Source organism: Rahnella sp. GSA61A (assembly GCF_019969905.1).
Taxonomy (GTDB): domain Bacteria; phylum Pseudomonadota; class Gammaproteobacteria; order Enterobacterales; family Enterobacteriaceae; genus Rahnella; species Rahnella aceris.
On the sequence record NZ_JAHXYO010000005.1, the window covers coordinates 112632 to 170302 of the forward strand.

The 57671-nt window shown below is 53.1% G+C and carries 50 protein-coding genes (1 of these 50 only partly in view); 37 read left to right on the forward strand and 13 right to left on the reverse strand.

Annotated features, from left to right (window positions below):
• The first annotated feature begins 495 nt into the window (after positions 1-495).
• Together LC431_RS08675 and LC431_RS08680 are read left to right on the forward strand one after the other, a co-directional pair.
• A complete protein-coding gene (locus LC431_RS08675; protein ID WP_013574339.1) occupies positions 496-1833 on the forward strand; it encodes an MFS transporter in 1338 nt (445 codons plus the stop codon).
• Positions 1826-3172 (forward strand): enolase C-terminal domain-like protein, encoded by a 1347-nt coding sequence (locus LC431_RS08680; RefSeq protein ID WP_153374826.1) that lies wholly within the window; start codon positions 1826-1828, stop codon positions 3170-3172. The genes LC431_RS08675 and LC431_RS08680 overlap by 8 nt, the downstream gene beginning before the upstream one ends.
• A 37-nt stretch (positions 3173-3209) precedes the next feature.
• Here the strand turns inward: LC431_RS08680 and LC431_RS08685 are convergent, their stop codons facing one another.
• The 3 genes from LC431_RS08685 to LC431_RS08695 all read right to left on the reverse strand — a co-directional run bounded on the left by LC431_RS08685 (position 3210) and on the right by LC431_RS08695 (position 5952).
• Positions 3210-3413, reverse strand: a complete 204-nt coding sequence (locus LC431_RS08685; RefSeq protein WP_013574341.1) for a hypothetical protein — start codon at positions 3411-3413, stop codon at positions 3210-3212.
• A 135-nt stretch (positions 3414-3548) separates the two neighbouring features.
• Positions 3549-4799 carry an OFA family MFS transporter gene (locus LC431_RS08690; RefSeq protein WP_013574342.1) on the reverse strand — a complete coding sequence of 417 codons (1251 nt, stop codon included), beginning with the start codon at positions 4797-4799 and terminating at the stop codon, positions 3549-3551.
• Positions 4800-5175: 376 nt separating this feature from the next.
• Positions 5176-5952 (reverse strand): alpha/beta fold hydrolase, encoded by a 777-nt coding sequence (locus LC431_RS08695; protein ID WP_013574343.1) that lies wholly within the window; start codon positions 5950-5952, stop codon positions 5176-5178.
• A gap of 193 nt (positions 5953-6145) precedes the next feature.
• On the opposite strand from LC431_RS08695, the gene LC431_RS08700 reads away from it, so the two are divergent.
• The gene (locus tag LC431_RS08700; RefSeq protein ID WP_015689469.1) at positions 6146-6544 is read left to right on the forward strand and encodes a hypothetical protein; all 399 of its coding nucleotides are present in this window, start codon (positions 6146-6148) and stop codon (positions 6542-6544) included.
• Between the two features lie 207 nt (positions 6545-6751).
• Positions 6752-8698, forward strand: coding sequence for a penicillin-binding protein 2 (gene mrdA / locus LC431_RS08705; RefSeq protein ID WP_223509711.1), 1947 nt, complete (start codon positions 6752-6754; stop codon positions 8696-8698).
• 13 nt (positions 8699-8711) lie between these two features.
• Here mrdA and LC431_RS08710 read toward each other — a convergent pair whose 3' ends face one another.
• A complete protein-coding gene (locus LC431_RS08710) occupies positions 8712-9479 on the reverse strand; it encodes a hypothetical protein (protein ID WP_223509713.1) in 768 nt (255 codons plus the stop codon).
• Positions 9480-9572: 93 nt separating this feature from the next.
• Positions 9573-10295, reverse strand: a complete 723-nt coding sequence (locus LC431_RS08715) for a hypothetical protein (protein ID WP_223509714.1) — start codon at positions 10293-10295, stop codon at positions 9573-9575.
• A gap of 763 nt (positions 10296-11058) precedes the next feature.
• Here LC431_RS08715 and LC431_RS08720 point away from each other — a divergent pair.
• From LC431_RS08720 to LC431_RS08750, 7 genes are all read left to right on the forward strand, one after another.
• Complete coding sequence (locus LC431_RS08720; protein WP_015689470.1) at positions 11059-12498, forward strand: HAMP domain-containing sensor histidine kinase; 1440 nt, start codon at positions 11059-11061, stop codon at positions 12496-12498.
• The gene (gene qseG, locus LC431_RS08725; RefSeq protein ID WP_013574349.1) at positions 12498-13253 is read left to right on the forward strand and encodes a two-component system QseEF-associated lipoprotein QseG; all 756 of its coding nucleotides are present in this window, start codon (positions 12498-12500) and stop codon (positions 13251-13253) included. The genes LC431_RS08720 and qseG overlap by 1 nt, the downstream gene beginning before the upstream one ends.
• Positions 13250-14587 carry a two-component system response regulator GlrR gene (gene glrR, locus LC431_RS08730; RefSeq protein WP_013574350.1) on the forward strand — a complete coding sequence of 446 codons (1338 nt, stop codon included), beginning with the start codon at positions 13250-13252 and terminating at the stop codon, positions 14585-14587. Before qseG ends, glrR begins: the two co-directional genes overlap by 4 nt.
• 154 nt (positions 14588-14741) lie before the next feature.
• Positions 14742-15080, forward strand: coding sequence for a nitrogen regulatory protein P-II (gene glnB, locus LC431_RS08735; RefSeq protein ID WP_013574351.1), 339 nt, complete (start codon positions 14742-14744; stop codon positions 15078-15080).
• 419 nt (positions 15081-15499) lie between these two features.
• Positions 15500-16021, forward strand: coding sequence for a sorbitol dehydrogenase family protein (locus tag LC431_RS08740; RefSeq protein ID WP_013574352.1), 522 nt, complete (start codon positions 15500-15502; stop codon positions 16019-16021).
• 26 nt (positions 16022-16047) lie between these two features.
• On the forward strand, positions 16048-17649 hold the full coding sequence (locus tag LC431_RS08745; protein WP_013574353.1) for a GMC family oxidoreductase: 1602 nt from the start codon (positions 16048-16050) through the stop codon (positions 17647-17649).
• A 10-nt stretch (positions 17650-17659) separates the two neighbouring features.
• On the forward strand, positions 17660-19063 hold the full coding sequence (locus tag LC431_RS08750; RefSeq protein WP_166859946.1) for a cytochrome c: 1404 nt from the start codon (positions 17660-17662) through the stop codon (positions 19061-19063).
• A 64-nt stretch (positions 19064-19127) separates the two neighbouring features.
• On the opposite strand, the gene hmpA is transcribed toward LC431_RS08750, so the two are convergent.
• Positions 19128-20318: an NO-inducible flavohemoprotein gene (gene hmpA / locus LC431_RS08755; RefSeq protein ID WP_223509715.1), complete on the reverse strand. Its 1191-nt coding sequence runs from the start codon at positions 20316-20318 to the stop codon at positions 19128-19130.
• Positions 20319-20650: 332 nt separating this feature from the next.
• Between hmpA and glyA the strand changes: the two genes are divergently transcribed.
• Both glyA and LC431_RS08765 read left to right on the forward strand, forming a co-directional pair.
• Entirely contained in the window at positions 20651-21904 is a 1254-nt protein-coding gene (glyA, locus tag LC431_RS08760) for a serine hydroxymethyltransferase (protein WP_015689472.1), read from the forward strand.
• A gap of 163 nt (positions 21905-22067) precedes the next feature.
• Positions 22068-23228, forward strand: coding sequence for a 3-phenylpropionate MFS transporter (locus LC431_RS08765; protein ID WP_013574357.1), 1161 nt, complete (start codon positions 22068-22070; stop codon positions 23226-23228).
• On the opposite strand, the gene csiE is transcribed toward LC431_RS08765, so the two are convergent.
• Positions 23225-24505: a stationary phase inducible protein CsiE gene (csiE, locus tag LC431_RS08770; RefSeq protein WP_013574358.1), complete on the reverse strand. Its 1281-nt coding sequence runs from the start codon at positions 24503-24505 to the stop codon at positions 23225-23227. The two genes, LC431_RS08765 and csiE, sit on opposite strands and share 4 nt — an antisense overlap.
• A gap of 187 nt (positions 24506-24692) precedes the next feature.
• Here csiE and LC431_RS08775 point away from each other — a divergent pair, with 187 nt between their 5' ends.
• Positions 24693-25358, forward strand: a complete 666-nt coding sequence (locus LC431_RS08775) for a DUF1007 family protein (RefSeq protein WP_223509731.1) — start codon at positions 24693-24695, stop codon at positions 25356-25358.
• Positions 25349-26368 carry a nickel/cobalt transporter gene (locus tag LC431_RS08780; protein ID WP_126124668.1) on the forward strand — a complete coding sequence of 340 codons (1020 nt, stop codon included), beginning with the start codon at positions 25349-25351 and terminating at the stop codon, positions 26366-26368. The genes LC431_RS08775 and LC431_RS08780 overlap by 10 nt, the downstream gene beginning before the upstream one ends.
• Positions 26369-26448: 80 nt before the next feature.
• On the opposite strand, the gene suhB is transcribed toward LC431_RS08780, so the two are convergent.
• Positions 26449-27252: an inositol-1-monophosphatase gene (gene suhB, locus LC431_RS08785; RefSeq protein WP_013574361.1), complete on the reverse strand. Its 804-nt coding sequence runs from the start codon at positions 27250-27252 to the stop codon at positions 26449-26451.
• 127 nt (positions 27253-27379) lie between these two features.
• Here suhB and trmJ point away from each other — a divergent pair, with 127 nt between their 5' ends.
• The 16 genes from trmJ (at position 27380) to LC431_RS08865 (ending at position 43865) form a co-directional block, all read left to right on the forward strand.
• On the forward strand, positions 27380-28117 hold the full coding sequence (gene trmJ, locus LC431_RS08790) for a tRNA (cytosine(32)/uridine(32)-2'-O)-methyltransferase TrmJ (RefSeq protein ID WP_013574362.1): 738 nt from the start codon (positions 27380-27382) through the stop codon (positions 28115-28117).
• Positions 28118-28332: 215 nt separating this feature from the next.
• Positions 28333-28827 (forward strand): Fe-S cluster assembly transcriptional regulator IscR, encoded by a 495-nt coding sequence (gene iscR / locus LC431_RS08795; protein ID WP_013574363.1) that lies wholly within the window; start codon positions 28333-28335, stop codon positions 28825-28827.
• 274 nt (positions 28828-29101) lie between these two features.
• Positions 29102-30271, forward strand: a complete 1170-nt coding sequence (locus LC431_RS08800; protein ID WP_223509716.1) for an IscS subfamily cysteine desulfurase — start codon at positions 29102-29104, stop codon at positions 30269-30271.
• A gap of 81 nt (positions 30272-30352) precedes the next feature.
• Positions 30353-31663 carry an aminopeptidase PepB gene (pepB, locus tag LC431_RS08805; RefSeq protein WP_013574365.1) on the forward strand — a complete coding sequence of 437 codons (1311 nt, stop codon included), beginning with the start codon at positions 30353-30355 and terminating at the stop codon, positions 31661-31663.
• Between the two features lie 82 nt (positions 31664-31745).
• The gene (gene sseB / locus LC431_RS08810; protein WP_013574366.1) at positions 31746-32609 is read left to right on the forward strand and encodes an enhanced serine sensitivity protein SseB; all 864 of its coding nucleotides are present in this window, start codon (positions 31746-31748) and stop codon (positions 32607-32609) included.
• 222 nt (positions 32610-32831) lie between these two features.
• Positions 32832-33257 (forward strand): nucleoside-diphosphate kinase, encoded by a 426-nt coding sequence (ndk, locus tag LC431_RS08815; RefSeq protein WP_013574367.1) that lies wholly within the window; start codon positions 32832-32834, stop codon positions 33255-33257.
• A 225-nt stretch (positions 33258-33482) separates the two neighbouring features.
• Positions 33483-34682, forward strand: a complete 1200-nt coding sequence (locus tag LC431_RS08820; RefSeq protein ID WP_013574368.1) for a bifunctional tRNA (adenosine(37)-C2)-methyltransferase TrmG/ribosomal RNA large subunit methyltransferase RlmN — start codon at positions 33483-33485, stop codon at positions 34680-34682.
• A gap of 100 nt (positions 34683-34782) precedes the next feature.
• Positions 34783-35520, forward strand: a complete 738-nt coding sequence (gene pilW, locus LC431_RS08825) for a type IV pilus biogenesis/stability protein PilW (RefSeq protein ID WP_041673193.1) — start codon at positions 34783-34785, stop codon at positions 35518-35520.
• Positions 35510-36502 carry a cytoskeleton protein RodZ gene (gene rodZ / locus LC431_RS08830; protein WP_013574370.1) on the forward strand — a complete coding sequence of 331 codons (993 nt, stop codon included), beginning with the start codon at positions 35510-35512 and terminating at the stop codon, positions 36500-36502. The genes pilW and rodZ overlap by 11 nt, the downstream gene beginning before the upstream one ends.
• 42 nt (positions 36503-36544) lie before the next feature.
• Positions 36545-37666, forward strand: coding sequence for a flavodoxin-dependent (E)-4-hydroxy-3-methylbut-2-enyl-diphosphate synthase (ispG, locus tag LC431_RS08835; protein WP_013574371.1), 1122 nt, complete (start codon positions 36545-36547; stop codon positions 37664-37666).
• Between the two features lie 136 nt (positions 37667-37802).
• Positions 37803-39077 carry a histidine--tRNA ligase gene (hisS, locus tag LC431_RS08840; RefSeq protein ID WP_126124671.1) on the forward strand — a complete coding sequence of 425 codons (1275 nt, stop codon included), beginning with the start codon at positions 37803-37805 and terminating at the stop codon, positions 39075-39077.
• 13 nt (positions 39078-39090) lie between these two features.
• Complete coding sequence (locus LC431_RS08845) at positions 39091-39711, forward strand: YfgM family protein (RefSeq protein WP_013574373.1); 621 nt, start codon at positions 39091-39093, stop codon at positions 39709-39711.
• 11 nt (positions 39712-39722) lie between these two features.
• The gene (gene bamB, locus LC431_RS08850) at positions 39723-40904 is read left to right on the forward strand and encodes an outer membrane protein assembly factor BamB (RefSeq protein WP_013574374.1); all 1182 of its coding nucleotides are present in this window, start codon (positions 39723-39725) and stop codon (positions 40902-40904) included.
• Between the two features lie 211 nt (positions 40905-41115).
• A complete protein-coding gene (gene der, locus LC431_RS08855) occupies positions 41116-42600 on the forward strand; it encodes a ribosome biogenesis GTPase Der (RefSeq protein WP_223509717.1) in 1485 nt (494 codons plus the stop codon).
• A gap of 66 nt (positions 42601-42666) precedes the next feature.
• On the forward strand, positions 42667-43623 hold the full coding sequence (locus LC431_RS08860) for an AEC family transporter (protein WP_013574376.1): 957 nt from the start codon (positions 42667-42669) through the stop codon (positions 43621-43623).
• Positions 43624-43634: 11 nt separating this feature from the next.
• Complete coding sequence (locus LC431_RS08865; protein ID WP_013574377.1) at positions 43635-43865, forward strand: zinc ribbon domain-containing protein; 231 nt, start codon at positions 43635-43637, stop codon at positions 43863-43865.
• On the opposite strand, the gene LC431_RS08870 is transcribed toward LC431_RS08865, so the two are convergent.
• The 3 genes from LC431_RS08870 to LC431_RS08880 form a co-directional block, all read right to left on the reverse strand.
• Entirely contained in the window at positions 43850-44194 is a 345-nt protein-coding gene (locus tag LC431_RS08870) for a protealysin inhibitor emfourin (RefSeq protein WP_013574378.1), read from the reverse strand. The two genes, LC431_RS08865 and LC431_RS08870, sit on opposite strands and share 16 nt — an antisense overlap.
• Positions 44195-45229, reverse strand: a complete 1035-nt coding sequence (locus tag LC431_RS08875; protein WP_112151286.1) for a M4 family metallopeptidase — start codon at positions 45227-45229, stop codon at positions 44195-44197. It abuts the gene before it with no gap.
• A gap of 135 nt (positions 45230-45364) precedes the next feature.
• The gene (locus LC431_RS08880; protein ID WP_013574380.1) at positions 45365-46447 is read right to left on the reverse strand and encodes a LacI family DNA-binding transcriptional regulator; all 1083 of its coding nucleotides are present in this window, start codon (positions 46445-46447) and stop codon (positions 45365-45367) included.
• A 214-nt stretch (positions 46448-46661) separates the two neighbouring features.
• Here LC431_RS08880 and LC431_RS08885 point away from each other — a divergent pair, with 214 nt between their 5' ends.
• Positions 46662-47975, forward strand: a complete 1314-nt coding sequence (locus LC431_RS08885; RefSeq protein WP_013574381.1) for an MFS transporter — start codon at positions 46662-46664, stop codon at positions 47973-47975.
• On the forward strand, positions 47972-50335 hold the full coding sequence (locus tag LC431_RS08890; protein ID WP_153374843.1) for a TIM-barrel domain-containing protein: 2364 nt from the start codon (positions 47972-47974) through the stop codon (positions 50333-50335). Before LC431_RS08885 ends, LC431_RS08890 begins: the two co-directional genes overlap by 4 nt.
• 52 nt (positions 50336-50387) lie before the next feature.
• On the opposite strand, the gene xseA is transcribed toward LC431_RS08890, so the two are convergent.
• Positions 50388-51761 carry an exodeoxyribonuclease VII large subunit gene (xseA, locus tag LC431_RS08895; protein ID WP_013574383.1) on the reverse strand — a complete coding sequence of 458 codons (1374 nt, stop codon included), beginning with the start codon at positions 51759-51761 and terminating at the stop codon, positions 50388-50390.
• Positions 51762-51929: 168 nt separating this feature from the next.
• Between xseA and guaB the strand changes: the two genes are divergently transcribed.
• The 3 genes from guaB (at position 51930) to LC431_RS08910 (ending at position 56666) form a co-directional block, all read left to right on the forward strand.
• Complete coding sequence (gene guaB / locus LC431_RS08900; RefSeq protein ID WP_015689478.1) at positions 51930-53396, forward strand: IMP dehydrogenase; 1467 nt, start codon at positions 51930-51932, stop codon at positions 53394-53396.
• A 104-nt stretch (positions 53397-53500) separates the two neighbouring features.
• Positions 53501-55078, forward strand: a complete 1578-nt coding sequence (gene guaA, locus LC431_RS08905) for a glutamine-hydrolyzing GMP synthase (protein WP_013574385.1) — start codon at positions 53501-53503, stop codon at positions 55076-55078.
• A 253-nt stretch (positions 55079-55331) separates the two neighbouring features.
• Complete coding sequence (locus LC431_RS08910) at positions 55332-56666, forward strand: bifunctional diguanylate cyclase/phosphodiesterase (RefSeq protein WP_013574386.1); 1335 nt, start codon at positions 55332-55334, stop codon at positions 56664-56666.
• Between the two features lie 118 nt (positions 56667-56784).
• Here the strand turns inward: LC431_RS08910 and LC431_RS08915 are convergent, their stop codons facing one another.
• The gene (locus tag LC431_RS08915) at positions 56785-57558 is read right to left on the reverse strand and encodes an NAD(P)H-dependent oxidoreductase (protein ID WP_223509718.1); all 774 of its coding nucleotides are present in this window, start codon (positions 57556-57558) and stop codon (positions 56785-56787) included.
• A gap of 85 nt (positions 57559-57643) precedes the next feature.
• Between LC431_RS08915 and LC431_RS08920 the strand changes: the two genes are divergently transcribed.
• Positions 57644-57671: the 5' end (the start) of a LysR family transcriptional regulator gene (locus tag LC431_RS08920; RefSeq protein WP_223509719.1), read on the forward strand. The gene runs 866 nt beyond the window's last position; the window shows 28 of its 894 coding nt (coding positions 1-28); the start codon lies at positions 57644-57646; its stop codon lies off the right edge, out of view.

Below are 57671 nucleotides of genomic sequence, written 5' to 3' on the forward strand. Positions count from 1 at the left end.
TTAGGGCTGTAAAATGCCATGAAATGTCCTTATTTATCCGTCGTCGTTAACGCTGTTTACTCACAGAAGTTCCATCATCAGGGCCATCACATAACCGATCCCGACAGAGCCTCCTGCCATCATTAACCAAAAAGCAGTGGCCTTCATTTCACACTCCTTGTGCGGGACGAATTGTCCCAATCATTTGTTTCATGATGCAATTATAACAAACATATAATCCATATGGATAAATATGTGCTTTTATTTTAAGCAATGTGTCTGAGAAATCCCTTTCTGAACTGTGAAGCATCTCGCTAATCTGCCCAAAAGCAATGACGAAGCAGGGGAGATGATTGTGCTTATGCACATCGTTTAATGCATTGATAATATGCAGTAATAAGGCCAGTGAGTCCTTGCGGGTGATCAAAGCTTGGGCGACTGCACAATGGTAAATCCCGGTGTACACATCTTACTTAGTGTTGCAGTTGTTCATAATTTCAACGCTAAGGGAACACCATGAACGGTCATGAAAACAAAGCGGTACGCAGTGCAAACCGCAAATTCTTTGCCCGCACCATTCCGATGCTCATCCTGATGTTGATCATTAACCAAATCGACCGCACCAATGTCGGATTCATCAAGCATAGCCTGGAAACCGACGTAGGCATCAGCACGGCAGCGTTCGGTTTCGGTGCCGGGCTGTTCTTCGTCGGTTACGCGCTGTTTGAAATTCCCAGCAACATGCTGATGGACAAGTATGGCGCGCGTGTCTGGCTGACGCGCATCATGATCACCTGGGGTGCGGTGGTCTTTGCCATGGGCTTCGTCACCACACCGATGCAATTCTACGTGCTGCGGTTTCTGCTCGGTGTCGCTGAAGCCGGTTTCTTCCCGGGGATCCTGTTCTATTTCCGCAAATGGGTGCCGAATGTTTACCGCGGCCGTGCCACGGCTTTGATCCTCACCGGTTCAGCAGCCGCGTACTTGCTCTCCGGCCCGGTTACCGGTGGCCTGCTGGAATTGCATGACTTTATGGGATTGCCGGGCTGGCAGTGGGTGCTGTTTATCGAAGGTGCGCTGTCGGTGCTGGTAGGGATCGTGGCGGCATTCTTCCTGGTGTCGAAACCTGAAGAGGCAAAATGGCTGACTGCTGAAGAGAAACTTGCGCTGAGTAATGCGCTGAGCACGGAATCCAGTTCGCGTGATTTACATACGCAGGGTCAGTCGCGCTGGAAGCTGATCACTGACGGCAAAATGGCGTACCTGTGTTTCCTGTTCTTTGTGATGTGCATGACCGGTTACACGCTGGTGTTCTGGCAGCCGGAGATCATCGGCCGCATTCAGGGGCTTTCCCCCTTCCAGATCGGCATGCTGAATTCCGTTCCGTGGATTTGCGCCATTATCGCCATCAATATTCTTGGCCGCGTCAGCGACCGTTTCCGCGGCAGTCGCGAAACCATTCTGGCGCTGGCGTTGATTGTGGCTGCGATCGGCACCTGCCTGTGTACGGTCGGCAGTCCGTGGTTTGGTTTATTTGCGCTATGCGTGGTGTGTATCGGGACGAAATCCAGCGCGGTATTGTTCTGGCCGATCCCGCAAAGTCAGCTACCGTCATCCATCGTGGCGCCGGGGATTGCGCTGATCAATTCACTGGGCAATCTCGGCGGTTTCTTCGCACCGGCGGTGTTTGGTTATCTGCAACAAACCACCGGCAGCACCACTGCGGGTTTGTATATCCTCAGCGGAATTTCGGTTTTCGCCGCTATCACGCTGTTCTTCACCAAAACTCACCGCACGCCAACGCAACCTGAATATCACGCCCCGCAGGGAATGGAGCCAAAACGTCATGTCTGATACGCCTAAAATTGTCGAAATGCAGGTCATTCCGGTCGCCGGTTACGACAGCATGCTGCTGAACATTGCCGGTGCACATAACTGTTATTTCACCCGTATTTTGCTGGTGCTCAAAGACAGTGCCGGACATACCGGCGTGGGCGAAGCGCCCGCCACCGGCGTGGTGCTGAAGATCCTCAATGATGCCATCCCGCATATCGTCGGGCAGAAAATTGGCATCATGAATCAGCTGGTGAGCGATTTGCACAAACGGGATCTGGAGGAAAACCGTCAGCCGAAACCGGTGCTGCCGGGCTTCCGGCCGTGGGATCTCGAACGTCATCACAATGCCGTCGCGGTTCTGGAAACCGCACTGCTGGATCTGATGGGGCAGTTTCTCAATCAGCCGGTGGCGCAACTGCTCGGCCCCGGTAAACAGCGCGATGAAGTGCCGGTGCTCGGTTATCTGTTTTATATTGCCGACCGGCAGAAAACCGATCTGGATTATCAGCCAGGAAAGGCGCTGGCGGGGCAGCATCTGTGGTATCACCTGCGTCATCAGGAGGCCATGAGCCACGAAAAAGTGGTGCAACTGGCGGAAGCGGCACAGGATAAATACGGTTTTAAAGATTTCAAACTTAAAGGCGGCGTGCAGGCGGGTGAAGTCGAAATAGAAACGGTCAGGGCACTGAAAAAACGCTTCCCGCAGGCGCGTATTACTGTGGACCCGAATGCGTCCTGGTCGCTGGATCAGGCGATTTCGCTGTGCAAAAACATGCACGGGATTTTGTCTTACGTTGAAGATCCGTGTGGCGCGGAGCAGGGGTTTTCCGGACGTGAAACGCTGGCGGAATTTAAGCGCGCCACCGGATTACCGGTCGCGACCAATATGATTGCCAACGACTGGCGGCAGATGAGCCATGCGCTGCAACTGAATGCGATCGATATCCCGCTGGCTGATCCCCATTACTGGTCGATGCGCGGGGCGAATACCATCGGCACATTATGTAATGCGTGGGGGCTGACGCTTGGCTGTCATTCGAACAATCACTTTGATGTGTCGCTGGCGATGCTGGCGCATCTCGGGGCGGCCGCGCCCGGCGAGATCACGCCATTTGATACACACTGGATCTGGCAGGAGGGACAGCATCTGACCAAAAACCCGTTGCAGATTAAAGACGGTAAACTGGCGCTGAATGAACTGCCGGGGCTGGGCGTTGAACTGGATATGGATGCCGTCGGCATCGCCCATCAGCGTTACAACAACCTGCGGCACAAAGATCGCGATGATGCGATCGCCATGCAGTATCTGATCCGCGGCTGGGCGTTTGACGGCAAGCGCGCCACTTTGGTTCGCTGACGTCGGGCTGACTGGCGTGTGGTGACTTAAGCGAGTTTTATTTCAAATAATCGGTGCGGGCGTTCAGTTTGTTATGCGCGCTGGCATCGATAGTTGTGGAAGGTCTGGTGCTGCTTTCGCTGGCTTTACGGTTCAGTTCAGAAGCCACTTCCTGAGCGCTGGAAGGGTAAGCCTGAGCGAAACTGTTGAACGTAGTCATTGAGATCATCAGGCCAAAAAGAGCGAGGGTAATGCGTTTCATTTTGCAGGTGTCCGGTCTGTTCACATTTTGTCATAAGGGTACGTGATTCAGCGGCCGATTTTATATGCTTTCTTCATAAGAAACGGGAGCTAATTGTGCTCCCGTTCATCATTTATGCTGTGCTCAGCTGCTGTGTTACACGTGCTGGAGCGTATTATGCGCTTCTTCTGACTTATTCGGTAAGCGAATTGTGGCAGAAAGAACCAATGACACAATCAATAATACAGTGATGATGCTGAAGGTCACTGCGAAGCCACCGAACAGGGAAGCCACCAGTGAGGCAAAGATGCTGCCGATACCGAAGCCCAGATACAGCAGGCCGTAGTTTTTGGTCATGTTGTTCAGGCCGAAGAAGTCGCTGACCAGTGAAGGGTAAACGGTGATGGTTCCACCGAAGCTGAAAGCGACGCAGGCCACGGAGAGGAAGAACATCATTTCGTTCATCTGGGTGAACAGCATCATGCTCATACCGGCCAGCGACACAATCTGCGCGATAGAGATAACGCGGATACGCTGCATTTTGTCAGACAACACACCCAACACCAGGCGGCCGCTCAGGTTAGCAATCGCAATCACGGTTACGGCGTTGGCGGCGGTCAGCGCATCCAGTTTAACCAGGCTTTGACCGATATCTTTCGCCACACCAATCACATACAAACCACTCATGCAGGCGGTCAGGAACATCAGCGCCAGCATCCAGTATTGCGGTGCACGAATGGCTTCGGCCAGGGTGAAATCACGGCTGTCGTTGCTGTTATCGTTCAGGGTGTTTTCCTCACGGGTGACGGCTGATGTTTCCTGTTTCGGCGCATCTTTCATCATCAGTGCGCCGGCAATCACCATCACCATCGCCACACCACCCCAGATCATGAAAGTGTTTTGCAAACCTTCCGTCGCCAGCAGATGACCGCAGACGAATTTGAATAACAGACTGCCCAGCCCGTAAGCACCGATTGAACAGGCTGAAATCATGCCTTTACGCTCAGGGAACCATTTCACGCAGTTGGTGAGGGTCAGCAGGTAACCGGCACCGTCCGCCAGACCGACCAGCACGCCGGCGCTGATGTACAGCATGATCACGTTATCGGAATGGGCGGTCAGCGCGAAACCGGCGGCCATCAGTAAACCGGCGGCGATGGTGACGGCACGCACACCAAACCGTTCCTGAAGTTTACCCGCAACGGAAGAGGCGAGAGCCAGACACAGACTCAGGATACCGAACGTCAGCGCAACGCGGCTGATCGGTTCGCCGAGTTTTTCGGACAACTGACCGTTAAAGAGACTCCAGGTATAAACGGAACCCAGTGCAAGCTGAGTAAGAATGGTACCGGCCAGTGTCAGCCAGCGGGTACGGTTGTCGTTCTGCATGCCAGATTTGTCACTCATAGTGGGTTCTCCCGAGCGAAGTAGATTCAATTAACTGTGGCTATGATAAGTCCGCGGAATGGATGCGGATGATTTGTGGAGTGAGATGCATGAGTTGCGGAATGAAATGCATCCATGACGGCATGAGTCGCCATTTTCTGGCTAAAATCAGCTCAAAATTGGACTTAAAACACCGCTGCAGGCCTTGCGGGGCGCGGGTTTTAGTTGATCTGGATCACTAATCTGTTATTTAGTTTTTTCAGGCAGGGTTACAAAGGTTTCGTTGTGTCATTGGCTGCATCAGAAAGATTCTGACCGGGGGAGTTTTAAACGATTAATTATTAATAAGGTGAAAAAAACGAGCCGTTTGAGCTCGTTTTTGTTTCTGCGTTCCGGTCTACAAGGCCCCGGTATTCAGCGCGGCATTAATCGCGGCCGCGACGCCGGTCGGGTTTTCCCACATCATCGAGTGACCGGCTTGCGGCACAATGGCGGTCTGAACGCCATGTTGCGGCAAAACGGCGACATCCGGTTCTGGCAGTGAAAACTCACCAAACAACACCGTCGCAGGCATTTCAAGCTGATAAAGCTGTTCGCGCCATGATACCGTTTCCCCCTTTACCAGCCCGACCGCCTGACGGTGGATGGCCAGCGGCGAGGCGATGCTCATACATCCTGCCCAGATGTGATTATTCCCGCGTACGGCGACATCAATCAGATGTGTATGGCCCTCGCGCAGATATGCTTCTTCTGAATACTGAGTCACCGCGCGGCTGAAGGTGCCGCCGCCGGCATCCAGATTTGGCTCGGCGACAATCAGGCGCTGGATCAGGTCAGGGCGCTGCGCTGCCACCATAATGGCAATGCTGCCGCCCATGCTGTGACCGATTAAATTGACCTGTGGCACACCCAGGCTTTCCAGCCAGGCAATCACACAATCAGTATGCGCCCGGAGGCTGTAGCTGAAATCATCGGGTTTATCGCTGTAACCTGAACCGGCGAAATCCAGCAGCAGCGAGCGACGCGGGCGCAGGGAAGCATCTGTCGCCACCCGTGGAAAATCGCAGGAAGCTGCACAGCCGAGACCGTGTAAAAAGACCAGCGGCACACCCAGCCCTGGTAACTCGTGGAAACGTAACTGCATTTCCATACCGGGTACTTTGAACGATTTCATCTCAATCCTTTGTTAATCACTTAAGTGCAATCTGCGGATTATAGGCAGGATTTTTCTTAGCGGCAGTATAAAAAAGGGGTGAACACGCATCCGGGACTGGCGGCATCATCAATGATGGTGGATTCCCGTTAAGTCATTCAGCATGTGAATATTTTTTTTCCGGACTCTTTCTATCAGCCAGACAAGTGATAGCATGGAACCCTTGCTCACTTTATGGATTTATCTGATGGTCAGGTTAGGCAGTTTTGTGGCGGTTACCCTGGTGCTGGCGTCGTTTTCAGCATCTGCTGTCACTCAGTATCAATGTGTATTAACGCACCACACGCAGTCTGATGATGGCAACGATGTTTCTGAAGTCGTCAATAAAAACGCACAGGTCTATGATGCGGGTAATACGTTCAGCTTTTCTCCGGATGGCAGCAAAATGGTCACCAGCCCGGAACTGACGGACATCATCGGCAAAGACAATCAGCCCATGAAAGCCGGTGCACAAGATAACCTGATGTATATTCACGTAAAAGACAGTTTTGTTGTCGCCACGCAAACCGAAGGTTATGTTTACGGAGATTGCAAAGTGAATACCGCGAAGTAAAAATCCTGGCCACAGCATTTTCTGAATCCGGGCGTTACGTCTGTCCGCAACGCCCTGCAATAAATAGAAACACTCCTGCCAGTTCATTAGCACACTTCTTATAGTCGCCTGTTGCACGACGGGCTATCCTTGCGCACTTTTCCGGTCCCCACTTTTTTTCATTTTCGCCCGCTTCAAGAAGCAGACAAAAAAGGTATTTGCCCGCTTATGGCCTTACTTAACGACGAAATCCGCGACCATACTGCCGAGTCCGTCCTTTTCGTTCGTCGTGCCGTGATCGCATTTATGGTGGTGATCCTCCTGTCGTCTGCGCTGGTGTTTAACCTGTATCACCTGCAGGTGGGCATGCATGATTTTTATCAGACCCGCTCGAATCAGAATGACATCAAAATGCTGCCGATCGCGCCCAGTCGCGGGTTGATCATGGATCGCAACGGTGTCGTGCTGGCGCAAAATATCACCCTGTACCAGATTGAAGTCATCCCGGGAAAAGTGCCTGATCTCAACGCCACGCTGAATGCGCTGAAACCCATTGTCGATCTGACACAGGACGATCTGGACAGTTTTCACGATGCGATGATCCACGGACGTCGCTTTGCGCAGATCCCTCTGAAGCTGGCGCTGACGGATGTTGAAGTGGCGCGTTTTTCCGTCAATCAGTTTGATTTCCCCGGCGTCTCTATCAGCACCTATCAGCAGCGCCGTTATCCGTACGGTGCGGAACTGGCGCATGTTGTGGGTTATGTTTCGAAGATAAACGACAGAGATGCCAAACGCCTCGAGGCGGAGGGTATCGCTGAGAATTACGCGGCTGACCACGATATCGGTAAGCAGGGCGTTGAAAAATACTATGAAAACATTTTGCATGGGCGCACCGGATATCAGGAAGTCGAGGTCGATAACCACGGTCATGTGGTGCGTTTACTGAAAGAGGTTCCGCCGCAGGCCGGGCAAAATATCTATCTGACGCTTGATCTGGATTTGCAGCAGTACATCGAAAAAGTGCTGAAAGGGCAGCGTGCGGCAGTGGTGGTGATGGATCCGCGTGACGGCGGGATCAAAGCGATGGTCTCCAGCCCGAGTTATGATCCGAACCCGTTTGTGAACGGCATTTCCAGTAAGCAATACAGCGCGTTACTGAAGAACCCGGATCTGCCGCTGATCAACCGTGTGACCCAGGGGCTGTATCCGCCGGCCTCGACGGTGAAACCGTTTATGGCAACATCGGCGCTGTTTGAAGGGGTGATCACGCCACAAACCACGTTCTTTGGTGCGCCGACCTGGACGCTGCCGGGCACAGAACGGCATTACCGCGACTGGCTGAAAACCGGTCACGGCCTGCTGAATGTCACCAAAGCTATCGAAGAGTCCGCTGATACTTTCTTCTACCAGGTGGCCTATGAAATGGGCATAGATCGTATCCATACCTGGCTGAGCAAATTTGGTTACGGGCAATCGACCGGTATTGATCTGGATGAGCAATATAACGGTGTGCTGCCGAGTCGTGAATGGAAACTGAAGGTACATAAAAAGGGCTGGTATCAGGGCGATACGGTGTCTGTCGGTATCGGTCAGGGCTACTGGGTGGCGACGCCGATCCAGATGGTGCGGGCGCTGAGCGCACTTGTGAACAACGGTAAACTGGAAACGCCTCACCTGTTATATTCCGCCAAAAGCGGCAAAGTGATCACGCCGTATAAAATGCCGCCGACGCAGCAAATCGCTGACCCGAAATCGCCCATCTGGGGCATCGTGAAAAACGGGATGTTCGGGATGGCTAATCTCCCGAATGGTACCGGTTATAAACTTTTCCACACCGCGCCTTATCAGATTGCGGCAAAATCCGGAACATCACAGGTATTCAGTCTGCGCGAAAATCAGGTGTATAACGCCAAAATGACGCCGGTACGTTTGCGCGACCATATTTTCTATACTGCGTTTGCGCCTTATAAACACCCGACGGTGGTGATGGCGCTGATCATGGAAAATGGCGGCGGGGATGGTGTGGTGGCCGGGCCGACCGCGCGGGCGATCCTCGACCATATTTTCCTGCCGCCGCAGGCGGTGATGTGTGATCCGGCCAAAGTGGATAATCCGGCAGACTGCGAACAACCGGTGCCGGCGCCAAATTCACTCGGTTTCAGTGAGCATTGATCCGGGCGTGTGATCAGAGCATTTCAAAGGGCACGTTGTTGAGCCGGGCAACGTGTTTTCCAATCTCTTCCGTGGTCTTCATGTGACCAGCAGGGACTTTACTGTAGTCAGGAGACTGCCTCTTATCGGCGCCTAACACTCTCGTCACCCGGATGCTTTGAGTTGCGGGGAGCCCGTCATAGAGATTCAGACCCTGGCGGCCGATAATCAGTATTTCATTGTGGGTAAATTGATTACGGATCACTTTATCTTGCGTCATGAGAGCCGCGGGGGTCAAAAGTTGCTGATAGCCACCCTCGCATCTGAAGTCACCTACCCCTCTTCCGCTCTGAATGCACTCCACAAGTCCATAGGGCTGGAGCACCCGCCCTTGGGGGTTACATCCTTCCCGTCCGGCATGGTTCATAAACCACACGTCACGCGGGAATGTCCCGAGGATATTTTGTCGGGGGACGTCAAGAACCAGCGCGATGTTGTGATACATCCCTGTGTAACGAAAAGACTCTGTCGTGAATTTTTTAATATCGTTTAAATCAACCAATGATGTGCTGAAGACATCCCAACTATTAAACAGGGAGGCTGCGTCCTGACGGCAGAACGGGCTTTCTTGCAGTTCAAAGGTATGGACCAAAACATGGCGCTCAGGCAGTACGGCCCAGCTTTGCAGTAAGGCTGCTTTTTGCAGATTCCGCGCTTTTATTCTATCGCCCCGCTTTTCCCGCTCAGCTAAATACATTGCATGCGGCGATAATGTCGGGGTTTTCTTTTTGAAAAATGGCATGATATCAATCCTGAAATAGTCAATATTTTATTAAGTCTGCTTTCATCGTTATGGTGTTACATCAGGCGGGATCCTGTACTTATCGAAATTCCTTCAAACTATTTCGTATTCTAATTCGTTGATTTCCGCCACTTTAGCGGCGACTGTTTCTGGTGAGCCTGCATAATAGTCATACATGCTGTTACTCTCTGTCGGTTCGGCAACGACTATTTTGCGCACCCGGATCCTTTGTGTTGCCGGCAGACCTGCATATAACTTAACTCCCGGGCGACCAATAATGAGTACCTCATTATGTGATTCGATAGAGCGTGTTTTTTTATCTTCTGACAGAAGCGACTGAGGTGTCAGCAGTCGTTGATATCCACCTTCACAATGGTAATCTTCTTTGCCTTCTCCCTGGAATATCGCCCGACTCAGGGCTGAAGCATCGATAATTCTTCCCGCTGCATAGTCATTTTCACGCCCGATATGATTAGGAAACCAGACGTCAGTCGGATGCGTCCCAAGAATATTTTGCACCGGGACATCCAGAATTAAGGCTGTGGTGCAATACATCCCGGTATAGCGTTTAATTTTGGTTAAGGGTTTAATATCTTTTAAGTCAACCAACGAGGTGCTGATAATATCCCAACTGCTTAAAATAGACTCTGCGCGGTGCTGGCAAAAAGGACTTTCTTCACCCTCAAAGGCATGAACCAGCAAATAGTTTTTCGGCAGGGAACGCCAACTGTTGAGTATTTTTTCCTTATCTCCAGATGAATATTTAATATCCTGCTTTTTAATAAAATGAATTCCTGATTTTTTATGTGAAAACATAATAATCTCGCGGGTAAATTTTAGGGGAATATGGTGGGGAATATAACATATGAGTTTTTTTTAATGACTTAATCACTTCTTAAGAATAATGATATTGCAGCTTCTCTTTAACGGGAGGTATAAGCGGCCGTGAAACCGGCAGATTTTTTCATTGCGTATATTTTCTGCGACGGAACGCCGTCATCCCCCTGCGAAACAGCGTGTGTCATAAAATGGCGACAATCACGTTATGTGCTGTCGTCATTTGGAGACATTTAAGATATTGATAATTAAGCGTTTGAATTACTTCATCGAATACTGTTGGGTTTCGGCGACACTCCGGGTGTTTTTTAAACGGGTTATTGCACGTCGTGCAGATGCCTGAAAACACATTTAAAATAAAAAACCTTTAAATTCATCTGCTTGATAATTAAACTTTAAAGTTGGCACGCATCCTGCTAGAATCGGGCAGTTGCTCATTCACCTGATTATGATTGGCTCACGCGAAAGCGTTGATATGCTCATAATGTCCGAATGACGCCAAAGAAACGGTGCCTATCGTTCACCCGACCGATAATCGTTGCGCAAGCACGTTATCAAACATCGAACGACACGTTGAGTGAGGCACCACCTCTTCCGGTTTGCAGAACATCCGTCAGGATGTTCTGCAACACCAACCCCTCTGAAGTCTGCCTTTTTGTTTCCCAATCCTTTTACATATCCTCTCTGACACTGGCTGTTCAAACCGTTGTCCGCTAGCATGACGTTATCTGTGGTCAATGAGATGAATGCGTTGAAAAGAGGACGTTTATTCCCCGGCTCGTTACGTCAGCTGGTCTTAATGGCTTTCCTGCTGGTGATGCTGCCGTTGCTGGTGCTGGCCTATCAGGCCTATGACAGCCTGGATCAACTCAGCCGGCAGGCGGCGCGTATCAACCGCACCACGCTGAGTGATGCGCGTCGCAGTGAATCGATGTCCGGCATCGCGCTGGAGATGGAGCGCAGCTACCGCCAGTATTGCGTCCTTGACGATCCGACCCTTTCCCGCCTTTATCAGAATCAGCACAAGCAATATGCCCAGTTGCTGGATGCCCATGCGTCTGTGCTGCCGGATTTACGCTATTACCAGACGTTGCGCACCTTACTGACTCAACTGACACAACCGGCCTGCCTGAATAACTCGCCGGATAAAGATTCCTCTGCACGGCTGGAAAATTTCTCGCGCACCAATGCCGAAATGGTACAGGCGACGCGGGAAGTGGTGTTCTCGCGCGGACAGCAACTCCAGCGCGCGATTGCCGAACGTGGTCAGTTCTTTGGCTGGCAGGCGCTGGTACTTTTTCTGCTCAGTGGCGCGCTGGTGGTGCTGTTCACCCGCATGATTATCGGGCCGGTGAAAGGTGTTGAACGAATGATCAACCGGCTGGGCGAAGGGCGTAATCTGGGCGATGTGACCCGTTTTAAAGGGCCGCGGGAGATCCGCTCGCTGGTGCAGCGCATCGTCTGGCTGAGTGAACGTCTTGCCTGGCTGGAATCACAGCGCCACGAATTCCTGCGCCATATTTCTCATGAACTTAAAACCCCGCTCGCCAGTATGCGTGAAGGCACCGAACTGCTGGCAGATGAAGTGGCCGGGCCGCTGACGCCGGATCAAAAAGAGGTGGTGGCTATCCTCAATAGCAGCAGCCGTCACCTGCAAACGCTGATTGAACAACTGCTCGATTACAACCGCAAGCTGGCTGATGCGCCGACGCTGAGTGTGTTTGTCGATCTTAAAGCGCTGGTGGATGACGTCGTAACGGCTAACAGCCTGCCCGCCCGCGCCAAGAAAATCCGCAGTGAAGTGATTATCGGTGCACCCCGGTGTCTGGCGGAACCGACCTTACTGAGGCGGGTGCTGGATAATCTCTATTCCAATGCGGTGCACTACGGGGCTGAATCCGGTACTATTTGGGTCCGTAGCCGGCAGGAAAACGGACGGGTGATAATCGAGGTGGCGAACACCGGAATACCGATCCCGCAGGCCGAGCGCACGATGATTTTTGAACCTTTTTACCAGGGTAGCCAGCAGAGGAAAGGGGCTGTAAAAGGCAGCGGTCTGGGGTTGAGTATTGCTCAGGACTGTATTCGCCGCATGCATGGAGAGCTGCAACTGGTTGCCGTTGAGGATGCGGACGTCTGTTTTCGTATCGAATTGCCCCTGACGGCTGAGAAGAATGAATAATGATGAAATTTTCAGGCTGGCTGCATGTGTTGTTACGCTGCCGGGTAATCTTATTGAGCATACCGCTGGTGCTTGCAGGCTGCGCGCCGCATTCCGCCAGTAACCCCTATTATCAGCAAGTTTCCGATCAGGTCGTGCCTGACAGCAAAGTGATCGACTTTCGCATTGCGCCCTGTGAAACCCTCTGGGCGCTGGATGACAGCGACGCGCTGACCAATTCGCTGTACTGGTTACGGGCGATGGACTGCGCTGACCGGATGAGTGATGCGCAGGCGCGTTACCAGGCGCAGCAGATCCCGGCCACAAGTTGGGAACAGGTGTTTAAACAAAGCATCCTGCTTGCCGGTGCGGATCCCGATCAGCAACAGCGTCGCGCATTGCTGGCGAAAGTGAGCGAGTACCGTGGCCAGATGCCGGGTTCGATTCGCCCGCTGGTGCAGTTATGGCGTGAACGTCAGAATTTGCAGGTGGTGCTGGGGGATGAAAAAGCCCGCAATGCCCGTCAGCAGGTGATGAATGAAGAAAAACTTCAGACGATGATCGCCGGACAGCAGGTGCTGGAAAACAATCTTGCGGATACGCGGCGTAAACTGGAAAACCTGACCGACATTGAGCGTCAGCTTTCCTCGCGTAAACAAATTCAGGGAGATTTGCCGGATAACGACGCCAGCGTACCTGCGAAAGCGACATCCGGTAAGCCGGTCAAACCTGCCGAAACCTATGCGCCGCCCGCTAAGGATCAGAACGCCAAATGACGATACGTAAAGCTGCCAGCTTATTGCTGGTTGATGACGATCCCAGCCTGTTAAAACTGTTGGGCATGCGCCTGACCAGCGAAGGTTTTCGCGTCACCACGGCGGAAAGCGGCGCTGAAGCGTTGCGTTTGCTGCATCGCGAACGTATTGATCTGGTGCTGAGCGATTTGCGCATGGATGAAATGGACGGCATGGCGCTTTTCGCCGAAATCCAGAAATTCCAGCCCGGCATGCCGGTGATCATTCTGACGGCACACGGTTCTATTCCCGATGCGGTCGCCGCCACCCAGCAGGGCGTATTTGGATTTCTCACCAAGCCGGTTGACCGCGATGCGCTGTATAAAGCTATCGATGAAGCGCTGGCGCAGTCCAGCCCGTCAGTCGATGAAAGCTGGCGCGAATCGATTGTCACCCGCAGCCCGATTATGTTGCGTCTGCTTGAACAGGCCAATATGGTCGCACAGTCTGATGTCAGCGTGCTGATTAACGGCCAAAGCGGCACCGGTAAAGAAGTGCTGGCGCAGGCCATTCACGGTGCCAGCCCGCGCGGCAAGAAAGCCTTTATTGCCATTAACTGTGGCGCATTGCCGGAACAGTTGCTGGAATCCGAATTATTCGGTCATGCCAAAGGGGCGTTTACTGGCGCGGTGAGCAGCCGTGAAGGTCTTTTCCAGGCAGCGACCGGCGGCACGTTATTCCTTGATGAAATCGGCGATATGCCCTTGTCGCTGCAGGTGAAATTGCTGCGCGTGTTGCAGGAACGCAAGGTGCGCCCGCTGGGCAGCAATCAGGATGTCGATGTGGATGTGCGCATTATTTCTGCGACGCACCGTGATTTGCCAAAAGCGATGGAGAAGGGTGAGTTTCGCGAAGACCTGTTTTATCGCCTCAATGTCGTCAGCCTGAAGCTGCCGACGTTGAGTGAAAGATCAGAAGACATTCCGCTGCTGGCCAATCATCTGCTGCGTGTTGCGGCGCAGCGACATAAACCTTTTGTGCGCAGTTTTTCGACGGATGCGCTGAAACGGCTGATGGCTGCCAGCTGGCCGGGCAATGTGCGCCAGTTAGTGAACGTCATCGAGCAATGTGTGGCGCTGACGTCTGCACCGGTGATCAGCGAAGCGCTGGTGCAACAGGCGCTGGAAGGTGAAAATACCGCGCTGCCAACGTTTGCCGATGCACGTAATCAGTTCGAGCTGAATTATCTGCGCAAGTTGCTGCAAATCACCAAAGGCAACGTGACGCAGGCAGCACGTATTGCCGGGCGTAACCGCACCGAGTTTTACAAGTTGCTGTCCCGTCATGAATTAGAAGCGACCGATTTTAAAGAGTAACGGGAATTTACTTTCAGAGGCTTGAGGTACATTCCTGCCGCTGAACTATGATACCTTTAGCGCCTTCGCATGCCTCCGGCATCCGAAACCAGATTGTGAACCATGCTGCCGCTCAGGAAGGCGGAGAGCAAACGAATGATTATAAGGGTCCGCCATGAAAAAGATTGATGCGATTATCAAGCCATTCAAACTCGACGATGTCCGTGAAGCACTGGCTGAAGTCGGGATTACCGGGATGACCGTGACCGAAGTGAAAGGCTTTGGCCGTCAGAAAGGTCACACAGAACTGTACCGTGGTGCGGAATACATGGTCGATTTCCTGCCAAAAGTGAAAATCGAAATTGTCGTGGCGGATGACATCGTGGATACCTGCGTGGAAACTATTATGACCACCGCGCAGACCGGTAAAATCGGCGACGGTAAAATCTTCGTGTTTGATGTGGCGCGTGTGGTGCGTATCCGTACCGGCGAGCAGGACGAAGAAGCGATTTAATGTTTCATCAGGGCGGGTAATACGATGTTACCGGCCCTGAGTTTTTCCTCTGTTATTCCCCGTTTCCTCCTTCCTGTCTTGTTATACCAATCTTTTTTTAACCACATCACTTCTCAACTCTTTGTTTATCCAGTTCTTAGCGGTTAATTCTGTTCATCAGCCCCCAAAGTTCCTCTCCGCCAATAACCACAAAAAATGCTATTTGTTAGTTTTGTGTGAAATTTGTGGGGTTTTTATTGTGACTTCATTGAAAAAGTGAGAGTAAAATCACGTTTGTTGTTATACCAGTTCAGATAACCTGTCAGATACGTTGTAATCACCCACTAAAACAATTCAGGGTGAAAGTATCAGGCGGCCGGAACTGGTGTGGATTGATCTCCGTTGATCGTGGTTTTCACACCCATTCAGAAGGCTTTGCAATGTCACAACCAGAAAAACCCATACGCATTTCCCGGCGCGTATTTTTAGGGGGCGCACTGGCGGCGCTTTCCGTTCCGTTGATGAATAAGCTGCTGCTCAGCCCGGTCTATGCCGCGCCGGTTGCCGGTTTGTCACAGGCAAAACAGGATTTCACCCAACTCTCGCTGTATCTGACCGGTCACGACCGGCTGGACCTGGCCCTTTCTGAACGTTATTACCAGACGATGTTAGCGCTGTATCCGGACTTCACCGCGCAGGTTCAGGCGTTGCAGGCGTTTATTACGGCGAATCACATTGATGCCGCTGAACTGCAAAAAGCGCTCGATGCACAGCAGCCCGCGCTGGCGAAATTGCCGCGCAGCATTCTTCAGGCGTGGTATCTCGGTGTGGTCGGCGATGGCAAACAGGCGGTTTGTCTGGCGTATGAAAATGCGCTGATGAATGTTGCGGTTCGCGATCACCTCAATCCGCCGAGTTATGCCTACGGCGCTTACGGCACCTGGGCAAAACAGCCTGTCTGAAAATAACGTTCAAAAAGGGTTAAACAATGAGTGAACAACTTTCCGCTGACGTCGTCGTCATCGGCTCGGGGATCTGCGGCTCGCTGGTCGCACAGCGTCTGGCAAAACAGGGCATCTCCGTCATTATTCTCGAATCCGGCCCGCGTATTGATCGCGGTACGCTGACTGAAAACTTCCGTAATTCGCCGCGCAAAAAAGACTTTATGTCGCCATATCCGTACTCGGACTGGTCACCGCATCCGGTATATAAACCGGAAGATAATGATTATCTGCAACAGCAGGGGCCGTATCCTTTCCCGGCGGAATACATCCGCATTATGGGCGGCACGACCTGGCACTGGGCGGCGCAGGCATGGCGTGTTCTGCCTAATGATATGAAGATTAAAACACTGTACGGCGTCGGGCGTGACTGGCCGTTGTCGTACGAAGAGCTGGAACCGTTTTATTACGAAGCCGAAGTGAAAATGGGCGTGTCCGGTGCGCCGAATAACGGTTCACCGCGCAGCCAGCCCTTCCCGATGGAACCGGTCGCTGAATCCTGGCTGCAACAGCGTTTCCGCGAGCGTCTGGCACCGGGCGGTTATGAGGTGATCGTTAACACCACCGCCCGTAACAGCCGTAACTATGACGGCCGTCCTGCCTGCTGTGGTAACAACAACTGCATGCCGATTTGCCCGATTGACGCGCAATATCACGGCGGCATCGCCGCGCAGGCGGCTGAAGCGGCGGGTGCAAAACTGATCACCAGCGCGGTGGTTTACCGTCTGGAGCATGATGAGAAAGGCCGTATTGTTGCCGCGCATTATTACGACCCGGATAAAGGCGAACATAAAGTTACGGCGAAAAACTTTGTGCTGGCGGCGAACGGCATCGAAAGTCCGAAACTGCTGCTGATCTCCGCCAGCGATAAATATCCTGACGGGCTGGCAAACAGTTCCGGCACCGTCGGGCGTCATCTGATGGATCACCCGAGTAACTCACTGACCTTCGAAACCGAAGAACCGTTGTGGGCGGGGCGCGGGCCAATGAGTCCGGCGTCTATCAACAGCCTGCGCGACGGCGATTTCCGTAAAGATTACGCCTCGTTCCGTATCGATATCGCCAACTCATCTCAGGTGCAGTCGGTAACGCAAGATCTGCTGGCGGAAGGCGTTTACGGCATCAGCCTGGATAACGAAATTCGTCGCCGTGCCTCGCACCAGACCAGCCTGAAAAACGTGATGGAGCAGTTGCCGAATTACGATAACCGCATCATTCTCAGCGACAAAAAAGACAAACTGGGTATCCCGAAACCGGCAGCGATTTACCACATGGACGATTATGTGCATCGCGGTATGGCGCGCGCAGTGAAGGAATATACCGAGATCGCCAGACTGATGGGCGGCACCAATTTGCGCTTCAGCAAGCCGGGCGTTTATGGCAACAACCAGCATATTACCGGCACGATGAGCATGGGGCATGACCCGAAAGATTCCGTGGTGGATGCGTTCGGACGTACTCATGACCATGAAAATCTGTTCATCACCAGTACCGGTGTCATGCCGACCTCGGCCACGGTCAATTCGACGCTGACCGCTGTCGCACTGGCGTTACGCACTGCTGATCATCTTGCCAAAACTGCGCTATAGGCTGACTGACATGACTCTGAATCGTTTAACTCAAAAACGTCTGACGGGCGCGTTGCTGGCCTTTGGCCTGAGCCTGACGGCGGGCACAGCTTATGCCGCGTTATCGCCGGAACAGGATGCGCTGATCAGGAAAGGCGAATATGTCGCGGTCGCCGGGGACTGCGTGGCCTGTCACTCCACCGAAGGCGGCAAACCGTTCGCCGGTGGCCTCGGACTGGCAACGCCACTGGGCACTATTTACTCGAGCAACATTACACCGTCTAAAAAAGACGGTATCGGCAATTACACGCTGGAGCAATTTGAACACGCGGTGCGTGATGGCGTGCGCGGTGATGGTGCGAATCTGTATCCGGCGATGCCGTACACCTCGTATGCCAAAATCAGCGATGACGACATGAAAGCGCTGTACGCCTACTTTATGCAGGGCGTGGAGCCGGTGGATGTGCCGTCAACGCCGACGGCGCTGCCGTTCCCGTTCAACGTGCGTTTGTCGATGGCAGGCTGGAATTTACTGTTCCTCGAAAAAGGCGCGTTTAAAGCCGATCCGTCGAAAAGCGATCAGGTCAACCGTGGCGCGTATCTCGGCGAGGCACTGGCGCACTGCAGCACCTGCCATACGCCGCGTAATGCGCTGATGGCCGAGCAGGGCGATAAAGCGCTGGGCGGCAGCAGTCTGGGCACCTGGTTCGCGCCGAACATTACGTCGGATGCGGTCAGCGGGATTGGCAACTGGAGCACCGGTGAGATCGCCGGTTACCTGAAAACCGGTCACGCGCCGGGTAAAGCGCAGGCGGCAGGGCCGATGGCGGAAGCGATCGACCATAGCCTCAGCCATCTGAGTGACAGCGATTTGCAGGCAATTGCCGTCTGGCTGAAACAGACCACGCCGGTCAGTCAGCAAGGGCAGGCGAGAGCCGCAGACCAGTTCGGATCACCGGCAAATTATGCCGATACTTTGCGTGGTGTTCCGCGTCCGGCTGATGCCGATAAAATGAGTGGCTGGCAGGTTTATGATGGCTATTGTGCCAGTTGCCATCAGCCCGACGGCCGTGGCAGCAAGGACGGTGGCCTGCCGTCGCTGATCAATAATACAGCGCTCGGGCACCTGAACAGCGACAACCTGGTGATGGCGATTCTGCATGGCGTGCAGCGCGGGCCGGAAAGCAAAGATGTCGCGATGCCAGCGTTTGAGCATTTACTGTCGGATACGCAGGTCGCTACGCTGAGCAATCAGTTGTTGCGGCAGTTTGGTAACGATCAGGCGAAAGTGACATCTGACCGCGTGAAAGAATTGCGTGCAGGTGGCAAACCTTCGCCGTTGCTTGAACTGGCGCACTGGGGCATGGGCATTGCGGGACTTGTGGTTATCCTGCTGATTGCGCTGTTCTTTGTACGTCGCCGACGTCGTCATTAATCTGTACTGAACAGCAATAAAAAAGGCTGACATTCTGTGTCAGCCTTTTCTTTTCGTGCAGGGATTAAAGGACTTTGTGCGGACCGAAACATTCGTAATGAATGTTGGCTTCGCTGATGTTCATCGCCAGCAGTTGTTTCGCTGCAAACTGCATAAAGCCGACCGGACCGCACAGGTAGAAATGCATCGCCGGATCGCTCAGCTGTGCGCTGACTTTGCTCAGATCCATCAGCCCTTCATACTGAAAATCTTCACCGGGTAAATCATTCGCCTGTGGCCGGTTATACCAGACATGGCTTTCCAGTTGCGGCAGGTTTTTCTGCGCGCTTGTCACTTCACCGGCAAATGCGTGCACGGCACCGTTTTCAGCCGCGTGCAGCCATTGTACCGGCGCATGATGTCCGCGTTCTGCCAGCGTATTGAGCATACCCAACATCGGCGTCTGACCAACACCTGCAGAAACCAGCGCCACCGGCGTGGTATCGCTGATATCCATAAAGAAATCACCGTGAGGGGCAGCAAGATGAATGATGTCGCCCGGCTGCGCAAAATTATGCAGGAAGTTGGATACGGCACCTTGCCCTTCGCGTTTTACCGCGATGCGGTAGGTTTTGCCGTTCGGTGCCTGGGTCAGGGAATACTGGCGGATTTCCTGATTTTCCAGTGAGGCATCGCGGATATATACCGCCAGATATTGCCCCGGCTGGAAGTCGGCCACCGGTTTACCGTCGACAGGTTCCAGCAGGAAAGAGGTAATCAGCTCACTCTGCGGTTGTTTTTCGGCGATGCGGAATTCACGCGTGCCGCGCCAGCCACCCGTTTTTTCTGCGCTGTCCTGATAAATCTCGGTTTCACGGTTAATAAACACATTCGCCAGCACGCCATAGGCTTTGCCCCATGCATCCAGCACTTCCTGACCCGGACTGAACATTTCATCCAGCGTTGCCAGCAGGTGAGCGCCGACAATATTGTATTGTTCAGGCTGGATGGTGAAGCTGGTGTGTTTTTGCGCGATGCGTTCCACTGCAGGCAGCAGCGCCGCCAGATTTTCAATATTAGCGGCATAAGCGCAGATGGCATCAAACAGCGCCTGACGCTGATCGCCGTTGCGCTGGTTGCTCATATTGAAGATGTCTTTCAGTTCGGGATTATGCGCAAACATACGGTCATAAAAGTGTGCGGTCAGTTTCGGACCGGTCGCAGCGAGCAAAGGAATAGTGGATTTAACGGTGGCGATAGTGGCTGAATCAAGCATGGTGAACACCTTGTCTGTGATGATTTTATTTAAACATGTATTTTAAATGCATCTTATATAAACCCACTATTTCTGTAAACACCCCCTAAAGGGGTAAGGGCTTTTCCCGACAGGGGCTGAGTCACAAAGCTGAAATTTGTACATGTTCAGGTGAATATTTATCCCTTGATTATGGACAGATGTTCGCAGATCAAAGCCTTGCTGTATCTGGAGCCAATCGTTTGCCTAAAAACCTCAAACTGACCCTATCCGAAGGCCGCTTAAACATTTACACTGTGGCGCAGAACCCGGAAGGGGCGTTTATTTTTAGTTTGTTGAGTCAGGAGATGCGGATGTTAAAGCGTGAAATGAACATTGCCGATTATGATGCTGAGCTGTGGGCAGCAATGGAAAAAGAAGTTGTTCGTCAGGAAGAACATATCGAGCTGATTGCGTCAGAAAACTATACCAGCCCGCGTGTCATGCAGGCTCAGGGTTCGCAACTGACCAACAAATATGCAGAAGGCTACCCGGGCAAACGTTATTACGGTGGCTGTGAGTACGTCGACATCGTTGAACAACTGGCTATCGACCGTGCAAAAGAATTGTTCGGTGCAGATTTTGCCAACGTTCAGCCGCACTCCGGCTCACAGGCAAACTTCGCGGTGTATACCGCACTGCTGCAACCGGGCGACACCATTCTGGGGATGAACCTTGGCCATGGCGGTCACCTGACGCACGGTTCACCGGTTAACCTTTCCGGTAAACTGTATAACGTGGTGCCTTATGGTATCGACGAAAGCGGCGACATCGATTACGAAGACGTGAAACGTCAGGCCGAACTGCACAAACCAAAAATGATCATCGGCGGCTTCTCTGCATTCTCCGGTATCGTTGACTGGGCAAAAATGCGTGAAATCGCCGACAGCGTTGGCGCTTACTTCTTCGTTGACATGGCACACGTTGCCGGTCTGATTGCTGCGGGCGTTTACCCGAACCCGGTTCCACACGCACACATCGTGACCACCACCACGCACAAAACGCTGGCTGGCCCACGCGGCGGTCTGATTCTGGCGAAAGGCGGCGACGAAGAGTTCTACAAAAAACTGAACTCTGCTGTCTTCCCGGGTGGTCAGGGCGGCCCGCTGATGCACGTGATTGCCGGTAAAGCGGTAGCACTGAAAGAAGCGATGGAACCTGAGTTCAAAGCTTACCAACAGCAGGTGGCTAAAAACGCACAGGCAATGGTGGCTGTAGTTCTGGAACGCGGCTACAAAGTGGTTTCCGGCGGCACGCACAACCACCTGTTCCTGATGGATCTGGTCGATAAGAATCTGACCGGTAAAGAAGCCGATGCTGCTCTGGGTCGCGCTAACATCACTGTGAACAAAAACAGCGTACCTAACGATCCGAAGAGCCCGTTTGTGACCTCTGGTGTGCGTATCGGTACCCCGGCTGTGACCCGTCGTGGTTTCAAAGAAGCTGAAGTGCGCGAACTGGCTGGCTGGATCTGTGACGTGCTGGACAACGTGAACGACGAAGCAACGATCGAACGCGTTAAACAGAAAGTTCTCGACATCTGTGCACGCTTCCCGGTTTACGCGTAATATTTGCGAAGCCGTTAAGCTGCTAAAACCCGCTACGGCGGGTTTTTTTATGGGCATGTATCAGAATTTGTGAGCTGGCAGACATTACGGGAGTATGAAAGCGTCTGCGGATTGCTAGCGATTGTGAGCTTTGTCAAAGTATTGGCCTCACACCGGAGGATTTATGGAATTGCGTTCCACGCGCTGGCTTGCACTCAGTTATTTCACCTATTTTTTCAGTTACGGTATTTTTCTTCCTTTCTGGGGCCTGTGGCTTAAAGGTGAGGGGATCTCCTCCGAAAGCATCGGCTTGTTGCTGGGTGCGGGTCTGGTCGCCCGTTTTCTCGGCACGTTAATCATTTCTCCGTCCATCAAAGACCCGTCTTACCTCATCACCGGTTTGCGTATTCTGGCGCTGCTTACGCTGGCGTTTGCCGTCGGGTTCTGGTTTGGCAACGGCTGGGCGTGGCTGATGATCAACATTGCCGGTTTCAGTCTGTTTTTCGGTCCGCTGGTGCCGCTGACCGATGCGCTGGCAGGCACGTTGCAACGCCAGATCAATATGGATTACGGCAAGGTGCGTGTCTGGGGCTCCATTGCCTTCGTGATTGGATCGGCGGTGACCGGCAAGCTGGTTGAGGTCTACGGTCATAAGGCGATTTTGTACACACTGACCGCAGGCGTGGCCGCGATGTTGCTCGGTATGTTGCTGCGCCCGAGCGTGAAGCCGGTGGGAGAGCCGCGTACCAGCGGTGCGCCGGGTATTTCGTGGAAAGCGTTGCTTGGCGAAAAACCAGTCTGGCGTTTCCTGTTATGTGTGACGCTGTTGCAGGGCGCCCATGCGGCGTATTACGGTTTCAGTGCAATTTACTGGCAGGATGTGGGCTATTCTTCCACGACCATCGGCTATTTGTGGTCGCTGGGCGTCGTGGCGGAAGTGCTGGTCTTTACCTTTAGCAAACAGCTGTTCAGCCGCTGGTCAGCGCGGGATCTGCTGCTGCTTTCGGCCGTGTGTGGCGTGGTACGCTGGGGAATGATGGGTGCGTTTACCGCGTTGCCGTGGCTGATTGTGATGCAGATTCTGCACTGTGGCACGTTTACGGTTTGTCATCTGGCGGGCATGCGATTTATCGCTGCACGACCACGTGATCAGGTGATCCGCCTGCAATCGGTGTATTCCGCACTGGCGATGGGGGGCGGCGTGGCCGTGATGACCATGGTATCCGGTTTCCTGTTCGAACATCTGCATGCCGGATTGTTCTGGGTGATGGCGCTGCTGGCGGTGCCGGCGATTTTCCTGCGTCCGGTGGTTACGCCGTCAGCGCCGGTGACGTCAGCCCGTTAGGGGGCTTCGAGCAGCGAGCGGATACGTTTACGCTGCTCTTTGGCCAGCGGTAGTTGCGTGTGGATCACCAGCGGGTCGGCGTCGGTGCTGCGGGTGGCGTAAGGGGTGACAATCAGCGCTACGCCACTCGGCGCACCGAATTTATAGAAATCCGCCAGCGTCTGATATTTAATGTTCAGCGGCAGCAGCGTCGCTTCGCGAATTTGCTGCTCGACCGCTTCTTCCAGCTGCGGATTGTCGTGCGTCAGCAGCAAAATTTGTTTTTCCTGCAAGGCATTACCCTGCATCAGCCACGCGCCGAAAGTGATCGCCACCAGCCCGATTTCATCCTCAGAAAGCGTAATCAGATATTCGTGTTCGAAACCCTGCAACGCCTCGCGGGTGGTTCGCACCAGACGCGGATACATGCGGTTCACTTCTTCCTGCATCAGATTGTCGATGCCGATGCCAAAATGACAGCGTTCGATCGCCGGGCCCAGATGGGCGAAAAGCTGGCCGACCAGCCCTTCGTAACTGCTGAATTTCATCCCGGCGATATCTTGAAAACGCGCCACCATATTTTCAATTTCTAATAACAGCCGCTGATCTTCCGTCGAACCGGAACTCTGATAACTGTGGATTTTCAGCATACGTAACATCAGGGTGAAAAACTCACATTCGCACTCATCCAGCCGGCCGTTGCTGAGTTCCTGTAACTGAATAAACAGTTCGCGGGCGGCAGGATATTCGGGCTTTTCGCGCAGCCAGCGACGCTGTTGTTCGGTGAAGCGTAAGCCGGTCGGGCCATTGTTTTGCCACAGACAGTATTGCAGGCAGATGAGCATCAGCTGGCGGTCGTGTCCGCTCAGGGGTTTGGGTAATAACGCGCCGCAGTCTTCCAGCATCATGCCAAGAATGTCGGTGCGCAGAGCAGCCTTCGGGCAGGCCTGGCCTTCGAAGGCAATATGCAGCCAGGGAATAAAATGGCGGGAAACGAAGTCCGGTGAAATGCGCAATGTACGGCGCAAGCCCTGAAATAAACACAGCCTTTGAGCGAGCGTATCGCCCTGAATGCGGCATTCTTTTTCGCTGTACTGCAGCACATCAAGCTGGTGGATCCGCTGAATTTCGCAGGTCACTTCCGCCAGATCTTCCCACGTCATGTCTAGCCCGACGCCGTTAATTTCGCTGATGATCTCCAGCTGAACCGCCGTCAGCGGCGCGTACAGCATCAGCAACACGTGGCAACGGCGTTGCGTAGCGGAAAGCGCAGGGGAGGGCTGTTTTTCTGGATTCATATCACCTGCCGAAAAGGTATCGCCTGAAATTATTAGTCAAGCATAGCAAAGCGAATGCCCGCAATAAGGCGCGGGGATTGGCTTTTACTCCGGCTTACAACTCAGATCACAGATATTTTTGACGACCGGTTAAATGCACAGCAAAATACTGTTACTTAGTAACAATATAATGGCGCCTGATATGGAAATGACGTTACACCAGGCCCGGAACCGGCCTTTCTCCCGTTACGCCAAATGGCTGGGCGTTGCGCTGTTCTGTCTGCCCGCAACGGTGCTGGCGCACCCGCACAGTTTTATTGATATGCAGACCACGCTGGTGGCGAATGAAACCTCGCTGACCGGGCTGAAAATGGTCTGGACGATGGATGAAATCACCTCGGCAGATTTGTTGTACGACGCACAGAACGCCAAGCCGGGGTCGGATATCTGGAAGAAACTGGCGGCCGAAGTCATGGCGCGGGTGCTGAGTCAGCATTACTTCACAGATTTCTATCGTGACGGAAAACCGGTGAAATATCTGGATCTGCCCAGTGAGTATCAGCTTTCCCGTAAGGGCGATCAGGCAGTGCTGGAATTCGTCCTGCCGCTGGCCAAACCGCAAGGGCTGGAAGGCAAACCGATGGAATTCTCCACTTTTGATCCTTCGTATTTTGTCGATATGACCTATAAAGACAAAACCGCGTTGCATCTGCCACCGGCGCTGGAAAAACGCTGTACGCTGGCACTGTTTACGCCGAAGCCGGATGCCTCGCTGCAAAATTATGCCCTGTCACTCGATAAGGCTGATGCCCCGCCGGAAGACATGGATCTTGGTCAGCAATTTGCTCAGAAGGTCACGCTGGAATGTCATTAATCTCCACGCCATCGAAAACCCTGTCCTGGCGCGATCTCTGGCCGCTGGCAGTATTTCTGTTGCTGCTGGCGGGCGGCGCTTCCCTGTTAATCCATTACTGGCCGCGTATTTTGCTCAGCAGCATTATCTGGCAGCGGGAGTTACATCAGGAACTGGCGGGTCTGCTGCGGCAGGTGAAAGAAAATCCGATGCAGGCGGGTATGACGCTGGCCGGTTTTAGCCTGATTTATGGCGTGATCCACGCCATCGGGCCGGGGCACGGCAAAATCGTTATCACCACCTATCTGGCGACGCATCCTTCGCGACTGAAAAACAGCCTGAAGCTGACCTTCGCGTCGGCGATTGTGCAGGGGCTGGTGGCAATATTATTGGTCAGTGTGGTGCTCGGCGTGCTGCAACTGTCTTCGCGTCAGCTGCATCAGAGCAGTTTCTGGATGGAGCGGGGCAGTTTCATTCTGGTGATGTTGCTGGGGTTGCTGTTGTGCTGGCGGGCGCTTAAACGGATGTGGCAAACCATCAACAGTTTGCGTCCGGTTCACGCCATGAAAATCCACAGCCTGTCGCCGATGGGCAATGAAACGCATGTCCACGACGAACATTGCGGTTGCGGCCATCAGCATGTGCCAAACGATCAGCAGCTTCAGGCGGGCGGAGATTTACGCACGCAGGTGGCGATTGTGCTGGCGATGGGATTACGCCCGTGTTCCGGCGCGATCATGGTATTGCTGTTTTCCAAGGTGATTGGCGTCTACAACTGGGGCGTGATTTCAGCCATTACGATGGCTATCGGCACCTCGCTGACCGTCTCGCTGATTGGTGTGCTGGTGTTTTACAGCCGTGCGCTGGCAGTGAAACTAAGCGCAACCCGCACGCCTGCGGCGTGGCAGCGGATCACCTGGTCACTGCTGGCGCTGACCGGCGGAATTGTGCTGCTGGTGGCGGGCATTTTGCTCTTCAGCACCGGCGGCGGTGATGTTTCACCGATAACCGGCGGGCCATTCAGGGGATAACCTCCTGTACATAAACAACAGACATAAAAAAACGGACGCCCGAAAGGACGTCCGTTTTTTTTAACTGATACTCAGCGGAATTAACGCTTCAGCGCTTCGCTCAGTTCATCACGCATGGTCATCAGAATACCTTTAACGACGCGTGGGTTGCCGGCAACGATGTTGCCTGACGAGAAGTGGTTGTGGCCGCCAACAAAGTCAGTCACCACGCCGCCGGATTCACGAACCAGCAGTTCACCGCCAGCGAAATCCCAGGGCTTGAGGGCGATTTCGAAGAAACCGTCAACGCGGCCAGCGGCCACGTAGGCCAGATCCAGCGCAGCAGAACCGGTGCGGCGGAAGTCTGCACATTCGGTGAACAGTTTGCCAACCACATTCATGTAGCTGGTTGCGTGTTGTTTTGCTTTGAACGGGAAACCGGTCGCCAGAATGGTGCCGTCGAGATCTTTCGCGTTAGTACCGCGCAGACGGTAACCGTTCAACTGTGCGCCCTGACCACGGCTCGCGGTGAACAGTTCGTTACGCATTGGATCGTAAACTACCGCGACTTCAGTGCGGCCTTTGATGCGCACGGCGATAGAAACAGCGAAATGTGGGAAGCGTTTAACGAAGTTGGTAGTGCCATCCAGCGGGTCGATAATCCATTGTACGTCTTTGTCTTCGCCTTCCAGCTCGCCACACTCTTCACTGATGATGGTGTGTTTTGGATAGGATTTGCGAATAACATCGATAATCATGTGTTCTGCATCGCGGTCTACGTTGGTAACAAAATCGTTGGTACCTTTTTGTGTAGATTCTACAGAGTCTGGCGTTTCGTAATGTTTGGCAATCAGGTTACCGGCCTTGCGCGCAGCGCGCACGGCGATGGTGAGCATCGGATGCATGGATATCTTCCAACTAGGATGTTAAAGAACGGGAATACGGGAAACGGCGCGCAGTATAGCAGGGGTTCTGAAAATTAACTACCGTTGTGTTAGGCTGTTGTGATTTTCCGTCTGGTTAAGAGTTCCTATGCTGCCCAATATCCGCATTGTATTAGTAGAAACGTCCCACACTGGCAATATGGGCTCTACCGCCCGTGCTATGAAAACCATGGGCTTATCAAGCCTTTATCTGGTGAATCCACTGGTAAAACCTGACTCTCAGGCTATCTCTTTGTCTGCCGGAGCCAGCGATGTCATCGGTAACGCGACAATTGTTGATACGCTTGATGAAGCGCTGGCTGGCTGTAGTCTGGTGATCGGCACCAGCGCACGTTCCCGCACACTGCCGTGGCCGATGCTTGAACCGCGCGAGTGCGGTGAGCACAGTGCGAAAGCCGCACAAACCGCGCCGGTGGCGCTGGTGTTTGGCCGTGAACGCGTCGGGCTGACCAACGAAGAACTGCAAAAATGTAACTATCATGTGTGCATTCCGGCAAACCCTGAATACAGCTCGCTGAATCTGGCGATGGCTGTGCAGATTATTGCCTATGAAGTACGCGTCGCACATCTGGCTTTACTGGAAGCAGCAAAACCGCAGATTGAATATGAAGAGACACCGTATCCGCTGGTCGACGATCTCGAACGTTTTTATCAGCATCTGGAAAAAACCTTGCTGGAAACCGGCTTTATTCGTCAGGCACATCCGGGGCAGGTGATGAGCAAATTACGCCGTCTGTTTACCCGTGCACGACCTGAATCTCAGGAATTAAACATCCTGCGCGGTATCCTGACGTCGATTGAAAAGACTCATAGCAACAAAGAATAAGCATCGGAATTTGATTATAAAACACCGGTTTGTGGCTTTTTATCAAAGGGTTGTCGATTATCAGTAAATGACAGAAATCGTGCGGTTCTGCCCGCTCTGTAATACTTGAGTAAATTACTAGGTTAAATAGTTGACTGTTTTACTCGGGAATGGCAGACTCGTTTGCATGTTCCGCACTATTGAATTTCTAAGTCATTTAAACAGGTAACCATGCTATGAGACTGACATCCAAAGGCCGTTATGCCGTGACCGCTATGCTCGATGTTGCACTGCATTCCCAGGAAGGACCAGTACCACTGGCTGACATTTCTGAGCGTCAGGGTATTTCCCTTTCTTACCTGGAGCAGCTTTTCTCGCGCTTACGCAAAAATGGTCTGGTTGCCAGTGTTCGTGGTCCGGGCGGTGGTTATCTGTTAGGTAAAGATTCTGGTGATATCGCCGTTGGTGCCGTGATTACTGCCGTTGACGAATCTGTCGATGCGACCCGTTGCCAGGGTAAAGAAGGCTGCCAGAATGGCGAACGTTGCCTGACTCACACCTTATGGCGTGATCTGAGCGAACGCATCAGCGGCTTCCTGAACAATATTACGCTGGCAGAGCTGGTCAATAATCAGGAAATCCTGGAAGTGGCTGACCGTCAGAACGGTGAAACCCGTCGTCAGCCGAATGGCCGGCAGATGGAAACTATCAACGTCAATCTTCGAGCCTAATCCCTGTCATCCTTCGCGCCGCCTCGGGGTTTGCTCCGTTGCCGCCTTGATGCGACACGAATGATTTATGGGATGCATGTGAATTTTTACGTTACTCAAAGCCCGCGGAAATGCACATTTCCGCGGGCTTTTGCTTTTCTGACGTCAATTCTTACCGATTAGTGCCCGCAAAGCGTCATTTCCCTTTTAAGAAGCCGTGAACCCGTTTTAAACTGGATGTCGTTTTTTAATTCTTTCGTTCGAAGCCGAACGCGCAGTCCGGAGCTTACCTGCCATGAAATTACCTATTTATCTTGATTACTCTGCCACCACGCCGGTTGATCCGCGTGTTGCACAGAAAATGATGCAGTGTTTAACACTGGACGGTACTTTCGGTAATCCGGCTTCCCGTTCTCACCGTTTCGGCTGGCAGGCTGAAGAGGCGGTGGATGTGGCGCGTAACCAGATTGCCGAGCTGATTAATGCCGATCCGCGTGAAATCGTCTTCACGTCGGGCGCCACCGAATCTGACAATCTGGCGATTAAAGGTGCCGCCCACGCGCACAGCACGAAAGGCAAACACATTATTACCAGCCAGACTGAGCATAAAGCGGTGTTAGACACCTGTGCACAGCTGGAAACTGAAGGCTTCGACGTCACCTATCTGTCGCCGCAGGCAGATGGTTTTATTCCGCCAGCGGCGATTGAAGCGGCGCTGCGCCCGGACACCATTCTGGTGTCCATCATGCAGGTGAATAATGAAATCGGCGTGGTACAGGATATTGCGACCATCGGCGAACTGTGCCGCAGTCGGGGCATCCTTTTCCATGTGGATGCGACCCAAAGTGTGGGCAAGATTGCGATTGATCTCAGCGAGTTGCAGGTTGATCTGATGTCGTTTTCCGCGCATAAGATTTACGGCCCGAAAGGCATCGGCGCGCTGTACGTGAGTCGTAAACCGAAAGTGCGGATTGACGCGCAAATCCACGGCGGCGGTCATGAACGCGGCATGCGTTCCGGTACATTGCCGGTGCATCAGATTGTCGGGATGGGCGAGGCTTATCGTATCGCCAAAGAAGAAATGACCGCCGAAGTAGCGCGTCTGACTGAACTGCGCGATCGTTTGTGGAAAGGCATTCAGGCGCTGGATCAGGTGTTTCTGAACGGCACGCCGAAACATGCGGCACCGAATATTCTCAACGTCAGTTTTGCCGGTGTAGAAGGGGAGTCTCTGATCATGGCGTTGAAAGATCTGGCGGTATCGTCAGGTTCGGCTTGTACGTCTGCCAGCCTTGAGCCTTCCTATGTTCTGCGTGCTCTGGGATTAAGTGAAGAACTGGCGCACAGCTCCCTTCGCTTCTCGCTGGGGCGCTGGACAACGGAAGAAGAAATTGATTATGCGATTGCGCTGGTGGTGAAATCTGTCCGCCGCCTGCGTGAGTTGCCACCTGTTTATACGAAATGAAGTGCCACCCGATGAAAGGGTGATTTGCCTGTCATTGAAAATGAATATTCATTGAAGATAAAAAACATCAGGAGTGCTGTTATGAGTTCCGAAGTCACGACCAATGAAGCAATGTCCGTATTCCTTTCTTCCCAGCCTGCTGATGCGCGCTGGGGCGAAAAAGCCACACTGAGCACCGATTCCGCCGGTATGACCATTCATTTGAATGGCGGCGATGTGCTGACGGTCATTGCCCGTGCCGCGCGTCGTATCGACGGTCAGGGTGTTAAAAATGTTAAACTGGCGGGTGAAGGCTGGGATCTCGAAAATAGCTGGGCATTCTGGCAAGGCTTCCGTGGCCCGAAAGGCACACGCAACGTTGAATGGGCAGAATTGTCCGAAGATGACGCCAACACGCTTAAAAAACGGCTGAAAATCATCGACTGGGTACGTAATACCATTAATACCCCGGCAGAGGATTTGTCCCCTGAACAACTGGCGACCCGCGCGGTTGATCTGATGTGTGAATTCGGTAATGAAAAAGTCAGCTACCGCATCACCAAAGGCGACGACCTGCGTCAGCAAAGTTATATGGGTATCCACACCGTGGGCCGCGGTTCTGACCGTCCGCCGGTATTACTGGCGCTGGATTACAACCCGGGCGGCGACGCAGATGCACCGGTTTACGCCTGTCTGGTCGGCAAAGGTATCACTTTTGATACCGGCGGTTACAGCCTGAAGCCAAGTGCGTCAATGGATTCCATGAAAGCGGATATGGGCGGCGCGGCCACGCTGACCGGCGCACTGGCGCTGGCAGCGGCGAACGGTCTGAATAAACGTGTGAAACTGTATCTGTGCTGCGCGGATAACATGGTCAGCGGCAATGCACTGAAACTGGGCGACATTATCCGCTACCGCAACGGTAAAACCGTTGAAGTGATGAACACCGACGCCGAAGGCCGTCTGGTGCTGGCTGATGGCCTGATCGACGCTTCTGCGCAAAAACCCGAACTGATCATTGATGCGGCCACGCTGACCGGCGCGGCGAAAACTGCGCTGGGTAACGATTATCACGCACTGTTCAGCTTTGACGATGCACTGGCAGGCGAACTGCTGGAAAGCGCGAAAGCCGAACACGAACCGTTCTGGCGTCTGCCACTGGAAGAATTCCACCGTTCACATCTGCCGTCTAACTTTGCCGAGTTGAACAACATTGCCGGTCCTGCACACACTGCGGGCGCAAGCACAGCCGCTGCGTTCTTGTCTCATTTCGTCACTGACTATAAGAAAGGCTGGCTGCACATCGACTGTTCCGCAACGTACCGCAAAAGCGCGGCGGATCAGTGGTCTGCCGGTGCGACAGGTCTGGGGGTGCGTACCGTCGCCAACCTGCTGTTAGCCAAGGCGAAGTAAGTTTTAGAAAGCAATGCATGCATGAAGCACAACGGGGCGCTTAAGAGCGCCCCGTTTTATACCACTAGCGGAGTTAAGAACCATGAGTGTCCCACACGATCATCTCCCTGCCAGCGCGGCGGCGACCGACGGTGAAAACGAGCTGGAGCGCCTGCTCCGCCTGTCTGTCACCGCGCCTGCCTGGCGTCCGGCGTTTTATCAAACTTTGCTGGAGTCCACCGTGTTTGTGCTGGGTGATGCAGGGCAGGATGACGCTGAAAAGCAGGGCAGTGTGGCGATTACCGCAGGCAGTGAACTGAATGTTTTGCACTGGGAAAAACAGGACGGCAGCTCGATCATTCCTTTCTTTTCCTCTGTGGAGGTTCTGGAAAAAGCCAGTGCCGGCGAAAGCCCGGATGAGCAGGCGTTTGTCGCGCTGCCTGCCCGCGTGTTGTTTGAAATGACACAAGGGGAGGAGTTGTTTCTGAATCCGAAGTCGGAGTACGGCAAGGAATTCACCCCGAACGAGGTGACGCTGTTGCTGAGCAATGGCGGGTTAAATGCGCCGTCTGAGCTGGTGCTGGATAAAGAAAGTCAGCTGCTGATCGGCCAGCCGGAGGAGTATCCTTCCGCCATGATCGACGCGCTCACCACGCTTTTCACTCAGAAGAAACCGGTGCGCCGTGCATTTATGGCGCTGATCCACGATAAAGCCGTGGATGAACAGCCAAACCTGCTGATTGGCGTCGAAGCGGACGGTGATGAGCAGGAGATTGACGCGCTGATCCGCGAGGCAGGGAATGTGGCGAGTGAAACCTCTCCCGACGAGCGTCCGGTGGATTTCTGTATCGTTTCTGAAAAAGAGCGTGGCATCAGCCATTATCTGATCAGCCACACCCAGCCGTTCTATCAGCGCAAGTGGGGAAGCTGGTTGCGCAATATTATTCCTTCGTCAGGACAGGCATAAAAGTGAGAGGACACCAGGGGAAAGCACCGTTTTGCCCCTGTTTTGTTTGCGGGAAATAGGTGGTTTAGGTTCGATAGTGAATTAATCACACATTTTTTTAATTAAATGTTGTGATTCGGGTAGGCAATCGTAACTTCGCTCCCTATAATCACCGCCATTTTACGGCAGGTATAACATTAAATTAACCGGCCCTACCTATAAAAGTCAGACAGAGGTTTTTTCATGACTATCGAACGCACTTTTTCCATCATCAAGCCAAACTCCGTAGCTAACAACGACATCGGTGCTATCTACGCACGTTTCGAACGCGCTGGCTTCACCATCATCGCGTCTAAAATGCTGAAACTGACGAAAGAACAAGCTGAAGGCTTCTACGCAGAACACAAAGGCCGTCCGTTCTTCGACGGTCTGGTTGAGTTCATGACCTCTGGCCCGATCATGGTTCAGGTTCTGGAAGGTGAAAACGCGGTTCAGCGTAACCGTGACATCATGGGCGCCACTAACCCGGACAACGCACTGGCTGGCACACTGCGTGCAGACTTCGCGGATAGCTTCACTGCTAACGCGGTTCACGGTTCTGATGCTGTAGAATCTGCACAACGCGAAATCGCTTACTTCTTTACCGAAAGCGAAATCTGCCCGCGTTAAGATTTTTGAGTCACCGTTGCTGGAAGATAAGCCGCAAATTCACAAGAATTTTGTAACTGTACTTTCCAAACATGGCAACCGTGCCCTAAAATTTGTACAATGTTGCGCCCCGAATGAGCCAGCCTCTTCGGGGCGCAATTTTATTTGCAGGCCAGCCGTTACCTTTCGGGCCTGGCTCTGCACTTCCAATACGCCATAACGTGTAACAACGAGGCCATTTTCATCATGTTAGAATCCAACACGTCCGAGCCAATTTTGTCTGAAAATAACGCTGTTTCCGCAGAAGCCGTGAATACTGTCGTGCCTGCTGCCGCAAAAATTAACCTTCTTGACCTTAACCGCAAGCAAATGCGTGAGTTCTTCATCAACATGGGCGAAAAACCGTTCCGTGCTGATCAGGTCATGAAGTGGATGTATCACTACTGCAGCGATGATTTCGAGCAAATGACCGATATCAATAAGGCGCTGCGTGAAAAGCTGGCCCGCGTTGCAGAAATTCGTGCACCGGAAGTCGCGTCAGAACAACGTTCAACTGACGGCACCATCAAGTGGGCGATTCAGGTGGGCGGACAACTGGTTGAAACCGTGTATATCCCGGACGGCGACCGTGCGACGCTTTGCGTTTCCTCTCAGGTCGGCTGTGCACTGGAATGTACTTTCTGTTCCACGGCGCAACAGGGCTTTAACCGTAACCTGCGTGTGTCCGAAATTATCGGTCAGGTATGGCGTGCGGCAAAAATTATCGGTGCGGCGAAAGTGGCCGGTACGCGCCCCATCACCAACGTGGTGATGATGGGCATGGGCGAACCTTTGCTGAACCTCAATAACGTGGTTCCGGCCATGGAAATCATGCTCGACGATTTCGGTTTCGGTTTGTCAAAACGTCGCGTGACGCTTTCCACATCGGGTGTCGTCCCTGCGCTGGACAAGCTGGGCGATATGATTGATGTCGCGCTGGCGATTTCCCTGCACGCACCTAACGACGCCATTCGTGACGAAATTGTGCCGATCAACCGCAAGTACAATATCGATACCTTCCTGGCCGCTGTTGAGCGTTATATTAGCAAATCCAACGCCAATCAGGGCCGCGTTACCATCGAATACGTTATGCTGGATCACATCAATGATGGCACCGAGCATGCGCATGAACTGGCTGAGCGTCTGAAGAATACGCCATGCAAAATCAACCTGATCCCCTGGAACCCGTTCCCGGGCGCGCCGTATGGCCGCAGCTCGAACAGCCGTATTGATCGTTTCTCTAAAGTGCTGATGGATTATGGCTTTACAGTTATCGTGCGCAAAACCCGTGGTGATGACATTGATGCCGCGTGTGGTCAGCTGGCCGGTGATGTTATCGACCGTACCAAACGTACGTTGAAGAAAAAAATGGCAGGCGAGCAACAGATTTCCGTAAAAGCCGTCTGATCCCAATGGGCTTCGCCACGGTGTTCCGTCGAAGCCCGCTGTTTTATTGTCACTGGCAGGGTAAAGGGAATTAAGCATGGCAATGAAGGGCAGTGTGAAAATGCTGATCGCCGCAGGCATGACTGTGGCTTTACTGGCGGGATGTTCCAGTTCACCGAAAGAAACGCAACAGGCCAGCGGCGCAGCACAAACGCGTCTCGAACTTGGCATGGCGTACCTGAATCAGGGGAACATGGAGGCGGCCAGGCAGAATCTGCAGAAAGCCGTTGACGGTGCGCCGCAGGATTATCGGACACAGCTTGGCATGGCGCTTTACGAGCAAAAAAACGGCAATCAGAAAGCAGCGGAAAGCCGCTACCAGCAAGCGTTGCAGCTGGCGCCGCAAAATGGGACGGTCTTAAATAATTACGGTGCGTTTTTGTGTAGTTTAGGGCAGTATGTACCCGCACAACAGCAGTTTAGCGCCGCAGCTAATGCGCCTGATTACGGTCAGGTTGCTGACAGTCTGGAAAATGCAGGCTACTGTTTTCTGAAGGCCAATCAGAATGAGGAAGCGCGAGTGTTACTAAGCCGGGCATTGAAAGTGGATCCCGATAAAGGCGCACCCTTGCTGACTGAGGCAACCAAAGAATTTGGGGAAGGGAACCGCGCTCAGGCGAAACTATTACTGGATGTATATCAACATGTTCTGCCAGCCACTGCCGACAGCCTCATGTTACAAATTCGATTCGCTGCGTTAGCGGGCAACCCGGATAGCGTTCAACGCTACGGTAAGCAACTTGCGCGTAGTTATCCACAATCTAAACAGTACCAGCAGTTCTTAGCCAATGAATACTGAAGCCCCTCAAGAAAATAATGCAAAACTGACTACAGGCGAACGTCTGCGTCAGGCTCGTGAACAGTTAGGTCTTAGTCATCAGGCTGTTGCAGAACGCCTGTGTCTGAAAGTCTCAACTATTCGCCAAATCGAAGAAGAAACGACGCCGGCCGATCTTGCGCCGACTTTCCTGCGTGGTTACCTCCGTTCCTATGCAAAACTGGTTCATGTCCCGGAAGAAGAATTATTAGGTCTGATCGGTAAACAAGCGCCGATTAAAGTGCCTAAAGTGGCTTCAATGCAGGGATTCTCTCTCGGTAAGTCTCGCAAAAAACGCGATGGCTGGCTGATGGGCTTTACCTGGCTGGTGGTGTTTGTGGTGATTGGCCTGACCGGTGCATGGTGGTGGCAAAATCATCAGGCGCAACAGCAGGAAATCGCAACAATGGCCGATCAGTCATCAGCACAACTGAATCAGGATAACGGCCAGGGGCAAACTATTCCTCTGGGCGACAATGCGAATTCTGCACCGACAACAGAAGATACTTCTTCTGACCCGGCTCCTGCTGCAAACACAACACAGCCGCAGAATTCTATCCCGCTGAATACCGCACCGGGCGCAGCAGCAAGCAACGCACCGGCAGCATCAGGTACGCCAGCGGAGCAAGCGCCTGCCGCTGTTTCAACCAGTCAGCCTGCAACTGCTGAAAACGGTCTACCAACCGGTGATGCACAAACTGCGGCAGCAGGTGCGGATCCACAAGCGGTGACCTTTACCTTTAAAGCTGACTGCTGGTTCCAGATTGATGACGCATCAGGGAAAACCCTGTTCAGCGGCATGAAGAAAGGCGGAGAGACCTTCAGCGTGAAGGGCACTGCGCCGTATAAACTGAAAATCGGTGCGCCGGGGGCGGTGGATATCCAATTCCAGGGCAAGCCGGTTGATTTAAGTCGTTTTGTAAAATCAAGCCGTGTTGCGCGCCTGACCTTAGCTGCCGAGTAATCGGCAGTTTGTCAGACGATTGCAACGATGGAGAGTGAAGTAATGCATAACCAAGCACCCATTACCCGTCGCAAATCAACCCGGATTTATGTCGGCAAGGTGCCTGTAGGTGACGGAGCACCGATTGCGGTGCAATCGATGACCAACACTCGCACCACAGATGTCGCGGCGACAGTCGCACAGATCAAATCACTGGAACGCGTCGGTGTCGACATTGTTCGCGTTTCTGTGCCAACCATGGATGCGGCAGAAGCATTCAAACTTATCAAACAGCAGGTTAATGTCCCGCTGGTCGCTGATATTCATTTCGATTACCGCATCGCCCTGCAGGTTGCAGAATACGGCGTAGATTGCCTGCGTATTAATCCAGGTAACATCGGTAACGAATCCCGCATCCGCTCCGTGGTGGATTGCGCACGCGACAAAAATATTCCTATCCGTATCGGTGTGAACGGCGGCTCTCTGGAAAAAGATATTCAGGAAAAGTACGGCGAACCTACGCCGCAAGCGCTGCTGGAATCGGCGATGCGCCACGTTGATATTCTTGACCGTCTTAACTTCGACCAGTTCAAAGTCAGCGTAAAAGCCTCTGACGTTTTCCTGGCTGTTGAGTCCTACCGCCTGCTGGCTAAGCAAATTGTTCAGCCTCTGCATCTGGGAATTACCGAAGCCGGTGGCCTGCGTGCAGGTTCCGTTAAATCAGCCATTGGTCTGGGCCTGCTGCTCTCAGAAGGTATCGGCGACACGCTGCGTATTTCGCTGGCGGCTGATCCGGTTGAAGAAGTCAAAGTCGGATTCGATATCCTCAAATCACTGCGTATCCGTTCCCGTGGTATCAACTTTATTGCCTGTCCGACTTGTTCGCGTCAGGAGTTTGATGTCATCGGTACCGTGAATGCGCTGGAACAACGTCTGGAAGATATCATCACGCCAATGGACGTTTCGATCATTGGTTGTGTGGTTAACGGTCCGGGCGAAGCGCTGGTTTCTACCATGGGCGTCACCGGCGGTCATAACAAAAGCGGTTTCTATGAAGACGGTGTCCGTCAGAGAGAGCGTTTTGATAACAATGATATGATCGACCAGTTAGAAGCAAAAATTCGCGCCAAAGCGGCGATTATGGATGAGAGTAAACGTATCGTTATCAATCATCTTGAAAAGTAACATCGGTTGCAGGTGTCAGCGTACATCTGCATTATTATATTGAACCCGACTGGGGTAATGGCGTCTGTGCGTTGAACCACAAGCCACAAAGCCCCTATAATCGGGTTCATTTTTTATAAAACGATAGAGAACTGACGTGGCAAAGAATATCCAGGCCATTCGCGGCATGAACGACTACCTGCCAGAAGACACAGCCCTGTGGCAACGTATTGAAGGATCGTTGAAACAAGTGCTTGGCAGTTACGGCTACAGTGAAATCCGTATGCCGATTGTAGAGCAGACCCCATTGTTTAAACGCGCTATCGGTGAAGTGACTGATGTCGTGGAAAAAGAAATGTATACCTTTGAAGACCGCAACGGCGAAAGCCTGACGCTGCGTCCGGAAGGTACGGCGGGCTGCGTGCGTGCCGGTATTGAACATGGTCTGCTGTACAATCAGGAACAACGTCTGTGGTACATCGGTCCGATGTTCCGTTACGAACGCCCGCAAAAAGGTCGCTATCGTCAGTTCAATCAGTTGGGTGTAGAAGTCTTTGGTCTGCAAGGGCCGGACGTTGATGCCGAATTAATTCTGCTGACCGCCCGCTGGTGGCGCGCGCTGGGGATTTCTGAGCACGTGGCGCTGGAACTGAACTCTATCGGTTCACTGGAAGCCCGCGCGAACTATCGTGATGCGCTGGTGGCTTTCCTGGAGCAACATAAAGACAAGCTGGATGAAGACTGTAAACGTCGCATGTACAGCAATCCGCTGCGTGTTCTGGACTCCAAAAATCCCGATATTCAGACGTTATTAAATGATGCACCGGAGCTGGGTGATTATCTTGATGAAGAATCAAGAGAACACTTTGCCGGTCTGTGTGAACTTTTAGAGCAGTCTGGTATCCCATATACGGTTAATCAGCGACTTGTGCGCGGTCTGGATTATTACAACCGCACCGTGTTCGAATGGGTAACCAGCAGCTTAGGCTCACAAGGGACTGTGTGTGCGGGTGGCCGCTACGACGGTCTGGTCGAACAACTGGGCGGTCGTGCAACACCGGGTGTCGGTTTCGCCATGGGGCTGGAACGTTTGGTATTACTGGTTCAGGCCGTAAACCCGGACTTCAAAGCACCGGCAACCGTCGACACCTACGTGATCTCATCCGGTGCTGGCACGCAAAGCGTGGCTATGCAACTGGCTGAAACACTGCGTGATGCGCTGCCTGAGCTGAAAGTTATGACTAACTACGGTGGCGGCAATTTCAAGAAACAGTTCGCCCGTGCTGATAAATGGGGTGCGCGTGTTGCCCTGGTACTAGGCGAAACTGAAGTCGCTAACCAGCAGGTCGTCGTAAAAGACCTGCAGAGTGGAACGCAAGAAACGCTGGCGCAAAGCGAAATCGTCGCGCGTCTGGCTTCGATGTTGGGTTAAGGAGAAGGACACTGTGGAAGTCTATACCACTGAGAATGAACAGGTTGATGCTGTACGTCGCTTCTTTGCCGAAAACGGTAAAGCGCTGGCCATCGGCGTTGTTCTGGGTATTGCAGCCCTGGGCGGCTGGCGTTTCTGGCAGAGTCACCAGGACTCTGCCCTGACGGAAGCTTCTGCGTCTTTCCAGCAAGCTAATCAGTCGCTGACCAGCAATAACGCGAAAGGCGTGGCTGATCTCGAAAAATTTGCTCAGAGCAATGACAATAATTACGGCGTATTTGCCGCCCTGCAACTGGCTGATCATTTTGTCGGAACCAGTGATTTCGCCAATGCTGAAAAGCAATTAGTGCAGGCGCAAGGTCAGGCCAAAGAAGATAATTTACGTTCGCTGGTGAACTTACGTCTGGCGCGTGTCCAGATGCAGCAAGGCAAATTTGATGATGCACTCAAAACGTTAGACGGCGTGAAGGGTGAAGGCTGGACGGCTATGCAACAAGGCATCCGTGGTGATGTTTTGCTTGCCAAAGGCGATGCAAAAGGTGCTCGTGAAGCCTACAGCAAAGGACTTGATTCTAAACCCTCTCAAACGCTGCAAACCGTGCTGCGTATGAAATTGAACAACTTAGCCAGCTAAGGGGAACCCCGATGCAATTGCGTAAAACACTCTTGGTAGGATGGGTTTCTGTTGCCCTGCTAAGTGGCTGTTCATTGTTTAACAGCGAAGAAGACGTGGTCAAAATGTCTCCTCTGCCAAAAGTTGAGAACCAATTCACACCGACGCAAGTGTGGAGCAAATCCGTAGGCGACGGCATTGGCGAATTCTACTCCAATCTGCGTCCGGCCTGGCAGGACAGCACCATTTTTGCGGCTGACCGTTTTGGTCTGGTTAAAGCACTCGACGCTGACAGTGGTAAAGAAAAATGGAGCGTCAACCTGTCTGAAAAGACCGGCTTCCTCTCCCGAAATATTTCTGCACAGCTGTCTGGCGGCCTGACAGTTTCAGGTGATCACGTTTACGTTGGCAGTGAAAAAGCTATCGTTTATGCATTGAACACCACTGATGGTAAAATCGCCTGGCAGACCAAAGTGGCGGGGGAAGCATTGTCCCGTCCGGTTGTCAGCGATGGTCTGGTTCTGGTTCACACCGGCAATGGTATGTTGCAGGGTCTGAATGAATCCGACGGTACCATTCAATGGACCGCTAACCTCGATATGCCAACGCTGTCTCTGCGTGGTGAATCAGCGCCTGCAGTAGCCTTTGGTGCTGCAATCGTCGGTGGTGATAATGGGCGCGTCAGTGCTGTACTGATGAAAGAAGGTCAGCTGATCTGGCAACAACGTATTTCTCAGACTACCGGTACGACTGAAATCGACCGTCTGAGCGATGTGGATACCACGCCGGTTATTGTTGATGGCGTTGTTTATACGCTGGCATACAATGGCAATCTGGTGGCGATGGATCTGCGTTCTGGTCAGATTATGTGGAAACGTGATGTTGGTTCTGTGAATGACATCATTGTCGACGCAGGCCATATCTATATGGTTGACCAGGATGACCGCGTGATGGCGCTCGATACTCAGGGTGGTGTCAGCGTGTGGCGCCAAAGTGAGTTGCTGCACCGTAACCTGACGGCACCGGTGCTGTATAATGGTTACATTGTGGTCGGCGATTCCGAAGGCTATCTGCACTGGATCAACACCACTGATGGTCGTTTTGTTGCTCAGCAGAAAGTCGACAGCGATGGCTTCCTGAGTGCGCCGATTGTGGCAAGCGACAAGCTGGTTGTGCAGGCGAAAGGTGGCGAGGTTTACTCCTTCACCCGCTAATACTGCGACCGGCATCTGGTCCTGAGGTCGGTTGACCCCGGGCTTTAAAACGGCTCCTGAATTGCTCAGGGGCCGTTTCGTATTCTGAAATCCGCGTAATCCCCAATGAGAGATTACGCTGTAACAAATTGAATTATAGTGGTTTGCAATGAAATTCAGCAGGCCAGCTATTTGCGTTTAGCACCACCTATAAAAACACTGAGGCTTCAAAATGATACCTGTCGTTGCGCTTGTTGGGCGCCCGAATGTGGGTAAATCCACTTTATTTAACCGTTTAACCAAGACGCGTGATGCGCTGGTGGCGGATTTCCCGGGGCTTACGCGTGACCGCAAGTATGGTCGTGCCGAAATTGAGGGTAATGAATTCATCATCGTGGATACCGGCGGTATTGACGGTACCGAAGATGGCGTTGAAACCCGCATGGCAGGGCAATCTCTGCTGGCTATCGAAGAAGCGGATATCGTGCTGTTCATGGTAGATGCGCGCGCGGGCCTTATGCCTGCCGATCAGGGCATTGCCCAGCATCTTCGCAGCCGTGAAAAAGCCACTTTCCTGGTCGCCAACAAAACTGACGGGCTGGATCCGGACAGCGCCACCGGCGATTTCTACTCGCTGGGCCTTGGCGAAGTCTATGCCATCGCCGCTTCCCACGGTCGTGGCGTGACGCAGCTTATCGAACACGTTCTGATCCCGTTCGTGGGCGAAAAGCCGGAAGAAGTCGAACTGACCGAGGAAGAAGCTAACGCGGCTTACTGGGCCGAGCAGGAAGCCACCGGTGATGAAATCCCTGAAGACGAAGAAGATAATTTCGACCCGCAGTCTCTGCCAATCAAGCTGGCTATCGTCGGACGTCCGAATGTAGGTAAGTCCACACTGACTAACCGTATTCTGGGTGAAGAGCGCGTCGTGGTTTATGACATGCCGGGCACCACCCGTGACAGTATTTATATCCCGATGGTGCGTGACGAGCGTGAATACGTTCTGATTGATACCGCCGGTGTGCGTAAGCGCGGCAAAGTGACTGAAACCGTGGAGAAATTCTCGGTAATCAAAACCTTGCAGGCGATTGAAGATGCCAACGTAGTGATGCTGGTTATCGATGCCCGCGAAGGCATTTCCGATCAGGATCTCTCGCTGTTAGGCTTTATCCTCAACAGCGGGCGCTCACTGGTTATCGTGGTCAACAAGTGGGATGGCATGAGCGAAGAAGCGCGTGCTCAGGTTAAAGATCAGCTGGATCTGCGTCTTGGTTTCGTTGATTTTGCCCGCATTCACTTCATCTCTGCCCTGCACGGCAGCGGCGTTGGCAACCTGTTTGAGTCAGTAAACGAAGCGTACACCTGTGCAACCACGCGTGTGAGCACTTCCTTACTGACCCGTATCATGCAAATGGCGGCTGACGATCACCAGCCACCGCTGGTCAATGGTCGCCGCGTGAAACTGAAATATGCCCACGCCGGGGGTTATAACCCGCCAATCGTGGTGATTCACGGTAATCAGGTGAAAGACCTGGCTGATTCCTATAAACGCTATCTGATGAACTATTTCCGTCGTTCACTGAAAGTGATGGGAACGCCAATCCGCATTCAGTTCAAAGAAGGTGAGAACCCGTATGAAGGCAAGAAAAACTCGCTTTCTCCTCACCAGCAGCGCAAGCGCCGACGTCTGATGCAGCACCTGAAAAACAAATCCTAAACGAATGGGGTGCATGAAAATGTACCCCTTTTTTTCGTCTTAATTTCCCCGCAAGGAGCTGGCTGGATGTTCTGGCAGACCTGGAGTTTTGCGTTTGGCGTTACGGTTCCCAATTTATTGATCTTGCTGCTGGGCGTGTTTTTGCGCCGCACTGGCCTGATGGACGACAGTTTTAACGAGAAAGCCAGCCGGCTGGTGTTCAATATCGCCTTACCTTGCCTGCTTTTTTTCAGCGTGGCGCAAGGGCATGATTCCTCAGGCTCAAATCTGCCGCTCGCCATTTATGGTGGCCTGGGCACCGTCGCTTCATTTCTGTTGCTGGAACTGGTGGCGATAAAACTGGTGAAAGACCCGCGTGAGCGCGGTATTTTTGTGCAGGGAGGATTCCGCGCCAATACCGGCATCGCGGGTCTTGCTTATGCCTCGCTGGCCTTTGGCAGCGAAGGTATTGCGCTGGGGTCGATGTATCTGGCGGTCACAGTGATCCTCTTCAACGTGCTTTCCGTGATTACGCTAACCCGTAGCCTGAAAGGCGGGCAGGGGAATAGCATCGGGCTGAAGCCGATTCTGCGCGGCATTATCACCAATCCGCTGATTATTGGTCTGGTGCTCGGGCTGGCGTTTAAGTACAGCCATTTACCGATGCCAGCGACCATTGCCAGCACCGGTGAGTTTATTTCAGGGATGGCGCTGCCGCTGGCAATGTTATGTGCCGGTGCCAGTCTTGACGTGAAGGCGATGTTCCGCAGTTCTCACGTGGCGGCCTGGTCTTCCGCGTCACGTGTGATATTTGTGCCTGCGCTGATGACCTTCGGGGCATGGCTGTTTGGCTTTCGCGACGCGGCGCTCGGCGTTATATTTCTCTTTTCCTGCACACCGACCGCAGCGGGCAGCTACGTGATGACCCGTGCAATGGGCGGCAACGCGACGCTGGCGGCGAATATTATTGCCGTCACCACGCTCGGATCATTTTTCACTACCGCACTGGGTCTGTATTTACTGCGGACGCTGGGTGTTATTTAGAGGGATAGACGATGGATGCACTTTGTCCGGTTTGCAGCCAGCCGATGAGCTGGGTAAGTGGTCACTTTCATTGTGACGCCAGCCATGGCGACTATCAGCAAATCGCATTATGCCCGGATTGCCAGCAACCGTTGCAGGAGCTGAAAGCCTGCGGCGCGGTCGATTACTTCTGCCAAAACGGGCACGGGATGATTTCTAAAAAAAGGGTACGGTTTACGTATTCGCCTTATTCCGCAGAGTGATCGTCAGGGGGAGCCTGCTTCCATAAATTCACCAGTTCCTCGGGCGTTTCGGTTTCAGGAATAATCACCACCAGGCTGGCCGAATGCGCTTGCGAAGCATAGTAAATCTCCAGCCGGAAATAACGCTGGTCGCCATGACCGGCGTTTTCTTTTTCCTGAGCATAGGGCAGGGCTTTGTTGATGAGCTGGCAAATTTCCCGCCGCTTATCATCACTCATACCTGAAAGTTCGACCCGTCGCGGCCCGCTGAGTTTCGGGATAAACGCAATGCCGCCTTCGCGGTAAATCTCAATGACCGCATTACTTTCCAGCGAATCTAAAGGTTTCATTTACATCACTCCGACCTGCTCCCAGGCTTCACGAACCGCTTGTGCAACGGAAGCGTCAAAGCGTTTTTCCGCATGCTGAATCGTCAGTTGGGCGAACGTGACAAAGTCTGCATTTTTGGGCAGGGATTTATCACAAACCGTGTCATACCAGACGTAACCTGCACGTTCCCACGCGTTACCACCCAGTTTAGTCGCTGCCAGATAGAACGCGCGGTTAGGTATGCCTGAATTAATGTGCACACCGCCGTTGTCATCGCGGGTATTCACATAACCCTTCATGTCCGCCGGTTGCGGATCTTTACCCAACAGCGGGTCATCGTAAGCGGTACCGGGATGAGACATAGAACGCAGGCCGGAACCGTTAATGCCTTTCGCCAGCAAACCTTCACCAATAATCCAGTCGGCTTTATCGGCAGTTTGTTTCAGGTGGAATTGTTTCACCAGCGAACCAAACACATCCGACATCGATTCGTTCAGTGCGCCGGACTGGCCGTTATATTCCAGACCTGCTTCCGTTTCGGTGACCCCGTGGGAAAGCTCGTGCCCGACAACGTCGATAGCAATCGTGAAGCGGTTAAAGATTTCGCCGTCACCGTCACCAAACACCATCTGCTGCCCGTTCCAGAAGGCATTCTGATAGCCTTTGTCATAATGCACCGTGCCGAGAAGCGCCAGCCCTTTGTTATCAAGGGAATTTCGCTGATAGGCCTGCCAGAAGAAATCATAGGTCACGCCAAGATAATCATAGGCTTCATCCACCGACACATCGCCGTTACTTGGCTGACCTTCCTTACGCACGGATTCCCCCGGTAGTCGGGTGGTATTTTTGGCGTCATAAATATCACGCTCAACCTGACCCGCTTTGGCTGTCACGATCTTCTGCGGTTTGGCGTAGGGCTGTGCCATCAGGGTATTCACATGTACCAGCGTCTGTCTGGCACATCTGCGCTGGGGCTCTGAACCGTGTTCAATAATACGGTTAAGCATGTAGGGCGGGATAACGCTGTTGTAACGCTTTGCTGAACTGTGATTCATCGTGAATCTCCTTATCAAGAGTCACCCGAAGGTGAAAACAAGGTGTTCTGACCGTCTGATACTGAAAGCCGGCTAATGAATAGTCATCACCGTCAGTATAGAACTGCTGAGCGTTAAGCCTGTTAAAGATGAGATTTATCTGTCCGGCTGCGGGTCATACAACGTATGCGAATGACAAATCACAGCGCGTCCGCTGGCTTTTCTGACCGATTCGCGCACCACCAGTTTTCCCTGCAACAGCTGCGTTGTGTGAGGCGCATCGGGGCGCAGCATGCGCCGTTGCAACAGGGAAATCGCTTCGGCACCGAGTTCATCGCGCGGCACATGCACCGCTGTCAGCGGCACATCGTGAATTTCTGCAAGATTGAATCCGTCAGTGCTGATAACGCTGATATCCCCGGGCACGGAAAAGCCGCGTTTAGCCAGCGCTGCTACCACGCCGGAAGCCATAAAATCGCCACCGGCCAGGATTGCGGTCGGCAGCGGCTGGCCGGGCGGCAAGGCATCCAGAAATTCCAGCAGCGCCTGTTCGCTTTCCTGGGCACCGAATCCTGAGGTATTCAGCAAATGCTGGCTGTCACTGAAAACCTGATGATGGCGCGTGAACGCCTGTTTAATCCCCGTGAGCCGAAGTTCCATCGTATGACGTCGCAGGCACTGCACGGTCACGATATGTGTGTGGCCCTGAGAAAAGAGATAGTCGCAGGCGAAATCGCCCATCGTCTGATGATCGGGGCTGACACTGTCATGGCGCATATGCCGGTCATGGCAATTGACCAGCACGCAGGGCTTGCCCATGTCAGCGGCCAATTGATGAATGTGAGGATCGTCGATACCGACCAGTAATACGGCTTCGGTTTGCGGATCGGTCATTTTGGCGATGAACAGCGCAGCATCGGCGTTTTCTTCTTCCATCGCACAATAACGGACGCGCACTTCATGATGGGCTGTGGCAGCCAGAATGCCCTGGATCACCTTGTAGTAAAAAATATCGCTGCGCACATCAAAGGCGCGGGCGGGAGCGAAAATCAAAATGTTGTTGAGCATCAGCCTGCCGGTGGAAAGGCCATCGAGAACGCCCTGAGATTTGGCACACTCAAGCACGCTGTCGCGCGCCTTGCTGCTGGTGTTATTTTTTCCGGCTAAAACCCGTGAAACGGTACTGATCGACAACCCTGTCTGGTCGGCAATTTGCTGGATATTTAACTTTCCTTTCAAACTGTGATCTCCTTCAAAATCGTCCATGCAAAAATTTTCATATCAGAAGATGTGCTTCCCGTGAGCTTTTATCCTCCCTGACTTCCCCGTCCAGTTATAGCGTGAAAGCTTTTGCAAAAAATCACGTTTCCCTCACAAATCCGGCTGCCTACTCTGCAGAAGTACCTCACATGACACATCATCTGCGGCCAGGCCGACGGGTGGGAGAACGGACATGACAATTCAAATAAATACCGGGACAGCTGCGGTTGCAGGACGCAGAAAGATAAAGGCTTTACGCTGGTGGATGCTGGCGCTGTTTCTGCTCGGCGTGACGGTCAACTACGTCACCCGAAATTCTCTGGGGTTACTGGCGGCTGAACTGAAAACCAGCCTGAACATGACCACGGAACAATATTCTTACATCGTCGCGGCGTTTCAGGCGGCGTACACCATTTTCCAGCCGTTGTGCGGCTGGCTGATTGATGTAATTGGCCTGAAGCTGGGCTTTCTGATCTGCGCCTCAATCTGGGCGGTGGTTTGTATGCTGCATGCAGGGGCGGGCAGTTGGATCCAACTCGCCGTTCTGCGCTTCTTTATGGGCAGTGCCGAAGCGGCGGCGACTCCGGCCAACGCCAAAGCGATTTCCGACTGGTTCCCGCGTAAAGAGCGTCCGGTTGCCGCGGGCTGGGCAGGCGTAGGCTTCTCGATTGGTGCCATGCTGGCCCCGCCGATTATCCTGGTCGCGCACGTGTCATTTGGCTGGCGTGGTGCGTTCCTGTTCTGCGGCGTGCTGTCGATGCTGTGGGTTCTGCTGTGGTGGAAGTTCTACCATTCACCGGAAACGCATCCGAACCTGAGCAAAGATGAACTGGCGCTGATCCGTTCAGATAACGAGCCGCAACAAACGCGTCTGCCGTTTATCAAATCGCTGAAAATTGTCTGTAAAAACAAGAAATTCTACGGTATCGCCATTCCGGCATTTCTGGCTGAGCCTGCGTGGGCGGTGTTCAGTTTCTGGGTGCCGTTGTATCTCGCCAATGAACGTGGGATGGATTTAAAACACATTGTGATGTTTGCCTGGCTGCCGTTCCTGGCCGCCGACCTCGGCAGTATTGCCAGCGGCTATCTCACCACGTTGTACCGCAAAGTGTTTGGCTGCACCCGCATTAACTCCATCGTCGCCAGCTCCGTCACCGGCGCATTTATGATGCTGTCGCTGGCGCTGGTCGCCTTGACGCAAAGCCCGTATGCCGCCATCGCCCTGATTTCCATCGGCGGTTTCGGTCATCAGGTGATTTCCTGCATGCTGAGCGCCGTCGTGGTGGAGACATTCGATAAGAGCCAGGTGGCGACAGTTAACGGCATGCGCGGTTCTTCGGCGTGGATCGCCAGTTTCCTGTTTTCACTGCTGATCGGCGCCGTTGCCGACAAAATGGGTTTCAATCCGCTGTTTATCGCGATGGGTTTCTTTGATTTGATCGGCGCAGTCTTCCTGGTTGCTCTGATCGCTGAACGCCGCAATCCGGCAAAAAGGGAGAGTCTATGAAGACGTTAAAACACTGGGAGCTTGCCGGGCAGGATGAAGCAGGCGTGGATTTGCGGGTTGATGGTAAACATCTGTTTTCTCTGCGTGTGCTGGAACAGGGTTTAATCCGCGTATTCATCCAGCGAAACGGCGAGCTTGCGCTGGATCGTACCTGGAGTATCGCACCACAAAATGATGCACCATGGGAAGGGCGTGGCCGTCTGAGCAACGAAGGTTTTTCAGTGCCGGGCTATCAGCTCGAACAGGGCGACGATTGCCTGACACTGACCACTGAGGCGCTGCGCGTCACGGTGCATCAGCCGTTGTGGCTGGAGTGGGAATATAAAAATGAGGCCGGTGTCTGGCAGCCGCTGGTAAAAGATCGGAAAACCGGTGCATATATGCTCGGCGTGAAAAACGAAGCATCGGCGCACTATCAGCTGCGTGAGGCGCAGGATGGCGTGTACGGGCTGGGCGAGAAAGCCGGTGATCTCAACCGTAGCGGCCGCCGCTTTGAAATGCGTAATCTGGATGCGATGGGCTATAACGCCGCCAGCACCGATCCGCTGTATAAGCATATCCCGTTTACCCTGACGCGGCGCAATGGTGTCAGTTTTGGCGTTTTCTACGACAATCTCAGCAATGTCTGGCTTGATCTCGGCAATGAACTGGATAATTACCATCTGCCTTACCGTCGTTTCAGTGCCGAAGCGGGCGATCTGGATTACTACCTGTTTGTCGGCCCGACGTCACTCGACGTCACCAAAAAGCTGGTGCGCCTGACCGGTAAAACTACCTTTGGGCCGAAATGGAGTCTCGGTTACAGTGGCTCGACCATGTATTACACCGATGCGCCGGATGCCCAGCAACAGCTGATGAAATTCATCACGCTGTGCGAACAGCATGAAATTCCGTGTGATTCATTCCAGTTATCATCGGGTTACACCTCGATCGGCAACAAGCGCTACGTCTTTAACTGGAACTACGACAAAGTGCCTGAGCCGGAAGTGATGTCGAAAGCGTTTCTTGACGCTGGTATCCGTCTGGCGGCCAATATCAAACCTTGCCTGTTGCAGGATCACCCGCAATATGAACAGGTTGCTGAGCAGGGTTTATTTATCCGTGACAGCGAAAGCGACGTGCCGGAACGCTCAGTATTCTGGGATGACGAAGGTTCCCACCTCGATTTCACTCATCCGGCCGCTGTGCGCTGGTGGCAGAAAGGCGTGACACAACAGCTGCTTGAAAAAGGCATCGGCTCGACGTGGAATGACAACAACGAGTATGAAGTCTGGGACAGCGATGCGCGCTGCCACGGTTTCGGCAAATCCATCGCCATCAAACATATCCGTCCGGTGATGCCGCTGCTGATGATGCGTGCGTCGTTTGAAGCACAGCAAAACTTTGCGCCGGAAATCCGGCCGTATCTGATTTCCCGCTCAGGTTGTTCCGGCATGCAGCGTTACGTGCAAACGTGGAGCGGTGATAACCGCACTAACTGGCAGACGCTGCGCTACAACACCCGCATGGGCATCGGCATGAGTTTATCCGGTTTGTATAACGTCGGGCACGACGTCGGCGGATTCTCAGGGGATAAGCCGGATGCCGAACTGTTTGTCCGCTGGGTGCAAAACGGCGTGATGCATCCACGTTTCACCATTCATTCCTGGAATGATGATCACACGGTGAATGAGCCGTGGATGTATCCGCAGGTGACGCCGCTTATTCGTGATGCCATCCGTCTGCGTTATCGCTTATTGCCTTATTTCTACACCTTGCTGTGGCAGGCTCATGCGGATGACGAGCCGATGCTGCGCCCGACATTCCTCGACCACGAGCACGACAAAAACACCTTCGCGGAAACCGATGACTTCCTGATGGGACGTGATTTGCTGGTCGCCAGCGTGGTGGATGAGGGGCAGCGTGAGCGTAATGTTTATCTGCCTGATAACGGAATGGGCTGGTGCGATTTCTATACCGGCGAATGGTTTGCGGGCGGGCAGACAATCACCCTCGACGCACCGCTGGACAGATTGCCGCTGCTGGTGCGCGCCGGTGCTGCATTGCCGCAATCTTGCCGTCTGGCGCATGTTGAGGCCAGTAAAGATATGCTGCGTGAATTGCATGTGTATCCGGCACCGGGTCAGGTTACATCGTCAGGCATGCTGTTTGAAGATGACGGCGAAAGCCATCGCTGGGAGCAGAATCATGCGCTGTGGCTGAACTGGGATATCGCCAGTGACGATCAGCGAATCAACATCACGCTGACGCAGCGCGGCGATTTCAAACCGGCGTGGAAAACCCTGAGCATTGTGCTGCCGCAAAGCGAACCGCGTGAAGTTTGGGTGAATGGCGTGAAGACAAATAACTATAATCTGTAAGCTTTTCAATCTCCTCCCCCTGCGAAGGGGGAGGATGGGGGAAACCTAACGCTTATTTAACCGCACGTTTACGCACCTTCTTCTCTACCACAATCGATTTCACTTCACTTTCAATCCAGCCATCGGCCAGACGTGTTTTCAGTGTATCGCCCGGTGCAGTCTGCGTGGTTTTCTTCAGCAACGCGCCTTGCGGCGTAGTCGTCACGCTATAGCCGCGGGCGAGTGTCGCCAGCGGACTGACGCCTTCCAGTTGCGTACAGGCAGTACCGAAACGCTGACGGCTTTCGGTCAGTTGCGATGACATCGCCTGTTGCAGCCGGTACTGAAGCTGCTGAACCCGCTGCTGGGCGCGGTGAATACGCGGCTGCGGTTGCTGTTGTGTGAGGCGTTGCTGCAAACGGTCGGTGCGGCGCAGCATCTGACGCAGCTGGTTTTGCATGGCTTCATCAAGACGACGGCGCAATTTGAACAGCGCCGTTTGCTGACGCGCCAGACGTAAATGCGGATGCTGCTGTTGCAGGCGGTGATTCAGACGCGTGAAGCGCTGCGTCAGTTGTGCGAGATAATAATCCATCGCCATTTCGAGGCGCTGCTGCTGCGACTGGATCTGGCGCAGCAATTCCAGCTGATTGCGGCTGATCAGTTCGGCAGCAGCAGATGGCGTCGGCGCACGTAAATCAGCAACAAAATCGGCAATCGTCACATCGGTTTCGTGGCCGACGGCGCTGACGATCGGAATGCGGCTGGCAAAAATCGCCCGTGCCACGCGCTCATCGTTAAAGCTCCATAAATCTTCCAGCGAACCGCCACCGCGCCCGACAATCAGGACATCGACTTCTTCCCGAGCGTTAGCCAGCTCAATGGCGCGGACGATTTGCCCCGGCGCATCCGCGCCCTGAACTGACGTCGGATAAATAATGACGGGTAACGACGGGTCGCGACGCTTTAAGACATTTAACACGTCATGCAGCGCGGCGCCGCTGGCGGAAGTAATCACACCCACGCATTTAGCAGGCGAGGGCAGCGGTTGTTTAAACTGTGCATCAAACAGACCTTCGGCGGCCAGTTGCTGTTTCAGCAGATCGAATTTTTGCTGCAATAAACCGTCGCCAGCTTCCTGCATACTTTCGGCAATCAGCTGATAATCGCCACGTGGCTCATACAGCGTAATGGTCGCGCGGACTAATACCTGCTGGCCATTTTGCGGGCGGAACGTTGTGCGGCGATTCGTGTTGCGGAACATGGCACATTTGACCTGAGCGCGGTCATCTTTGAGCGTAAAATACCAGTGGCCGGAGGACGGCTGAGAGAAGTTTGAAATCTCACCGGAGAGCCAGACCTGACCCATTTCGTTTTCCAGCAACTGTCGGACCGTCTGATTCAGGCGGCTTACGGTAAAAATAGGAGGCGAAGAAGGTAGCGACATGTGATCCAGATCAAATTCAAAAACAGAGACTTAATCGAACGATACTACATGCCCGCAAAAGGTAATCAAGAAGTTTTTGAAATAGTTCTGGTCGAAATGCCTACTCACCTGTATACTCCCGCTGCAATATTTTATCTTTTCCGCATCCACCTTGGTGAGATATTGCCCATGCTACGTATCGCAAAAGAAGCACTAACGTTCGACGACGTTCTCCTTGTTCCAGCCCACTCCACAGTTTTGCCTAATACTGCCGACCTCGGTACTCAACTGACCGCTAAAATCCGTCTGAATATCCCTATGCTGTCCGCAGCGATGGATACCGTGACTGAAGCGAATCTGGCGATTGCTCTGGCGCAGGAAGGCGGCCTCGGATTCATTCACAAGAACATGTCTATTGAGCGTCAGGCGGAAGAAGTCCGTCGCGTGAAGAAGCATGAAAGCGGCGTTGTTGCTGACCCTAAAACCGTCACGCCATCGACCACTTTGCGTCAGGTTAAAGAACTCACTGAAATTAACGGTTTTGCCGGTTATCCGGTCGTGACTGAAGAAAACGAACTGGTCGGTATTATTACCGGTCGTGACGTGCGCTTCGTGACCGATCTGGAACAGCCTGTCACTGCGGTCATGACGCCGAAAGAACGTCTGGTCACCGTCAAAGAAGGCGAAGCCCGCGAAGTCGTGCTGCAAAAAATGCACGAAAAACGCGTAGAGAAAGCACTGGTGGTTGACGCGCAATTCCATCTGCTCGGTATGATCACCGTAAAAGACTTCCAGAAAGCCGAACGTAAACCGAATGCCTGTAAAGATGAGCAGGGCAGCCTGCGCGTCGGTGCAGCGGTTGGCGCAGGTGCGGGCAACGAAGAACGTATCGATGCGCTGGTTGCTGCCGGTGTTGACGTTCTGTTGATCGACTCTTCTCACGGCCATTCCGAAGGCGTTCTGGAACGTATCCGCGCAACCCGCGCGAAATACCCGGATCTGCAAATCATTGGCGGTAACGTTGCAACTGGCGCAGGTGCTCTGGCACTGGCGAAAGCAGGCGTGAGCGCGGTGAAAGTCGGTATCGGTCCTGGCTCCATCTGTACTACCCGTATCGTGACCGGCGTGGGTGTTCCGCAAATCACTGCCGTTTCTGACGCGGTTGAAGCGCTGGAAGGCACCGGTATTCCGGTTATCGCTGACGGCGGTATCCGCTTCTCCGGCGACATCGCAAAAGCTATCGCTGCCGGCGCAAGCTGTGTGATGGTCGGCGGGATGCTGGCGGGTACTGAAGAATCTCCGGGCGAAATCGAGCTGTATCAGGGCCGTTCATACAAATCTTACCGCGGCATGGGTTCTCTGGGCGCGATGTCCAAAGGCTCTTCAGACCGTTACTTCCAGACTGATAACGCTGCTGACAAACTGGTACCGGAAGGTATCGAAGGTCGTGTGGCGTATAAAGGCCGTCTGAAAGAGATCATCCACCAGCAAATGGGCGGTCTGCGCTCCTGTATGGGGCTGACCGGTTGTGCTACCATCGACGACCTGCGCACCAAGGCTGAGTTTGTCCGCATCAGCGGTGCCGGGATCCAGGAAAGCCACGTACATGACGTGACGATTACCAAAGAGTCACCGAACTACCGCATGGGATCCTGACCCTAAAGACAGCGAGCTAAAGGCTCGCTGTCTGCTTTTAAGATTGTTAGAAAATTTAACCTGTTGTTTTAACGCTTTTATTGCTTTCTGGAAAACGCCCCCTCATGAGCGAAAATATTCACAAGCACCGTATCCTGATCCTCGATTTCGGCTCCCAGTACACCCAACTTGTTGCGCGCCGCGTGCGTGAACTGGGTGTCTATTGCGAACTCTGGGCCTGGGACGTAACCGAAGCCCAAATCCGCGAATTCAATCCGAACGGGATCATCCTGTCCGGCGGCCCGGAAAGTACCACCGAGCATGACAGCCCGCGTGCACCAGACTATGTCTTCGAAGCCGGTGTACCGGTTCTGGGCGTCTGCTACGGCATGCAAACCATGGCGATGCAGTTAGGCGGCCATGTTGAAGGCTCTAACGAGCGCGAATTTGGTTATGCGCAGGTTGAAGTTCAGACTGAAAGTGCGCTGATCCGTGACATTCAGGATGCCCTGAGCGAGAACAACAAACCGTTGCTCGACGTCTGGATGAGCCACGGCGATAAAGTGACGGCCATCCCGTCTGATTTTGTGACCGTTGCCAGCACTGAGACTTGCCCGTTTGCCATTATGGCCAACGAAGAAAAACGCTTCTACGGTGTGCAGTTCCACCCGGAAGTGACGCATACCCGTCAGGGCCTGCGTATGCTCGAACGTTTCATCATGGATATCTGCGAGTGCGAAGCCCTGTGGACGCCGGCAAAAATCATTGAAGATGCCGTTGAACGTCTGCGTGTGCAGATTGGCGACGATCATGTGATCCTCGGCCTGTCCGGTGGCGTTGACTCTTCCGTGACCGCCATGTTGCTGCACCGCGCCATTGGCGACCGTCTGACTTGCGTGTTCGTCGATAACGGTCTGCTGCGTCTTAACGAAGCAGATCAGGTGCTGGAAATGTTCGGTGACCGTTTCGGTCTGAACATCGTTCATGTCGCTGCGGAAGAGCGCTTCCTGTCTGCGCTGGCAGGCGTTGATGAACCTGAGGCCAAACGTAAAATCATCGGCCGCGTCTTTGTTGAAGTGTTCGATGAAGAAGCCTGCAAGCAGGATGAAGTGAAATGGCTGGCGCAGGGCACCATCTACCCTGACGTGATTGAATCCGCAGCCTCGGCCACCGGTAAAGCGCACGTGATCAAATCGCATCACAACGTGGGCGGTTTGCCGAAAGAAATGAAACTGGGTCTGGTTGAGCCGCTGAAAGAACTGTTCAAAGACGAAGTACGTAAAATCGGTCTGGAACTCGGCCTGCCGTATGACATGCTTTACCGTCACCCGTTCCCGGGGCCGGGTCTGGGCGTTCGCGTGCTGGGCGAAGTGAAGAAAGAATACTGCGACCTGCTGCGTCGCGCCGATGCTATCTTCATCGAAGAACTGCATAAAGCCGACCTGTATAACAAAGTCAGCCAGGCCTTCACCGTCTTCCTGCCTGTCCGCTCCGTTGGTGTGATGGGCGATGGCCGTAAATACGACTGGGTCGTTTCCCTGCGTGCAGTAGAAACCATCGATTTCATGACCGCGCACTGGGCACACCTGCCGTACGATTTCCTTGGCCGCTGCTCCAATCGCATCATCAACGAAGTCGACGGTATCTCCCGCGTTGTCTATGATATCTCGGGCAAACCACCGGCAACGATTGAGTGGGAATGATTTCGCGTCTGGCAACAGCCTGCACGTTAAAGCAATAAACACCTCTAAGCCCGCGTAAATGCGGGCTTTTTGATATCTGTCAGATATCAGACGGCTGTTTCAACCTTATCATGTGATTCTTTCCTGAGTTTATTCAACTGTACCTGTACTATCTTTAACCGGTGGTGCAAAACGATGCAGTGCTAATGGACGACGGATATCTATCGTAAAGGTAGTCGTACTCACTCTTATATTCAGGCCTTATAGTTTCTCTATGGAATCGAATCCTCACGCGCCGTTGGCCAGTTTTATTGATCTCATGATGGATGCTGTTTTTGCGGTTGATGCCCATGCCAATATCGTTTTTGCGAGTGCATCATGCGAACGTATCTTTGGCTATACGCCGAAAGAAATGATCGGCAAAAACATGTTTGACATGATGCTGCCTGAAGATCGGGAAATAACCCGAAACTCGGTGGTGGGGATCATGTCTGGCAATCCTCAGTTTCATTTTGAGAACCGTTACATTCATAAGAATGGACAAGTAGTCAACATCATGTGGACGGCACGCTGGTCACCGGCTGATCAATTGCGCATTGGGGTTGCCCGAGATATTACCGAACGCAAACGATCCGAATTGTTGCAGTCTGCGCTTTATTCTATTTCTGAAGCTGCACATACCGCCGAAGATTTACTCAAGTTATTCCAGCGCATTCATGAGATCGTCGGCACGCTGCTGCCCGTCGATAATTTCTCGGTGACGCTCTACGATGATGAAACCGGTAAACTTAGCTTCCCTTATCATGTGGATCAGTTTCTGCCGAGGCCAGACCCCTTTACCCTGATCCCAGGTACGTTCTACGCAGAGATTATTCATACCGGTCTGCCGCTGCTGCTCACACCTGAAACGATGGTTGCCCGCATGGAAGAATTGCGGGTCTCTTTTGGCATGAATCCATTCTGCTGGCTGGGTGTTCCGCTCAAGTCGCATAAGGGCACGATTGGCGTGCTTATGGTCAAAAGCTACCCGGGGGGTGTGTGCTACAACGAACAGGATCAGGAGTTGCTGCAGTTCGTTTCGACTCAAATTGCGACTGTCATTGAGCGTCAGCAAATGCAGGCTCGGCTGCAGTATATGGCGCAGTATGATCCACTGACCGACCTCCCGAACCGGGGTTTTTTACATGACCGCCTGAAAGTCGCGCTCTCAACAGCACGTCGGGAGCAAGGTCAGTTGTCGCTGTTGTACATTGATCTCGACAAATTTAAACAGGTTAACGATACGCTTGGCCATGGTATTGGGGATTTACTGCTGCAGGGGGCCGCTGCGCGCCTGAAGTTGTGTGTGCGCGAATCGGACACCGTCGCTCGTGTCGGCGGCGATGAGTTTGTGGTTTTGCTTCAGGGGGTTTCCTTACCCGCGTCTGCTCGGGTAGCAGAAAAAATCCGTGACGCTTTCAATCCTCCTTTTACCCTGGAAGGCCACAGTTTGACCATCACGCCCAGTATCGGAATCGCACTCTATCCGGAGCATGGTAACGATGAACGTCAGCTTCTCGAATATGCCGACAACGCCATGTATTTAGCCAAAAACGGCAAAGCGCATTGAGAAAATAGCGATCAAATGGGAATAAGTTTTAGAGACATCTGCTATTTAAAATCCACAAAACGCCAGTGTGATTAAATTATCCACTGGCATTTTTTATGCCTGAAATTCTCTCAGATCGTTATTTCAAATGCGCCGCAAACCCATTTTTCTCCGGCGCAATTTCCGGTTTCAATATCAGTGACGGAATAGCGTAATCGCCGCCATTCTGCTGGCGGAATGAAATGGGTGTCGCGCTTTCTAATGTATCCAGCCGGTGAGACATCTCCGCGCAAATTTGCGCATAGCGGGTTTCATCCATGCGTCCGGTGCGGTAGAACACCAGCGGCGGGAGTACGCTGAAGCCCGGATAGTGCAGGATGCCGTGATGGATCGGGAACAGCAGCTCGTCGATAGGGCCATTAATCCCACGCGCACTGTAATGCGGTTCCCAGCCGCCGGTCGTGACCATCAGCATGGCGCGTTTACCGGCCATTTTGCCTTCTCCGTAACGGTCGCCCCAGTGCGTGTCGGAATGTTCACCGACACCGTAAGCAAATCCGTAGGCATAAACGCGTTCCACCCAGCCTTTCATAATCGCGGGCATTGAAAACCACCATAGCGGGAACTGAAATATCACGGTATCGGCCCACTGTAATTTTTCCTGTTCGGCGGTAATGTCATGGCTTTGCGTTCCATTCTGGTAAGCGCGCTGTGAATCCTGCGAAGGTTGAAAAGGCCCTGGTGAAGGCCCGGTGTTATCTCCGGCATCCAGCGCGGCTTTCCATTGCATGGCATACAGATCCGATATCTGCACATTGTGCCCGGCGGCCTGCAAATGACTGACCGCAAAATCTTTCAGCGAGCCGTTCAGTGATTGTGATTCAGGGTGGGCATAGACGATCAATACATTCATGACGAATTCTCCGCTAAGTGGTAAACGCAGAGTAGGTTGTTGTCAGGTATAGTTGAAATGAATTGATCATATAGCAGGTATAGCGATGAGTAATTTCGGCCGTTTGGATCTCA

Bases quoted from the DNA above. Each gene is read 5' to 3' on its own strand.
- LC431_RS08675 (WP_013574339.1), top strand. From the start codon at position 496: ATGAACGGTCATGAAAACAAAGCGGTACGCAGTGCAAACCGCAAATTC.
- rodZ (WP_013574370.1), top strand. From the start codon at position 35,510: ATGAATACTGAAGCCCCTCAAGAAAATAATGCAAAACTGACTACAGGC.
- LC431_RS08820 (WP_013574368.1), top strand. From the start codon at position 33,483: ATGTTAGAATCCAACACGTCCGAGCCAATTTTGTCTGAAAATAACGCT.
- LC431_RS08740 (WP_013574352.1), top strand. From the start codon at position 15,500: ATGTCACAACCAGAAAAACCCATACGCATTTCCCGGCGCGTATTTTTA.
- pilW (WP_041673193.1), top strand. From the start codon at position 34,783: ATGCTGATCGCCGCAGGCATGACTGTGGCTTTACTGGCGGGATGTTCC.
- guaA (WP_013574385.1), top strand. From the start codon at position 53,501: ATGAGCGAAAATATTCACAAGCACCGTATCCTGATCCTCGATTTCGGC.
- LC431_RS08715 (WP_223509714.1), bottom strand. From the start codon at position 10,295: ATGTTTTCACATAAAAAATCAGGAATTCATTTTATTAAAAAGCAGGAT.
- LC431_RS08720 (WP_015689470.1), top strand. From the start codon at position 11,059: ATGAATGCGTTGAAAAGAGGACGTTTATTCCCCGGCTCGTTACGTCAG.
- LC431_RS08765 (WP_013574357.1), top strand. From the start codon at position 22,068: ATGGAATTGCGTTCCACGCGCTGGCTTGCACTCAGTTATTTCACCTAT.
- LC431_RS08780 (WP_126124668.1), top strand. From the start codon at position 25,349: ATGTCATTAATCTCCACGCCATCGAAAACCCTGTCCTGGCGCGATCTC.
- LC431_RS08745 (WP_013574353.1), top strand. From the start codon at position 16,048: ATGAGTGAACAACTTTCCGCTGACGTCGTCGTCATCGGCTCGGGGATC.
- LC431_RS08680 (WP_153374826.1), top strand. From the start codon at position 1,826: ATGTCTGATACGCCTAAAATTGTCGAAATGCAGGTCATTCCGGTCGCC.
- glnB (WP_013574351.1), top strand. From the start codon at position 14,742: ATGAAAAAGATTGATGCGATTATCAAGCCATTCAAACTCGACGATGTC.
- LC431_RS08915 (WP_223509718.1), bottom strand. From the start codon at position 57,558: ATGAATGTATTGATCGTCTATGCCCACCCTGAATCACAATCACTGAAC.
- suhB (WP_013574361.1), bottom strand. From the start codon at position 27,252: ATGCATCCGATGCTCACCATCGCCGTGCGCGCTGCGCGCAAGGCCGGT.
- pepB (WP_013574365.1), top strand. From the start codon at position 30,353: ATGAGTTCCGAAGTCACGACCAATGAAGCAATGTCCGTATTCCTTTCT.
- trmJ (WP_013574362.1), top strand. From the start codon at position 27,380: ATGCTGCCCAATATCCGCATTGTATTAGTAGAAACGTCCCACACTGGC.
- guaB (WP_015689478.1), top strand. From the start codon at position 51,930: ATGCTACGTATCGCAAAAGAAGCACTAACGTTCGACGACGTTCTCCTT.
- LC431_RS08875 (WP_112151286.1), bottom strand. From the start codon at position 45,229: ATGAATCACAGTTCAGCAAAGCGTTACAACAGCGTTATCCCGCCCTAC.
- bamB (WP_013574374.1), top strand. From the start codon at position 39,723: ATGCAATTGCGTAAAACACTCTTGGTAGGATGGGTTTCTGTTGCCCTG.
- LC431_RS08685 (WP_013574341.1), bottom strand. From the start codon at position 3,413: ATGAAACGCATTACCCTCGCTCTTTTTGGCCTGATGATCTCAATGACT.
- LC431_RS08910 (WP_013574386.1), top strand. From the start codon at position 55,332: ATGGAATCGAATCCTCACGCGCCGTTGGCCAGTTTTATTGATCTCATG.
- mrdA (WP_223509711.1), top strand. From the start codon at position 6,752: ATGGCCTTACTTAACGACGAAATCCGCGACCATACTGCCGAGTCCGTC.
- iscR (WP_013574363.1), top strand. From the start codon at position 28,333: ATGAGACTGACATCCAAAGGCCGTTATGCCGTGACCGCTATGCTCGAT.
- LC431_RS08865 (WP_013574377.1), top strand. From the start codon at position 43,635: ATGGATGCACTTTGTCCGGTTTGCAGCCAGCCGATGAGCTGGGTAAGT.
- der (WP_223509717.1), top strand. From the start codon at position 41,116: ATGATACCTGTCGTTGCGCTTGTTGGGCGCCCGAATGTGGGTAAATCC.
- xseA (WP_013574383.1), bottom strand. From the start codon at position 51,761: ATGTCGCTACCTTCTTCGCCTCCTATTTTTACCGTAAGCCGCCTGAAT.
- LC431_RS08710 (WP_223509713.1), bottom strand. From the start codon at position 9,479: ATGCCATTTTTCAAAAAGAAAACCCCGACATTATCGCCGCATGCAATG.
- LC431_RS08750 (WP_166859946.1), top strand. From the start codon at position 17,660: ATGACTCTGAATCGTTTAACTCAAAAACGTCTGACGGGCGCGTTGCTG.
- LC431_RS08860 (WP_013574376.1), top strand. From the start codon at position 42,667: ATGTTCTGGCAGACCTGGAGTTTTGCGTTTGGCGTTACGGTTCCCAAT.
- ispG (WP_013574371.1), top strand. From the start codon at position 36,545: ATGCATAACCAAGCACCCATTACCCGTCGCAAATCAACCCGGATTTAT.
- glrR (WP_013574350.1), top strand. From the start codon at position 13,250: ATGACGATACGTAAAGCTGCCAGCTTATTGCTGGTTGATGACGATCCC.
- LC431_RS08700 (WP_015689469.1), top strand. From the start codon at position 6,146: ATGGAACCCTTGCTCACTTTATGGATTTATCTGATGGTCAGGTTAGGC.
- LC431_RS08695 (WP_013574343.1), bottom strand. From the start codon at position 5,952: ATGAAATCGTTCAAAGTACCCGGTATGGAAATGCAGTTACGTTTCCAC.
- LC431_RS08890 (WP_153374843.1), top strand. From the start codon at position 47,972: ATGAAGACGTTAAAACACTGGGAGCTTGCCGGGCAGGATGAAGCAGGC.
- qseG (WP_013574349.1), top strand. From the start codon at position 12,498: ATGATGAAATTTTCAGGCTGGCTGCATGTGTTGTTACGCTGCCGGGTA.
- ndk (WP_013574367.1), top strand. From the start codon at position 32,832: ATGACTATCGAACGCACTTTTTCCATCATCAAGCCAAACTCCGTAGCT.
- LC431_RS08690 (WP_013574342.1), bottom strand. From the start codon at position 4,799: ATGAGTGACAAATCTGGCATGCAGAACGACAACCGTACCCGCTGGCTG.
- LC431_RS08885 (WP_013574381.1), top strand. From the start codon at position 46,662: ATGACAATTCAAATAAATACCGGGACAGCTGCGGTTGCAGGACGCAGA.
- csiE (WP_013574358.1), bottom strand. From the start codon at position 24,505: ATGAATCCAGAAAAACAGCCCTCCCCTGCGCTTTCCGCTACGCAACGC.
- LC431_RS08870 (WP_013574378.1), bottom strand. From the start codon at position 44,194: ATGAAACCTTTAGATTCGCTGGAAAGTAATGCGGTCATTGAGATTTAC.
- hmpA (WP_223509715.1), bottom strand. From the start codon at position 20,318: ATGCTTGATTCAGCCACTATCGCCACCGTTAAATCCACTATTCCTTTG.
- LC431_RS08800 (WP_223509716.1), top strand. From the start codon at position 29,102: ATGAAATTACCTATTTATCTTGATTACTCTGCCACCACGCCGGTTGAT.
- glyA (WP_015689472.1), top strand. From the start codon at position 20,651: ATGTTAAAGCGTGAAATGAACATTGCCGATTATGATGCTGAGCTGTGG.
- LC431_RS08775 (WP_223509731.1), top strand. From the start codon at position 24,693: ATGACGTTACACCAGGCCCGGAACCGGCCTTTCTCCCGTTACGCCAAA.
- sseB (WP_013574366.1), top strand. From the start codon at position 31,746: ATGAGTGTCCCACACGATCATCTCCCTGCCAGCGCGGCGGCGACCGAC.